At 39.2% G+C, this 57,671-nt stretch carries 50 protein-coding genes and 2 pseudogenes (2 of these 52 running past the window's edge); 35 read left to right on the plus strand and 17 right to left on the minus strand.

The features are described from left to right. The 10 genes from ndk to H4J46_RS03490 all read left to right on the plus strand — a co-directional run. Positions 1–31 carry the 3' end of a nucleoside-diphosphate kinase gene (gene ndk, locus H4J46_RS03445; RefSeq protein WP_182134874.1) on the plus strand. The gene continues 401 nt to the left of window position 1, outside the view, so only the last 31 of its 432 coding nucleotides appear in the window; the start codon falls outside the window, past its left edge; its stop codon occupies positions 29–31. 278 nt (positions 32–309) lie between these two features. Beyond that, positions 310–1,455, plus strand: a complete 1,146-nt coding sequence (locus tag H4J46_RS03450; protein WP_182232156.1) for a bifunctional tRNA (adenosine(37)-C2)-methyltransferase TrmG/ribosomal RNA large subunit methyltransferase RlmN — start codon at positions 310–312, stop codon at positions 1,453–1,455. A gap of 39 nt (positions 1,456–1,494) precedes the next feature. Further along, a complete protein-coding gene (gene pilW, locus H4J46_RS03455; protein ID WP_182232157.1) occupies positions 1,495–2,823 on the plus strand; it encodes a type IV pilus biogenesis/stability protein PilW in 1,329 nt (442 codons plus the stop codon). Between the two features lie 12 nt (positions 2,824–2,835). Then, positions 2,836–3,822 carry a RodZ domain-containing protein gene (locus H4J46_RS03460; RefSeq protein WP_182232158.1) on the plus strand — a complete coding sequence of 329 codons (987 nt, stop codon included), beginning with the start codon at positions 2,836–2,838 and terminating at the stop codon, positions 3,820–3,822. 45 nt (positions 3,823–3,867) lie between these two features. Continuing rightward, entirely contained in the window at positions 3,868–4,986 is a 1,119-nt protein-coding gene (gene ispG / locus H4J46_RS03465) for a flavodoxin-dependent (E)-4-hydroxy-3-methylbut-2-enyl-diphosphate synthase (RefSeq protein ID WP_182232159.1), read from the plus strand. 136 nt (positions 4,987–5,122) lie between these two features. Further along, entirely contained in the window at positions 5,123–6,397 is a 1,275-nt protein-coding gene (gene hisS, locus H4J46_RS03470) for a histidine--tRNA ligase (protein WP_182232160.1), read from the plus strand. A 9-nt stretch (positions 6,398–6,406) separates the two neighbouring features. Then, positions 6,407–7,045, plus strand: coding sequence for a tetratricopeptide repeat protein (locus tag H4J46_RS03475; protein ID WP_182232161.1), 639 nt, complete (start codon positions 6,407–6,409; stop codon positions 7,043–7,045). Between the two features lie 14 nt (positions 7,046–7,059). Next, positions 7,060–8,268, plus strand: coding sequence for an outer membrane protein assembly factor BamB (gene bamB / locus H4J46_RS03480; protein WP_182232162.1), 1,209 nt, complete (start codon positions 7,060–7,062; stop codon positions 8,266–8,268). Between the two features lie 152 nt (positions 8,269–8,420). Further along, the gene (gene der, locus H4J46_RS03485) at positions 8,421–9,896 is read left to right on the plus strand and encodes a ribosome biogenesis GTPase Der (protein ID WP_182232163.1); all 1,476 of its coding nucleotides are present in this window, start codon (positions 8,421–8,423) and stop codon (positions 9,894–9,896) included. 171 nt (positions 9,897–10,067) lie between these two features. Beyond that, positions 10,068–10,751 carry a PilZ domain-containing protein gene (locus H4J46_RS03490; RefSeq protein ID WP_182232164.1) on the plus strand — a complete coding sequence of 228 codons (684 nt, stop codon included), beginning with the start codon at positions 10,068–10,070 and terminating at the stop codon, positions 10,749–10,751. Here the strand turns inward: H4J46_RS03490 and xseA are convergent. Then, the gene (gene xseA / locus H4J46_RS03495) at positions 10,748–12,085 is read right to left on the minus strand and encodes an exodeoxyribonuclease VII large subunit (protein WP_182232165.1); all 1,338 of its coding nucleotides are present in this window, start codon (positions 12,083–12,085) and stop codon (positions 10,748–10,750) included. The two genes, H4J46_RS03490 and xseA, sit on opposite strands and share 4 nt — an antisense overlap. A gap of 190 nt (positions 12,086–12,275) precedes the next feature. Between xseA and guaB the strand changes: the two genes are divergently transcribed. The 4 genes from guaB (at position 12,276) to H4J46_RS03515 (ending at position 18,154) form a co-directional block, all read left to right on the plus strand. Then, a complete protein-coding gene (gene guaB / locus H4J46_RS03500; protein ID WP_182232166.1) occupies positions 12,276–13,748 on the plus strand; it encodes an IMP dehydrogenase in 1,473 nt (490 codons plus the stop codon). Between the two features lie 241 nt (positions 13,749–13,989). Further along, positions 13,990–15,567, plus strand: coding sequence for a glutamine-hydrolyzing GMP synthase (gene guaA, locus H4J46_RS03505; protein ID WP_182232167.1), 1,578 nt, complete (start codon positions 13,990–13,992; stop codon positions 15,565–15,567). 246 nt (positions 15,568–15,813) lie between these two features. After that, entirely contained in the window at positions 15,814–16,167 is a 354-nt protein-coding gene (locus tag H4J46_RS03510) for a RidA family protein (protein ID WP_182232168.1), read from the plus strand. A gap of 34 nt (positions 16,168–16,201) precedes the next feature. Next, complete coding sequence (locus H4J46_RS03515) at positions 16,202–18,154, plus strand: ATP-dependent DNA helicase RecQ (RefSeq protein WP_182232169.1); 1,953 nt, start codon at positions 16,202–16,204, stop codon at positions 18,152–18,154. A 262-nt stretch (positions 18,155–18,416) separates the two neighbouring features. Here the strand turns inward: H4J46_RS03515 and H4J46_RS03520 are convergent, their stop codons facing one another. Together H4J46_RS03520 and ygfZ are read right to left on the minus strand one after the other, a co-directional pair. Then, positions 18,417–18,911 (minus strand): peptidylprolyl isomerase, encoded by a 495-nt coding sequence (locus tag H4J46_RS03520; protein WP_182232170.1) that lies wholly within the window; start codon positions 18,909–18,911, stop codon positions 18,417–18,419. A gap of 8 nt (positions 18,912–18,919) precedes the next feature. Beyond that, a complete protein-coding gene (gene ygfZ, locus H4J46_RS03525; RefSeq protein ID WP_259365669.1) occupies positions 18,920–19,885 on the minus strand; it encodes a tRNA-modifying protein YgfZ in 966 nt (321 codons plus the stop codon). 197 nt (positions 19,886–20,082) lie between these two features. Here ygfZ and H4J46_RS03530 point away from each other — a divergent pair, with 197 nt between their 5' ends. Then, entirely contained in the window at positions 20,083–20,334 is a 252-nt protein-coding gene (locus H4J46_RS03530) for a succinate dehydrogenase assembly factor 2 (RefSeq protein ID WP_182189911.1), read from the plus strand. After that, positions 20,276–20,773, plus strand: coding sequence for a protein YgfX (locus tag H4J46_RS03535; protein WP_310650202.1), 498 nt, complete (start codon positions 20,276–20,278; stop codon positions 20,771–20,773). The genes H4J46_RS03530 and H4J46_RS03535 overlap by 59 nt, the downstream gene beginning before the upstream one ends. Positions 20,774–20,811: 38 nt before the next feature. On the opposite strand, the gene nadB is transcribed toward H4J46_RS03535, so the two are convergent. Continuing rightward, the gene (gene nadB, locus H4J46_RS03540; protein WP_182232173.1) at positions 20,812–22,413 is read right to left on the minus strand and encodes an L-aspartate oxidase; all 1,602 of its coding nucleotides are present in this window, start codon (positions 22,411–22,413) and stop codon (positions 20,812–20,814) included. A gap of 237 nt (positions 22,414–22,650) precedes the next feature. Between nadB and rpoE the strand changes: the two genes are divergently transcribed. The 12 genes from rpoE (at position 22,651) to H4J46_RS03600 (ending at position 32,481) form a co-directional block, all read left to right on the plus strand. After that, positions 22,651–23,229 (plus strand): RNA polymerase sigma factor RpoE, encoded by a 579-nt coding sequence (gene rpoE, locus H4J46_RS03545; RefSeq protein ID WP_182232174.1) that lies wholly within the window; start codon positions 22,651–22,653, stop codon positions 23,227–23,229. Between the two features lie 163 nt (positions 23,230–23,392). Further along, positions 23,393–23,986 carry a sigma-E factor negative regulatory protein gene (locus H4J46_RS03550; protein WP_182232175.1) on the plus strand — a complete coding sequence of 198 codons (594 nt, stop codon included), beginning with the start codon at positions 23,393–23,395 and terminating at the stop codon, positions 23,984–23,986. Next, on the plus strand, positions 23,983–25,005 hold the full coding sequence (locus tag H4J46_RS03555) for a MucB/RseB C-terminal domain-containing protein (RefSeq protein WP_182232176.1): 1,023 nt from the start codon (positions 23,983–23,985) through the stop codon (positions 25,003–25,005). Before H4J46_RS03550 ends, H4J46_RS03555 begins: the two co-directional genes overlap by 4 nt. Then, on the plus strand, positions 25,002–25,478 hold the full coding sequence (locus H4J46_RS03560) for a SoxR reducing system RseC family protein (protein ID WP_182232177.1): 477 nt from the start codon (positions 25,002–25,004) through the stop codon (positions 25,476–25,478). Before H4J46_RS03555 ends, H4J46_RS03560 begins: the two co-directional genes overlap by 4 nt. A gap of 88 nt (positions 25,479–25,566) precedes the next feature. Further along, positions 25,567–27,357 carry a translation elongation factor 4 gene (gene lepA / locus H4J46_RS03565; RefSeq protein WP_182232178.1) on the plus strand — a complete coding sequence of 597 codons (1,791 nt, stop codon included), beginning with the start codon at positions 25,567–25,569 and terminating at the stop codon, positions 27,355–27,357. 95 nt (positions 27,358–27,452) lie between these two features. Then, entirely contained in the window at positions 27,453–28,373 is a 921-nt protein-coding gene (gene lepB, locus H4J46_RS03570; protein ID WP_182232179.1) for a signal peptidase I, read from the plus strand. A 2-nt stretch (positions 28,374–28,375) separates the two neighbouring features. Continuing rightward, entirely contained in the window at positions 28,376–29,062 is a 687-nt protein-coding gene (gene rnc, locus H4J46_RS03575) for a ribonuclease III (protein WP_310650203.1), read from the plus strand. 34 nt (positions 29,063–29,096) lie between these two features. Beyond that, a complete protein-coding gene (era, locus tag H4J46_RS03580; protein WP_182134927.1) occupies positions 29,097–30,008 on the plus strand; it encodes a GTPase Era in 912 nt (303 codons plus the stop codon). A gap of 169 nt (positions 30,009–30,177) precedes the next feature. Further along, positions 30,178–30,864, plus strand: coding sequence for a DNA repair protein RecO (gene recO, locus H4J46_RS03585; RefSeq protein WP_182232180.1), 687 nt, complete (start codon positions 30,178–30,180; stop codon positions 30,862–30,864). Between the two features lie 91 nt (positions 30,865–30,955). Continuing rightward, complete coding sequence (gene pdxJ / locus H4J46_RS03590) at positions 30,956–31,693, plus strand: pyridoxine 5'-phosphate synthase (protein ID WP_182232181.1); 738 nt, start codon at positions 30,956–30,958, stop codon at positions 31,691–31,693. A gap of 24 nt (positions 31,694–31,717) precedes the next feature. After that, positions 31,718–32,098: a holo-ACP synthase gene (gene acpS / locus H4J46_RS03595; RefSeq protein ID WP_182134933.1), complete on the plus strand. Its 381-nt coding sequence runs from the start codon at positions 31,718–31,720 to the stop codon at positions 32,096–32,098. A 137-nt stretch (positions 32,099–32,235) separates the two neighbouring features. After that, positions 32,236–32,481 carry a hypothetical protein gene (locus H4J46_RS03600; protein ID WP_182232182.1) on the plus strand — a complete coding sequence of 82 codons (246 nt, stop codon included), beginning with the start codon at positions 32,236–32,238 and terminating at the stop codon, positions 32,479–32,481. Positions 32,482–32,499: 18 nt separating this feature from the next. Here H4J46_RS03600 and barA read toward each other — a convergent pair whose 3' ends face one another. Then, entirely contained in the window at positions 32,500–35,307 is a 2,808-nt protein-coding gene (gene barA / locus H4J46_RS03605; RefSeq protein WP_182232183.1) for a two-component sensor histidine kinase BarA, read from the minus strand. A 140-nt stretch (positions 35,308–35,447) separates the two neighbouring features. Between barA and rlmD the strand changes: the two genes are divergently transcribed. The 4 genes from rlmD to H4J46_RS03625 all read left to right on the plus strand — a co-directional run bounded on the left by rlmD (position 35,448) and on the right by H4J46_RS03625 (position 41,180). Further along, on the plus strand, positions 35,448–36,764 hold the full coding sequence (gene rlmD, locus H4J46_RS03610) for a 23S rRNA (uracil(1939)-C(5))-methyltransferase RlmD (protein WP_182232184.1): 1,317 nt from the start codon (positions 35,448–35,450) through the stop codon (positions 36,762–36,764). 36 nt (positions 36,765–36,800) lie between these two features. After that, the gene (gene relA / locus H4J46_RS03615; protein ID WP_182232185.1) at positions 36,801–39,002 is read left to right on the plus strand and encodes a GTP diphosphokinase; all 2,202 of its coding nucleotides are present in this window, start codon (positions 36,801–36,803) and stop codon (positions 39,000–39,002) included. Between the two features lie 547 nt (positions 39,003–39,549). Then, positions 39,550–40,350, plus strand: coding sequence for a nucleoside triphosphate pyrophosphohydrolase (mazG, locus tag H4J46_RS03620; protein WP_182232186.1), 801 nt, complete (start codon positions 39,550–39,552; stop codon positions 40,348–40,350). 29 nt (positions 40,351–40,379) lie between these two features. Next, entirely contained in the window at positions 40,380–41,180 is an 801-nt protein-coding gene (locus tag H4J46_RS03625; RefSeq protein WP_182232187.1) for an enoyl-CoA hydratase-related protein, read from the plus strand. Between the two features lie 116 nt (positions 41,181–41,296). Here the strand turns inward: H4J46_RS03625 and ltaE are convergent, their stop codons facing one another. Together ltaE and H4J46_RS03635 are read right to left on the minus strand one after the other, a co-directional pair. Continuing rightward, the gene (ltaE, locus tag H4J46_RS03630; RefSeq protein WP_182232188.1) at positions 41,297–42,334 is read right to left on the minus strand and encodes a low-specificity L-threonine aldolase; all 1,038 of its coding nucleotides are present in this window, start codon (positions 42,332–42,334) and stop codon (positions 41,297–41,299) included. A 113-nt stretch (positions 42,335–42,447) separates the two neighbouring features. Next, positions 42,448–43,176 (minus strand): YebC/PmpR family DNA-binding transcriptional regulator, encoded by a 729-nt coding sequence (locus H4J46_RS03635; RefSeq protein WP_182232189.1) that lies wholly within the window; start codon positions 43,174–43,176, stop codon positions 42,448–42,450. Positions 43,177–43,453: 277 nt separating this feature from the next. On the opposite strand from H4J46_RS03635, the gene H4J46_RS03640 reads away from it, so the two are divergent. After that, positions 43,454–43,762 (plus strand): hypothetical protein, encoded by a 309-nt coding sequence (locus H4J46_RS03640; protein WP_182232190.1) that lies wholly within the window; start codon positions 43,454–43,456, stop codon positions 43,760–43,762. Positions 43,763–44,034: 272 nt separating this feature from the next. Here the strand turns inward: H4J46_RS03640 and glsB are convergent, their stop codons facing one another. The 6 genes and pseudogenes from glsB to H4J46_RS03670 form a co-directional block, all read right to left on the minus strand. Continuing rightward, complete coding sequence (gene glsB / locus H4J46_RS03645; protein ID WP_259365670.1) at positions 44,035–45,030, minus strand: glutaminase B; 996 nt, start codon at positions 45,028–45,030, stop codon at positions 44,035–44,037. A gap of 373 nt (positions 45,031–45,403) precedes the next feature. Continuing rightward, a complete protein-coding gene (locus H4J46_RS03650) occupies positions 45,404–45,913 on the minus strand; it encodes a hypothetical protein (protein ID WP_182232191.1) in 510 nt (169 codons plus the stop codon). 197 nt (positions 45,914–46,110) lie between these two features. Beyond that, entirely contained in the window at positions 46,111–46,983 is an 873-nt protein-coding gene (locus H4J46_RS03655) for a LysR family transcriptional regulator (RefSeq protein ID WP_182232499.1), read from the minus strand. 366 nt (positions 46,984–47,349) lie between these two features. Continuing rightward, a complete protein-coding gene (locus H4J46_RS03660; protein ID WP_182232192.1) occupies positions 47,350–48,984 on the minus strand; it encodes an AMP-binding protein in 1,635 nt (544 codons plus the stop codon). A 299-nt stretch (positions 48,985–49,283) separates the two neighbouring features. Continuing rightward, positions 49,284–50,699: a coniferyl aldehyde dehydrogenase gene (locus H4J46_RS03665; RefSeq protein WP_182232193.1), complete on the minus strand. Its 1,416-nt coding sequence runs from the start codon at positions 50,697–50,699 to the stop codon at positions 49,284–49,286. A 35-nt stretch (positions 50,700–50,734) separates the two neighbouring features. After that, positions 50,735–51,231, minus strand: a pseudogene (locus tag H4J46_RS03670) (MMPL family transporter); the annotation flags it as partial. 22 nt (positions 51,232–51,253) lie between these two features. Between H4J46_RS03670 and H4J46_RS17635 the strand changes: the two are divergent. Both H4J46_RS17635 and H4J46_RS03685 read left to right on the plus strand, forming a co-directional pair. After that, positions 51,254–51,415, plus strand: coding sequence for a GMC oxidoreductase (locus tag H4J46_RS17635; RefSeq protein WP_182232500.1), 162 nt, complete (start codon positions 51,254–51,256; stop codon positions 51,413–51,415). Positions 51,416–51,532: 117 nt separating this feature from the next. Then, positions 51,533–51,799 carry a DUF1145 domain-containing protein gene (locus tag H4J46_RS03685; RefSeq protein WP_182232195.1) on the plus strand — a complete coding sequence of 89 codons (267 nt, stop codon included), beginning with the start codon at positions 51,533–51,535 and terminating at the stop codon, positions 51,797–51,799. 409 nt (positions 51,800–52,208) lie between these two features. Here H4J46_RS03685 and H4J46_RS03690 read toward each other — a convergent pair whose 3' ends face one another. The 4 genes and pseudogenes from H4J46_RS03690 to H4J46_RS03705 form a co-directional block, all read right to left on the minus strand. Beyond that, complete coding sequence (locus H4J46_RS03690) at positions 52,209–52,910, minus strand: VC0807 family protein (protein ID WP_182232196.1); 702 nt, start codon at positions 52,908–52,910, stop codon at positions 52,209–52,211. Between the two features lie 173 nt (positions 52,911–53,083). Then, positions 53,084–55,783 carry a nitrate reductase gene (locus H4J46_RS03695; RefSeq protein WP_182232197.1) on the minus strand — a complete coding sequence of 900 codons (2,700 nt, stop codon included), beginning with the start codon at positions 55,781–55,783 and terminating at the stop codon, positions 53,084–53,086. Between the two features lie 95 nt (positions 55,784–55,878). Continuing rightward, positions 55,879–57,339: pseudogene (nirB, locus tag H4J46_RS03700) on the minus strand (nitrite reductase large subunit NirB); the annotation flags it as partial. A 116-nt stretch (positions 57,340–57,455) separates the two neighbouring features. After that, positions 57,456–57,671, minus strand: partial view of an alginate export family protein gene (locus H4J46_RS03705; RefSeq protein ID WP_182232198.1) — the 3' portion only. It continues 966 nt past the right edge of the window; the window shows 216 of its 1,182 coding nt (coding positions 967–1,182); its start codon lies beyond the right edge, outside the window; it ends in the stop codon at positions 57,456–57,458.

The raw sequence follows: 57,671 nt of genomic DNA on the forward strand, positions 1-57,671 counted from the left end.
CGATGAAGAAATTTGCCCACGTACGCGTTAATTTAAAATATTACATAATAAGCTCGTGCTTTAGTCATTAGCTTAATGTAGTTTAAAAATTAGTTTGAAGGATTTTACTGATTAATCGGTAAAATCCTTTTGTCTATTTTAAGACAGTATAAAACTGAGTGTTTTTGCCAGTAAGCATGCTACTGAGAACATTGACTTTTATTGATATAGTGCGAATAAATATCTAATATCGATCCACTAAATTGTTTGTTTTGTCGAAAAAGCGTACAATTTATTCTGTAATTTTTGTAGTATTGAGAAGTTTTTATCATGAGTGATGTAACCGAAGTAGTAACCCCAGTGAAGAAAAAAATCAACTTACTAAACCTTGACCATCAAGGGATGCGAGAATATTTTTCTTCAATCGGCGAGAAGCCATTTCGTGCTGACCAAATTATGAAATGGATCTATCATTTTGGTTATGATGATTTTGAGTTGATGACCAATATAAATAAGAAATTACGTGAAAAATTACAACGTGATACTGAAATTAAAGCGCCCGAGATATCTGAAAAATTGGTATCAAACGACGGTACAATTAAGTACGCGTTAAGCCTTGAAGGCGGTCAAGAAATTGAAACCGTTTGGATCCCTGAAAATGGCCGTGCAACACTCTGTGTTTCATCACAAGTGGGTTGTGCATTGGAATGTACCTTTTGCGCAACCGCGCAGCAAGGTTTCAACCGTAATCTCACTATGGCTGAAATTATCGGTCAAGTTTGGCGAGTAGCAAATGATATTGGCGCGACACGGATTGCTGGCACACGCCCGATTACCAACATTGTTATGATGGGTATGGGTGAACCATTGCTTAACATGAAAAACTTGATCCCGGCATTAGACACCATGTTAAATGATTTAGGCTATGGCTTATCGAAACGTCGTGTGACTGTGAGTACCTCAGGCGTGGTACCTGCCTTAGATATGTTAAAAGAGAAAATAGATTGCGCATTGGCGATATCAATTCATGCGGGTAATAATGCCTTACGTGACGTACTAGTACCGATTAACAAAAAGTATCCACTCGAAGAGTTTTTAGCGGCAGCGGGTCGTTATATCGACGGTTCAAAAGCTAATAAGCAGGCGACCATAGAATATGTGATGCTTGATCATGTTAACGATAGCACCGAACAAGCACATGAATTAGCGCTTGCTTTGAAAGATTTACCCAGTAAAATCAATCTTATCCCATTTAATCCTTACCCGGGTTCACCCTATAAACGCTCGAGTAATTCTCGTATTGATCGCTTCGATAAAGTACTGCAAAGCTATGGCTTAACCGTGATCACACGTCGAACTCGTGGGGACGATATTGACGCAGCATGTGGTCAATTAGCGGGTGAAGTATTGGATAGAACTAAACGGACAGGAAAAAATGAGGTGAAAGCTGAGTCAATTTCAGTAAAGATGGTCTAATTGCTCTTAAACTGATATTTACTAAGTGACTGTGCCTTTATGATGAAAAAATTATTACCATTGTTTATTGCCTTACTAACGACAAGTACATTAACGGCTTGTGTGACGCAAAATTATGGCAATGATAAAAATACGCCGATAATTGAAAATGAAGCCAGTAATAATGAAATAGCCATGACCCGTATATCACTCGGGTTAGGTTATTTAAAAATGGGCAATACCCAACAAGCTAAGCTTAACTTAGAAAAAGCCAAACGTTTTTCACCTAATTTAGTGCAAGTATACACAGCTTTTGCTCATTATTATGACACCGTAGATGAGGCTGAATTAGCCACCAAAGCTTATGAGCATGCGCTAAGCATTGATAATCAAGATGCTGATACGCTTAATAATTATGGTGTTTTTTTGTGTCGACACGAAAAGTACGCCGCCGCTGAAAAAATGATGCTAAAAGCGATAGCTATTCCTAGCTATATATTAGTAGCGCAAAGCTACGAAAACTTAGCCTTATGCCAACTCAAAGCAAAGCAGTTCGATAAAGCTGAAACATACCTTGAAAAAGCGATTGCCCACAGCCCCAATAGAGCCAGTTCTCTACTGCAAATGATGCGCTTGCAATATGCAAAAAGTGATTATAAGTCAGCGCAAACTTACCTTTACCGCTATGAAAAATCAACGCGTGTTTTTAATACCGGGGCATTAGCTTTAGCCTTTAAAATATTTGCTAAGCAAGGCAATAAAGCTATTGCTAAAAATTATGGCAACATGCTGGTTAAAATGTTTCCCCGTTCTTTTGAAGCCAAACAATATATTTTAAATGAACTTTATCAGATTGATACAGACAAACTAGCTGAAGAATACCGAATGTTTTTGTCAGGGGGCGATAGGAAAAAAACTAAAAAGCGTGTGGTGATATTGTCGCCAAAAACGACAGCAAGTGTTGCAAACTCTAGCTTAAGTCGTGATGGTTTAAAGCCTATTATGGCTAATTCAGTTATGCTAACGATAGAGCAAGCCGCTGAGTTAAAAGCAAAATCAGTGGACAAAAACCTTGAAAGTAATACGTGGGTGAAAAATATTCAGCCAATTAGGATGAAAGAAGCGCTGTCAAAAAAACAGACGAGTCAAAAAAAAAATAATGAAATAATGGCTGGCGAAGTACAAATTAAACAAGAAAAAAACAGTACACTGATGGTGTCTTTACCGATTCATGTTGTCATACAAAGCGATAGTCTGTTTACTATTTCTAAGCACTACAATATTGTGATGGATAGTTTAGCGCGTTGGAATAAGTTACGCCGCCCCTATCTTTTAAAAATTGGTGATGTTCTCTATCTCTCGGATCCAAAATCAGCGATTAAACGCTAAGAGAAATACTTGATGAATCAAGAATTTGAAGTATTGAAAAATGAAAGTGATGACTTGGCAGAAACCACTGATGATATCGATGTAGTGGGTCCTGGCGCTATGCTCAAAGCAGCACGAGAAATGCGAGGATTAAGCCAACAGCAAGTGGCTAATAAACTCAACTTTAGAATTCACTTAGTAGAAAATATCGAAGTAGATAAATTTGACTGTAGCTTACCCGAGGCTTTTAATCGTGGTTATCTTAAAAATTATGCCAAGTTGGTTAATATTGCTCAGGAAGACGTGTTAAAAAGCTATGAAAAATTAGCGATAACACAAAACCAATGTGCAGACATGCAAAGCTTTTCTAAAGGCACAAAGAAACAAGCAGAACACAATATGTTGATGTGGATTACTTACCTCATTTTAGCCATATTAGTAACAGCAACTGTAGTTTGGTGGCTTCAAACGCCTTCTGAACAACCTGAGCCAATAGCGGTAAATACTGTTGAGAGCTTAGCTGTAGATGACACAGCGACTAAGCAAGCCATTGAATATAAAGAAAAAAAATCAAGCCGCATGCCAAGTGGCGAGTCAGCCGTTAGTGTAACTAAAGTAGTTAAAACTGAGTCGAATGTTAATAGTGATGCAGAAAACCTCAATATAGCCGTGGCGCTTGATGTTGAACCGGTGTTATCAACGCCTGATTTAATCGACGCTCAAGTCGATTTAAATAATAAGAAAGCCTTTGGTGAAAATGCATTATCTGCCACAATCAACCATGTTGTTTTCACTTTCGCTGGTGACTGTTGGGTTAATATATTTGATGCTACTGGAGAGCGAATTGCTTGGGGCGTGAAAAAATCAGGTTATATCATGCGAATTTCTGGACAAGCACCTTTTTCTATCACTTTAGGTAAACCTGAATTGGTACAAATAGATTACAATGACGTTCCGGTTGATATGGCTGTATTTAATGCCGGTAATATTGCCAAATTTTCATTACCGCTAGCGCCTTAATACGGTAAATTTTTTTAATTAACGCAACACTATTGAAGTTTTATTATGTTTAAAGAATCTCCTATTATTCGTCGAAAGTCCCGCCAGATAATGGTTGGCAATGTTCCTGTTGGTGGTGATGCCCCGATTACAGTGCAGTCAATGACCAATACTCTGACCACTGATGTCGCGGCAACGGTTGCACAAATTAATGCACTTGAGGCCGTTGGAGCCGACATTGTTCGCGTGAGTGTGCCAACTATGGACGCGGCTGAAGCATTTCGTGAAATAAAGCTGCAAACTAATATTCCATTAGTGGCTGATATTCATTTTGATTATCGTATTGCCTTAAAGGTAGCAGAATACGGCGTTGATTGCCTGCGCATTAATCCAGGCAATATCGGTCGAGAAGACCGTGTGCGCTCTGTAGTTGAGTGTGCTCGAGATAATAATATTCCCATTAGAATTGGCGTCAACGGTGGTTCGCTAGAGAAAGATATTCAAGAAAAGTATAGAGAACCAACGGCCGAAGCTTTGTTAGAATCAGCGATGCGCCATGTTGATATTCTTGATCGCTTGAATTTCAATCAATTTAAAGTCAGCGTCAAAGCCTCTGATGTCTTTCTTGCCGTTGGGGCTTATCGCTTGTTAGCTAAACAAATTGATAACCCTTTGCATTTAGGCATTACCGAAGCCGGCGGTTTACGCTCAGGCTCTGTTAAATCATCAGTAGGACTTGGGCTATTGCTTGCTGAAGGTATTGGCGATACGTTAAGGGTTTCATTAGCGGCTGATCCTATCGAAGAAATTAAAGTTGGCTTTGATATTTTAAAATCACTGAAGCTTCGTAGCCGCGGCATCAACTTCATTGCTTGCCCAAGTTGTTCGCGCCAAGAGTTCGATGTTATCTCAACGGTAAACGCTTTAGAGCAACGTGTTGAAGATATAACCACGCCAATGGATGTTTCAATCATTGGCTGTATTGTTAACGGACCCGGTGAAGCCTTAATTTCTGACTTAGGCTTAACGGGCAGCAGTAAAAAAAGTGGTTACTATCTTGATGGTATTCGTCAAAAAGAGCGTTTTGATAATAACAATCTTGTTGACCAACTAGAGCAACGAATCCGCGCGAAAGCTAAAAAGCTTGATGCGAATTATAAAATAGCTATACAACAAATCGATTAATAATGGCAAATTACTGCCACAATTGCGCTGTTATTTACGTTTGATAGTAAACTGCCTATAATGCCCGCGATAAAAAATATTCTTTGTATAAGCAAACCAATAATTAAACAGATAAACACTAGCGAGAAAATAATACGTGAGTAAAGCACTTCAAGCAATTAGAGGTATGAACGACTGTTTGCCTGCACAAACAGGTATTTGGCAAATGGTAGAAACAGTACTGCGCCGCGTTGCCAGTAATTATGGTTTTGCTGAAATACGTATGCCGATTGTTGAGTCAACGGCGCTATTTAAACGCTCTATTGGTGAAGTAACCGATATTGTTGAAAAGGAAATGTATACCTTTGAGGATCGTAATGGCGACAGCTTAACATTACGCCCAGAAGGTACAGCAAGTTGTGTTCGTGCTGGTAATCAACACGGATTACTGTATAACCAAGAGCAGCGCTTGTGGTATATGGGACCCATGTTTCGTCATGAACGTCCACAAAAGGGTCGTTATCGTCAATTCCACCAATTTGGCCTAGAAGCCTTTGGTATAGCCACACCTGATATTGACGCTGAAATTATTATGTTAACGGCTCGACTTTGGCGGGAACTTGGCATCAACGAATTTGTCACATTAGAGCTAAACTCGCTGGGTTCGAACGAAGAGCGCGGCAATTATCGTGACGCGTTAGTGGTGTTTTTAACTGAAAAAGAACATCTTTTAGATGAAGATAGTAAGCGCCGTATGCACACTAATCCATTGCGCGTACTGGACAGTAAAAACCCAGAGGTACAAGCCGCATTGGTCGGCGCACCTAAACTAGCTGATTATTTTGCTGAAGAGTCAAGAATACACTTTGCATCGGTTTGTCAGCGCTTAGATGCTGCGGGTATCAAGTATGTGATTAACGAGCGTTTAGTACGTGGTTTAGATTATTATAACCGTACCGTTTTTGAATGGGTTACCTCGAGCTTAGGTGCTCAAGGCACTATTTGTGCTGGTGGGCGCTATGATGGTTTAGTAGAGCAACTAGGTGGTAAATCGACACCAGGGTTTGGTTTTGCCTTAGGCATCGAACGTTTAGTGTTGATGATGACCAGCTTAGAAAAAGCCAATAACATAAGAGCGCAAGTCGATGCTTACGTTATTATGTTGGGCGATGATGTTGAAATAACCGCTAACGGCTTAGCCGAGCAATGGCGTGATCAAGTGCCAGATATTCGGCTACAATGTCACTGTGGTGGTGGCAATATGAAAAAACAAATGAAGCGTGCAGATAAATCAGGTGCTCAAATAGCATTGATTCTTGGTGAAGATGAAATAGCTCAACAGACGGTCACCGTAAAATATTTGCGCGGACAACAAGAACAACAAAGTTTGCCACTTGAGCAAGTGCCAAGTCTTTTAACAAATTTACTTTAAGGGTCAGTTTTGGATATAAATCAAACAGAAGAACAACAAGTCGAATCAATCAAAAGGTTTTGGAGTGATAATGGTAATGCGATTATTGCTGGTTTAGCTATTGGTTTTTCAGGATTTATTGGTCTTAACTATTATAATGATCATAAATTGCAACAAGAGCTAAATACCTCAGAAGCTTATCAAACCATGATCGAGGAGGGTGTTGAAGATAGCACTGCTTTTGAAGCCGCGGGCAACGCCTTTATTGCTGAAAATAGTACCTCTGGTTATACCATGTTAACGGCTATTGCTTTAGCTAAAGAAGCCGCTGAAAAGCAAGACTGGTTAAAAGCTGAAACATATTTAAATACGGCAATTGAAAAATCAGTGGATGACGGTATTAAAGCAATTGCTACCGAGCGTTTAGCGCGAGTGCAATTACAATTAGAGAAATATGAAGAAGCTCTAGTGACATTAACACCAAAATTACCCGCTTCATTTGACGCTAGCGTTGAAGAAATTAAAGGTGATATTTACTTTAAACAAGGTAAAAGTTCGCTAGCTCGTAATGCCTACCAAGCAGCAATTGATTTTGCTACTGAAGGCACTAACCCAGCATTGCAAATGAAATTAGATGATTTAGCGCAAGTCATTAACTTAAGCAAATAGAGAGTGATATAAGCATGTTTATAAGTAAACGCTTTAACAAAAGCTTCCTTGCTATCTGTTTGTTAGCGGTAGGGATTTCTGCATGTTCATCAACAGATGATGAAGATGATGAACTAAAAGTCGCACCATTACCCGAAATAAAAGCCTTATTTGAACCTGTTGTAAAATGGGATGCCACTGTTGGTGACGGCGTCGGAGATTATTTTTCTCGCATACAGCCAGTGGTTGCCTATGGCAAAGTATTTAGTGCTAGTCGTGACGGAGATGCTTACGCATTTGATGAGAATAGCGGTGAGCAGGTTTGGCATGCTGATCTAAGTGACATCGATAATAAACGCGGTTTTTTTGATGAGAAAGAACTCGCCTTAATCAGTGGTGGCGCTGTTGTTGGCATCAATAAAGTATTTTTCGGTAGCGAGAATGGTGATGTTATTGCCCTCGATGCAGAAAGTGGCACGTTGTCATGGCAAGGAAAAGTTAAAGGTGAAGTCATTGCTGCACCGGCACTCGATTCCGGAAAACTGGTGGTCAATACGGCATCTGGCGTTATGAAGGCATTTAATGCTTCAAATGGCGAAGACGAATGGCAAATTGAACAAGACGTTCCGCCGCTTACTTTGCGTGGTATTAGTGCGCCGGTCATTGCGGGTGGTGGTGTTATTATTGGCTCAGCTGACGGTTCTTTATCCGTTTATTTACTAGAACAAGGTCGTCAAGGCTGGACTGTAGATATTGGTGAAGCGGCAGGTTCAACAGAACTAGAACGCGTTATTGATGTTGACTCAACGCCATTGATCTTCGGCGATAATATTTATACTGTATCTTCGCGTGGTAATTTAAGTGCGGTTGAACTACGTTCGGGCCGTGTGTTGTGGCAGCGCCAATACTCGTCTTACCGTGAATTAGCGATTAGCGGTAACAGCTTGTTTTTAACTGATGCTAAAGGCCACGTATATGCAATTGATCGTAATAATGGCTTAGAGCTTTGGAGCCAATTATCACTTACTAACCGTGGCTTAACCGGACCAACTCCTATTGGTGGCTATGTTGTGGTTGGCGACTTTGAAGGCTATCTACATTGGTTAGATCAAGCAACGGGTGAAATTGTTGCTCGTCATCATGTTGATAGCAGTGGTATTCATGCCACACCAACAGTTGAAAATGGCGTTTTGTATAGTCAAGCCCGCAACGGCGACTTAGAAGCTATCACCATTGCTAAATAAGTTATTCAACTAATTAATAGTTATTAACCAGTTGAATAAAAAACTAAAATTATAAACGGCTCCAATGCAAACAGCATTGGAGCCGTTGTTTATTAATAAAACTGATATAATGATTGAATTATATTGAGTTTAAAGAGAGATTTGAGGTAAACATGCTTCCTGTAGTAGCACTTGTTGGCCGACCTAATGTCGGTAAATCAACATTATTTAATAGATTAACGCGCAGTCGAGACGCCTTAGTTGCCGACTATCCAGGGTTAACCCGTGATCGTCAATACGGAAAAGCGGAAGTTGAAGAGCATCCTTTTATTGTTATTGACACCGGTGGTATTGAAGGTAACGAAAAAGGTATTGATGCCTTAATGGCCGAACAGTCGCTGATTGCCATTGACGAAGCAGATGCCGTGCTATTTATGGTTGATGCAAGAGTGGGTTTAACGTCTGCCGATCAAGGCATTGCTAGCCATTTACGTAAGCAAGATAAAAAAGTATTTTTAGTTGCCAACAAAGTTGATGGTATAGATGCGGACTCTGCTGTGGCCGACTTTTATTCTCTTGGCTTGGGTGGTGTAGTACATCAAATTGCCGCAGCACATGGCCGTGGTGTTACGCAACTACTAACCTTAGCGCTAACGCCTCATATTGCCGAACTTGGTAAACCAAAAGTACAAGAAAATGATGAGTTTGACGGTGACTTTGATGAAAATATAGATCATGAAGCGCTAGATAAAAAAAATATTGACGAAGCACCAGAAGAAAATGATACCATCAAGTTAGCGATTATTGGTAAGCCTAACGTCGGTAAGTCGACGTTAACGAACCGAATTTTAGGTGAAGACAGGGTCGTGGTATTTGATATGCCAGGTACCACACGTGATAGCGTTTATATTCCAATGGAACATAATGGCCGTCCTTATACCTTAATCGATACCGCAGGTATTCGCCGCCGTAAAAATGTTACTGATATCGTAGAGAAGTTTTCTGTGATTAAAACCTTACGTGCAATAGAAGATGCGAATGTATGTTTATTGATCATTGATGCACAAGAGGGCATTAGCGATCAAGACTTAAGCTTACTTGGCTTTATTTTAGAAGCGGGCCGCTCTTTAGTCTTAGCGGTAAATAAATGGGATGGTTTAGATGATCATGTTAAAGATCGTATTAAATCTGAATTAGATCGTCGTTTAGGTTTTATTGATTTCGCCCGTATTCATTTTATATCGGCTTTGCACGGCACAGGTGTGGGTCATTTATACGAGTCGGTAGAAGAAGCTTTTGTTTCAGCGACTAAGCGTATTTCTACTTCTATGGTAACTAAGATTTTAGATATGGCGGTGTTTGATCATCAACCACCTATGCATCAAGGTCGTCGTATTAAACTAAAATATGCTCATGCCGGTGGTTATAATCCACCTATTATCGTTATTCATGGCAATTTAGCGAAAAATCTCCCCCTTTCTTATAAGCGTTATTTAATGAATTACTATCGTAAATCATTAAAAATTATGGGTACGCCAATAAGAATTGAGTTCAGAGAAACCGCCAACCCGTTCGCTGGTAAGAAAAAGCTTAACTACACCGAGCAAAAGAAAATGGCACGTCTAACACAAGGTTATAAGAAAGACTAAGTCGCTATTTTAATAAAAAAGCTGATAATCACATCAGCTTTTTTATGATAAACTGCGGCTAAACTAGCGAAAAACCATATTGATTTCATGATGATATTCCGCTAATGTGAAGTTGTCGACTAACTTTTTTTATTATTTTTTTTCATTTAAATTAAATTTTGTTGGAATTCTATGCCGGACAATCCTATAAAATTGCCAGTGGTAGGGCGATTAAGTCGCAATTTAGCGCTGTTAAATCCAGGCGCGCTTGTGACATTAGATATGACAACGCCTTCAGGTCAACGTGGTAAGTTTCGTTCAGTTTTTATTGGCTACATGCCAAAAAAATACGTTTTAGTACAATACCCTGACAGCTCAAAGTTGGGCAGTTTTGCACAATACGTAAGCCAAGGTATAGGCGTAACAGTTCGTGGGCTAATTGAAGGCCATGAAGGTGCTGTAGTTGCCTTTATTTCTAATATTAGGCAAACGATCCAAATTCCATCACGTATTATCGTGCTTGATTTCCCACATGAAGTCCGTTTACAAAACCTGCGTTCTTCTATGCGCATTGAAACCTATATCAAAACAAAAGTTAAGGTGAAAGATGAGTATTGGGCCTCAGTAATATCTGATATTTCAGTTTCTGGCTGTCAGATTATGATTACTAATGGCGAGAAACTTATCTTAACCGAGGATAAACCCGTGGAAATCATTATTGAAAATTTTCAAGGCTTAAAAAACCTGAAACTAATTGCCGAGATTTGTAACACCAAAACCCAAGTTGATGGTGTTATGCTTGGGGTTAAATTTGATGATTCAAGTAAAGCCGAAGTGACCAAGCTGCTACAACAGGCGGTTATTTTACCGCATTAATTTACTTGCACCGCTATAACTTTAGCGTCTATTACACCATCTGAAATTTCTACTTTAATGGTATCAGTGATATTTATATCCTTGGTACTCTTAATCATTTGTCCTTTTTCATCACGAGTTATACTGTAACCGCGAGCAATTGTTGCTAATGGACTTACCATATGAAGTTGTTCGCATTGATGGGCAAAACTTGCTCGCTTAGCTATTAACAAGCGCTGCTGTGCACCAATAAGTTTAGTGTTGAGGTGAGTCGCCTGTTGCCGGTTTTTTATTATGTGGTTTAATGGCGAGGCATTGAGTAGTCGTTGGTCAAGGTATTGAGGTTTATGCTTAAGTTGGTTTATCGCTCGGGTAATTAGCCCTTGCAAGCGTATACTCAGTTCATCTGACTTTTGCTGTTTATTTTGTAATTGTTGCTCGGGATGCACTTGGGCCAACCTATGGTTTAAACTGGTTAGCGAATGATGTGAGCGCGTAAGTTGTTGCTTAAGCGCTCGGTGTGCACGACTGAGTAATTCAGCCACTTTATTAATACGCTCGTCAACATCAGCAGAAACTATTTCGGCTGCTGCAGACGGTGTTGGTGCTCTTAGGTCGGCAACGTAGTCAGCTAAGCTTGTATCAACCTCATGTCCAACAGCACTAATGGTTGGCAAGTTTGACTGGAAAATGGCGCGAGCGACTATTTCTTCATTAAAGGCCCATAAATCTTCCAGCGAACCACCGCCACGACCAATTAATAAAACGTCAACTTCATTACGTTCGTTGGCCAAGTTAATCGCTTGGGCAATCTCATATTTAGCCTGCTCACCTTGTACTAAAACTGGGTAAATAATCACTTTTATTAATGGATTTCTTCGCTTTAATATTGTGATGATATCTTTGACTGCAGCACCTGTAGGAGAGGTGACAATGCCAACCGTTTGAATTAACTTAGGGATGGCTTGTTTGTGGTGTAGTTCGAATAGACCTTCACCGTTCAGCTTGTCTTTTAATAATTGATATTGCTGTCTTAACAGTCCATCACCGGCTGACTCCATTTGTTCAATAATCAACTGGAAATCGCCTCGCGGTTCGTACAAGGAAACTTTAGCGCGTACTAATACTTGTTGACCATTTTGTGGCTGTATTCTCACCCGACGATTATTGCCTTTGAACATGGCACAGCGAACTTGTGATTTTTGATCTTTTAACGATAAATACCAATGGCCAGAGCTTGCAGCAATAAAATTGGATATTTCGCCACATAACCAGACGGTATTTAACTCACTTTCCAAGATAAAACGTACTTTTTTGGTGAGTTCACTTACTTGTAAGATGTGCTGTTGAGCCATAAATACTTTACTTTTTGTGTTGTTAAGAGGTAATAACTGTGTAATTGCTAAGTATTATATATTTGTTTAGACCAGCATCGGCAGTTTATTTTCGATTAATTGCAATTTTAAGTTTACCTTAGTAGGGAAAACGGTTAAAATTCTGCCGCAATATTTCCTCCCTAACCACTCACTTTAGAGAGATGTTGCGATGCTAAGAATTGCTCAAGAAGCGTTAACCTTTGACGATGTTTTACTGGTACCTGCCCATTCTACGGTACTGCCCCATACTGCCGATTTAAAAACTAAATTAACTCGAAAGATAAATTTAAATGTACCTATGATCTCTGCGTCGATGGACACAGTGACCGAAGCGCGTTTAGCCATTACCTTAGCACAAGAAGGTGGCATCGGGTTTATCCATAAAAATATGACCATAGCTGAACAGGCCAAAAATGTTTCTCAAGTTAAGAAATATGAAAGTGGTATTGTTTCAGATCCCGTAACAGTCAACCCAAGTGCAAGTATCGAAGACACTATGCGCCTAGCTGATGAACTCGGTTTTTCTGGTTTTCCTGTCGTTGATGAAAACAATAAGTTGATTGGTATTATTACCGGCCGCGACTTACGTTTTGAAACAGACTTAACGAAACCGGTTTCAGCATTGATGACTAAAAAAGACAAATTAGTGACCGTTAAAGAAGGTGCGTCACGTGAAGTAATTTTAAGTTTAATGCACGAACATCGCATTGAAAAAATTCTTATGGTTGATGACGCTTTTACACTAAAAGGTTTGATCACAGTTAAAGATTACCAAAAAGCGGAAAATAAACCTAACGCTTGTAAAGATGAATTAGGCCGCTTACGCGTTGGTGCTGCTGTTGGTGTTGGTGCAGGTACAGATGAGCGTATAGATGCGCTTGTTGCTGCTGGCGTCGATGTATTACTGATTGATACCTCTCATGGCCACTCACAAGGTGTGCTCGACCGTGTTGCTGAAACACGTGGTAGATATCCTGAGTTACAAATTATTGCAGGAAATGTTGCTACTGGCGCTGGTGCTAAAGCATTAGCTGATGTTGGAGTGGATGCGGTAAAAGTTGGCATAGGCCCAGGTTCTATTTGTACTACCCGTATCGTTACCGGCGTTGGTGTACCACAATTAACCGCTATTTCTAATGCGGTTGAAGCCTTAAAAGGTACGGGTATTCCCGTTATCGCTGATGGAGGTATTCGTTTTTCTGGTGATATTGCTAAGGCACTAGTGGCTGGCGCGCATTGTGTGATGGTCGGCAGTATGTTGGCCGGTACTGAAGAAGCGCCAGGTGAAGTAGAGCTTTATCAAGGTCGCTACTATAAATCATATCGCGGCATGGGCTCTTTGGGCGCCATGAGCCAAAAAGAAGGCTCAAGTGACCGTTATTTCCAAAAATCAGATGGTGAAGCCGACAAACTAGTACCGGAAGGAATTGAAGGTCGTGTTGCTTATAAAGGTCCTGTTGCCGCGATTATTCACCAACAAATGGGCGGTTTACGTTCATCAATGGGCTTAACTGGTTCAGCCACAATTGAAATAATGCGCACTAAGCCTGAATTTATGAAGATCACTTCTGCTGGTATGGGCGAGTCGCATGTGCATGATGTAGCCATCACTAAAGAAGCACCAAACTACCGTACGGGTTAGCGCTATTGAATTATTGTCGGCTAATCTCAGTGTTGTAAGTGCTCACTTAGTAAACTAAGCTCCGCGCTAGCACCTTGAACTAGGACGGCAATATAATCGATTGAATAGGGATAAAAGTACAAAGTTGATGAAGGCGAATACCTCATCGACAAAAATTCAAATAGGCTGAGCAGTAACTCATATAGAGCGAACGCTCAGCCTGTTCATTTTATATATTTAAAAATAAAAGTAGGAAAACAACATGAGTAAAGACATTCATGATCACCGCATACTCATATTAGACTTCGGTTCACAGTACACTCAACTCATCGCTCGTCGTGTGCGTGAAATTGGAGTTTATTGTGAATTATGGGCTTGGGATGTTACAGAAGAACAACTTAAAGCTTTTAACCCAACCGGTATTATTTTAGCTGGCGGACCTGAGTCAGTGACTGAGCATAATTCACCACGTGCGCCAGAATATGTGTTTAATGCCGGTGTACCTGTTTTAGGTATTTGCTATGGTATGCAAACCATGGCTGAGCAATTAGGTGGCAGCGTTGAAAGTTCTGAGCAGAAAGAATTCGGTTATGCTGCGGTTGAAGTTATTACTAAATCTGCACTCTTTAATGCCATTGAAGACCGTGTGAGTGAAAACGGTAATGCCTTGTTAGATGTCTGGATGAGCCATGGTGATAAAGTATCAGCTATTCCTGCCGGCTTCGTTACAGTTGCACAAACCCCTAGCTGTAAATATGCCGCAATGGTCAATGAAGAGAAACAATTTTACGGGGTGCAATTTCACCCTGAAGTGACTCATACCAAGCAAGGTTTACGTATTCTTGAGCATTTTGTTGTTGATATTTGTCAATGTGAAAAGCTTTGGACATCAGCGTCAATTATTGAAGACGCGATTGCCAAAATGAAAGCGCAAGTCGGTGATGATGAAGTCGTACTTGGCTTATCGGGTGGTGTTGACTCATCAGTTGTTGCCATGCTGTTACATCAGGCTATCGGTGATAAATTAACTTGTGTTTTTGTTGATAACGGTTTGTTGCGTTTAAACGAAGGCCAACAAGTCATGGATATGTTCGGCGACCATTTTGGTTTGAATATCATTCATGTTAATGCCGAAAACCGCTTCTTAGACCGTTTAGCTGACGAGAGTGATCCTGAGAAAAAACGTAAAATCATTGGTAATGTTTTTGTTGAAATTTTTGATGAAGAAGCCAACAAACTCAGTAATGCTAAATGGTTAGCACAAGGTACTATCTACCCTGATGTTATTGAGTCAGCCGCGTCAGCAACCGGTAAAGCACATGTGATTAAGTCGCACCATAATGTGGGTGGCTTACCTGAGCATATGAAACTTGGCTTAGTAGAGCCATTACGTGAATTATTCAAAGATGAAGTGCGTAAAATAGGCCTTGAGCTAGGACTACCTTACGACATGCTTTATCGTCATCCGTTTCCTGGACCTGGTTTAGGTGTGCGAATTTTAGGTGAAGTGAAAAAAGAATATGCTGACTTATTACGTCGTGCTGATCACATTTTCATTGAAGAATTACACAAACATGACTTGTATAAAAAAGTAAGCCAAGCCTTTACGGTATTTTTGCCGGTACGATCAGTTGGCGTGATGGGCGATGCACGTAAATATGATTGGGTAGTTAGCCTACGTTGTGTAGAAACTATCGATTTTATGACCGCACGTTGGTCACATTTACCCTACGAGTTCTTAGGCCTAGTGTCTAACCGCATTATCAACGAAGTGGATGGTATTTCTCGCGTAGTTTACGATATATCGGGTAAACCGCCTGCGACTATCGAATGGGAGTAACTGAGCCTTAAGCTGGTAAGAACATTCAACTCTGTGTTGGCAGTACTAAACTAGTAAACTAGGCTTGGTGCTACCAGCTTGAATTCGAATCTTTTTTCTGTGCTGATAACCTCAGTTATTTTTTCATTAATATTAAAAAACCCTAAGGTGTAAACCTTAGGGTTTTTTATGTACAGGATATTAGGCTCTGCTACGATCGCATGAATGTGAAAGCCTAACAATTTTAACTATATCAAGGTGAGAATAATGACGATTGAAAGATTAGAGACTAAAGCGCGCATGAGCCGCATAGTGAAACACAACGACACAGTATATTTATGTGGTCAGGTTTGCGCTGACGCCACTCAAAGTATTACTGAGCAAACACAAACTATGCTAGATAAGGTTGAGGCTTTATTAGTAGCTGCAGGTAGTTCAAAACAGCATATGTTATCAGCAACAATATACCTAAAAACTATGACTGATTTTACTGCTATGAACACGGTATGGGATGCTTGGGTGCCATTAGGCTTTGCACCCGCTCGTGCTTGTGTGCAAGCGGCTATGGCAAGAGATGTGCTTTTGGTCGAAATAAGTGTTGTTGCTGCTTTAATATCATAGACTAGACAGTAAATATTTAAGCAGTAGGCCAATTATGTTGATGTTACAACAATCATTAAAAACCACCTTTGGATTTGATGAGTTTAGAACCGGGCAAGAGCAAACGATAACGCAGTTACTTAATGGTGACTCTTCCTTAGCCATTTTTCCAACTGGTGCCGGTAAGAGTTTATGCTATCAATTAGCGGCAATAAATTTACCGCATTTAACCTTGGTGGTATCACCCTTATTGGCCTTGATGAAAGACCAGCTGGCATTTTTGCATACAAAAGGTATCGCAGCGGCCAGTATCGATTCAACATTATCATTTGAAGAGAGTCAGCAAATTAACCGAGACGTTCGCTCGGGTAAAATAAAAATCTTGATGGTATCAGTTGAGCGTTTTAAAAATGAGCGCTTTCGCCAGTTTATTGAAGCTATTGCTATTTCTATGTTGGTGGTAGACGAAGCCCATTGTATTTCAGAATGGGGTCATAATTTTCGACCTGATTATTTAAAATTGCCACGTTATCGACAAGAGCTCAATATTCCCTTAGTGCTTTTACTTACGGCCACAGCGACTAAACAAGTTAAGCAGGATATGGCTAATAAATTTGCTATTACTGATGAGCATATAGTGCAAACAGGTTTTTATCGCAGTAACTTAGATCTATCTGTTTTACCGGTCGCAGAAAAAGAGAAAAATCAAACACTGGTTGATTTAATTCGCCAGCACCAGGGTTGCGGTATTATTTATGTTACTTTGCAACATAGTGCTGAAAAAGTGGCGGATTTTCTGCAACAACAAGGTATAGCGGCAAAGGCTTACCATGCCGGTTTTAAAGATGATGTACGCAAGCAAATACAGCAAGACTTTATGCAAGGAAAAACCCCCATTATCGTCGCAACTATCGCCTTTGGTATGGGGATAGATAAAGCCAATATCCGTTTTGTTATTCATTATGATTTACCTAAATCCATTGAAAACTATAGTCAAGAAATTGGCCGGGCAGGTCGAGACAAAGCTAATGCCGCCTGTTTTACTCTGGCCAATCTGGATGGTATTCATACCGTAGAAAACTTTGTCTATGCTGACACGCCTGAGCGTGCAAGCATCGACTATGTGTTGCAAAACATACGTAACGAAATGCAAAATGGTGAATGGGAACTGCAAGTGCTGAACTTGTCAAATGCCAGTAATATTAAGCAGCTACCATTAAAAACCTTATTGGTTCAGTTAGAATTACTTGGGGTTATTGACGCTAAATTTAGCTATTTTGCTGATTTTAAATTTAAATTTGTTACCCCAAAAGCGCAAATCATCAGGGCATTTAATGCCGAGCGTAACGAATTTTTAGCGCAAGTCTTTAATTGCGCAAAAATGAAGAAAATTTGGGGTGAGCCTGACTTTGATCTGATGTATGCCCGTCATCAAGCGTCGAGAAAACGTATTATTGCAGCGCTTGAGTATTTAGCAGAGCAGCAGCATATTGTTTTGGAAACAAAAAAGGCAACAGAAGTCTTTAGTGTCAATATGGTGGCGTTAGAAAATGCTAACTTGGTCGACATGCTTTTTCATTACTTTTTTGACAAAGAGCAGGCCGAAATTGAGCGCATCACTAAGCTGGTCGCGTTTTTTCAAAGTGAACATTGTTTAACTCAGCAGCTCTCGCAATACTTTGATGATCAACGTGCACCAAAAAACTGTGGGCATTGTTCTGTTTGTCGTGGGCAGGTAGCAATATTACCTTATTCAAGCAATCATCAAACGGTGAGTGCCGAGACTATTGCTCTCGCTATTAAGCAGTTGCAACAGCACTTTTCAACCTTAAAGTCTCCTGTTGGTCGACCAACAGATATCTTGTCTACTGACACTATTTGTCGATTTTTGTCGGGTATGAGTGTGCCGTTGTTTACTCGTGCTAAAGTGCGGCAATTAAGTTACTTTGGCGTTTGTCAGTACATGCGCTATAGCGAAATTAAAGCACAAGTAATACCTTTGGTATAATACCAATCTCACTAATTTTCGGATGACTTTTACTGGTTAAAACAACCAACTACTGCGTTATTTAATAATTATAACCACTAGTTATTAAAATAAATGCCTTATATTTAGCCATTTTTCCTGCGTATAAAGTAGACCACCTAATTAATGAAATTGGTAGAACTTGTGCTGGCGAGATATTATGCCGATCAAAAAAGGCACTTCATCAGTGCCTTTTTTTAATCTCAGCTTAGGCTAATCTAGCCTTGGCTTGAGTTAATAAATGTTAGTGATCGTGGCCACAGGCCTCTTCACCTTCAACATGAACATGGCCATGCGCTAACTCTTCTTCAGTGGCATCACGTACTTCTAAAATTTCAACATCAAACTTTAAGTCCATACCGGCCAACGGGTGATTACCATCAACGGTAATTTCGTTTTCTTGAGCGTCAATTACAATAACGGTTTGTTCGCCTTCATCAGTCGTAGCGCGCAGTTGACTACCTACGTCTAAATCTTCAATGCCAGCAAACATTTCTTTGGGTACAGTTTGTACAAAACCGTCTTCACGTTGTCCATAAGCATCGTCTGCACTAACTTCTACTTCAAATTTATCACCTGCTTTGTGATCCACTAAGGCTGCTTCCAAGCCAGGAATCAGATAATTAGAACCTTGAATTACCGCTAATGGGTTGTGATCATAAGAACTATCAATCAAGGTGTCTTCGTTATCAGATACTGCGTAATGCAGTACAACAACTTTGTTGTCGGTAATTTTCATATTATGTCCTATTCAGTGGTTGTGCTTAATTTGTAAGGTAAGGGTATTATTGTTAGAGCTGAGTCTTGGGTTTTAATTCTTAGCTCTGTGCTATTATCAACATCGTTAGCCAAAACGCCTTGTATATAGGTCTGCATATTACTGGCTTGATAAACCGCTAATACGTCACCGGCTTTACGCCAATTCTCACCAAGCTTTTTCTCGATAATATCGCCGACGTTAGCCATTGTATCTTTGCCTGTTAAGGCAAAAAGCGCGCGTTTGTTTTTACCTAAATATTGCATACGAGCAACAGTTTCTTGGCCTAAATAACAACCTTTAGTAAAGCTAATGCCATCCATTGCTTGAAGGTTTAGCATTTGCGGTACATATTCTGCGACATACTGTTGAGAAAGCATGGGAAATCCAGCTGAAATCTCGAGTAAGTTCCAAAGTGCACCGTCATAGACTGGACAATCAAAGGTTGCAGAAATATTAGCTAATGTATCAACTTTATCAATAATGAGATAGCGGCTAATGTTGCCAGGAAGGTAAACCAAGGTGGTGTTATTTTCATGTACGACGGGTGTAAGTGTGTCAGGCACTTGTTGAAATAATGTCGCCATTTTAGCAGATGCTTGCTGGCCTGCAATGGCTAAATAAGCCAATTCAGTGTCTTGGCTTATTTCAACTTTAGCAAAAACGGCAAATTTCTTTAGTTCTGCTAAAGATTGCTCAATCGAACTTGTTGGTTGAAGTAGTAAAAACTTTTCTTCACGCTCCAGTAAACGAAAAGCAGAAAATACTTTACCTTTGGCGTTACAGTGCGCGCCAATAAGTAGCTTTGTCTGCGCCAAGGTGTCAACGTCACAGGTAACTTGCCCTTGTAGGTATTTGATTTGTTCTTGGCCCGTTAAGGTAATGGCGCCAATACTATCAAGGTTGATTGCAAATACTTCTGGTAATTCGTTATAACTAGGTAAGTTATTATTCATTATGTTCATCATCCGGCAATATTGCTGAAAAAAGGCTATTAACATCATAGGTGAGGACATTTATTCAGATTACAAGCATATAGCCGATTTTTCTGCTACTTTACTATTAAAAGTTTACTAATTTAAAGATCAATTCGTGGCTATTTTAACTTTGGATTTGTTAGAATATAGCGAGATTTTACTAATTAGAGTGATGTATGACATTAAAAGATAATAAACCTCGACTTCGCTGGGCTTGTCGACGCGGTATGCTAGAGTTAGATATACTTTTTATGCCATTTGTTGAAGAGGCTTACGATGAATTATCTAGTGAACATAAAGCTACTTTTGAGCGTTTATTAGAGTGTCAAGATCCTGAGCTATTTGCATGGTTTATGGGGCACGAAACTTGTGAAGACAAAGAGCTTAACGCCATGGTGCAGATTATATTACAGCGAGTTAAACTATAATATTAAGGTATCGCCTTCTAAGTCTAGGGCGATATTTAACTTATTATTTTATTTGGGTTTTACTTATCTTACCTTAACTGTTCTTTTCGGAATTAGCTTCTGGCTTGGATTATTTATGGCTGCTTTATTGGGCTTTATAATTTTTCTGTATCGCCAAACCCCTGCGCCGCTAGCAAGTCAGTGGCTGATGTTATTTACCTCAAGCAAAGATAAAAATAAAGCGAACTTTGTTTTATCAGATACCGGTGAATGCCAATTTAACCATCAAAAATCTTTGCAAATATCGTCTCATTCACAAATTAATTTGTGGGGTTATTGGCTAGTTTTTAGCAGCAGAGATACCGTAACTGCTCAACACTTTATTTTCAAAGATAGCTTATCTAGCGAAGATCAGGCGCGTTTGGCTCGCACTATCTTGCGGGTAAAAAGTTACGGATGAAAAGCTGTGACTGAAAAGTTACGGGTAAAAATGACTTATTACTCTATTGGCTTAAGTATAGTGATTTTTGCTTCTGTTAACAAATCAGGGAAGTCCAAGGTATAATGTAAACCTCGGCTTTCTTTACGATCTAATGCTGATCTAATAATTAATTCGGCCACTTGGACTAAGTTTCGTAACTCCAATAGGTTATTACTGACTCTGAAATGTCGGTAGTATTCTTCGATTTCATTTTGTAAAAGTTCGACTCGGTGCAATGCTCGTTCTAAGCGTTTTGTTGTGCGCACAATACCGACATAGTCCCACATAAATAACCGCAGTTCGTGCCAGTTATGTTGAATAACAACTTCTTCATCGGAGTCGGTAACTCGGCTTTCATCCCAGGCAGGAAGTGTTATGCAAGGTTTTGATATATCAATTTTTTGTTCAATATCAATGGCGGCGGCTCGCGCAAATACTAGGCACTCTAGTAGTGAATTACTTGCCATGCGATTAGCACCATGTAGTCCGGTATAAGCGACTTCGCCTATTGCATATAAATTTTCAATATCGGTTTGGCCCTGTTGATCAATCATAACGCCGCCACAGGTGTAATGAGCAGCAGGTACCACAGGCATAGGTTGTTTTGTGATGTCGATGCCAAGGGCTAGTGTGCGTTCGTAAATTGTTGGGAAATGCTGCTTAATAAAATCACTGGATTTGTGGCTAATATCTAAATACATACAATCAGCGCCAAGTCGTTTCATTTCAAAATCGATCGCGCGGGCCACAATGTCACGTGGTGCTAATTCAGCTCGTTCATCAAAGCTAGGCATAAATCGGCTACCATCAGGGCGAAGTAGCAGTGCGCCTTCGCCTCTTAGTGCTTCAGTCAATAAAAAGGTACCCGCCTCAGGATGGAATAAACAAGTAGGATGAAACTGATTAAACTCCATATTTGCAACGCGACAACCAGCGCGCCATGCCATAGCAATACCATCGCCACTGGCAACATCAGGATTTGAGGTATATTGATAAACTTTACTCGCACCACCTGTGGCTAAAATAGTTTTATGGGCAAAAATGCGCTCAACGTGTTCATCATTTCGATTCCATACATAAGCACCAACACATTCACGTTCGGCATTGACTTTATTTTTTTGATAAACCAGATCAATAGCGTTATATCGTTCAAAAATACGAATGCGAGGGTGGTTTTTTACCTGTGATGCCAAGGTTGTTTGAATGGCTTGACCGGTGGCATCAGCTGAGTGCAGAATTCTGCGGTGACTATGTCCGCCTTCTCGCGTTAAATGATAGCGAATATCTCCATTAGCAGCAGGTACATCTTGATCAAAATCAACGCCTTTATTAATTAACCATTCTAAGCAGTTTTTGGCATTTTCAGCAGTATGTTGCACTATAGCTTCGTCGCATAATCCTGCTCCAGCGATGACTGTATCAGCGACATGTGAGGCAACACTGTCATTTTCATCGAAGACTGCTGCAATACCTCCTTGCGCATAAAATGTTGAGCCTTCGTTAATTTCGTCTTTGCTTAAAATAAGCACGTCGGCATTTTTGGCCAGATGCAGAGCAAGCGATAATCCTGCCGCGCCACTGCCGATAATTAAAACGTCACAGTTGTGTTGTTGATTCATATATTCTTAAAATTAAGGTACAATAATCTGTAACCCAATATAGCTTTTATTGCCGTTACAGAACAGCATAAAACTATTTTATAAACAAAATTTAATTTTTTTCAATATTTATCGAACTTTTTAACATAAGGCTAGTCCTACTTGTTGCGTTTGCCATGAGTTGTTGCGTTTGCTATGAGCCAGATGTAAACCAGATGTAGATAAGTGAAATAATGGCGAGTAGGAGATGGAGCTCAAATGAGCGAACAAAACGTTGACCAAAAGTTGGTTGAGCGGGTGCAACGTGGTGATAAAAACGCATTTAACCTGCTAGTAGTTAAATATCAACATAAAGTAGCAAACTTGGTTTCACGCTATGTTAAAAACCATAGTGATGTGCCTGATATAGTACAAGAATCATTTATTAAAGCTTATCGAGCTTTACCTAACTTTCGAGGCGATAGTGCCTTTTACACTTGGTTATATCGCATCGCTGTTAATTGTGCGAAAAACCACTTAGTTGCCGGAGGGCGTAAACCCCCTGGCTCAGATATTGAAGTTGAAGATGCGGAAATGTATGACTCGGCTGAAGCGTTACGAGAGAATGCCTCACCAGAAAAATTATTACTGACCAATGAAATTAAAAATGTCATATTTAAGACTATAGAACAATTGCCGGAAGACTTGCGAACTGCGATCAACCTCAGAGAGTTAGAAGGCTTAAGTTACGAAGAAATTGCAACGGTTATGGATTGCCCTGTCGGCACAGTACGTTCAAGAATATTTAGAGCGCGTGATGCAGTTGATAAAAAAATCAGGCCATTGTTACAGCAATAGTGAATGCAGTAACATTAAACGCAACGACATTAAGTACAAAAGATTAAATGCAAAATAGCAAGCTCAACAGCAGTACACGCAAGCATACTAAATATAGTATTAGCTGATAATTTAGTCTTTTGTTAGCTAATTGAATGAAGAGTTATTTTTTTAAGGTGTTTTTATGAGTGAAAATAAGTTTGAGGCAGTATCGTCAATTGTAGATAATGATCAACAAAACGATGAATTATTTGATGAGATCCTCAATGACTCACACTTGTCAGCAACTTGGCAACGTTACCATTTAATGGGTGATGTAATGCGCGGTGAAGCTTCTGATGTTATTAATTTTGATCTATCAGTACAAATAGCGTCAGCGATTGCTGATGAGCCAACGATTTTAGCGCCTCACACTAGCAATAACCTTGTTGGTAAATTAAAAGCGAAAGTGGTGCAGTTTGCTAAACCATTTGGTCAAATGGCCATCGCAGCATCTGCAGCCGGTCTTATGGTTATGGGCGTACAACAAAATAGCGCTGATACCGATGCTTTATTGCCGGCTAGTCAAGTGGTTAAAACTATGCCATTTGGTGGTATTGCAGAACCCGTAAGCTTAAATTTTCAACAAACTAGCCGCAGCAGTGAAAAACAAGCTTTTATTGAACAACAAAGACGTTTCCAAGCGCTATTATCAGATCATCAACAACAAATTAAATTAAGCTCAGTGGATGTAAATCATACACCACCACAAGATAAGGCTGAAGAATCAGCTAAATGAAATTAATATCAAGTCTGCTGCTATTGGTTACCGTTAGCACATCATTAGCAGCCAATGAAAAGATTAGCACACCAGCAGCGGCCAATGAAGACATTAGCACACCAATAGCGGCCAATGAAAAAAAACAAGCCGAACCCTGGCTTGAGCGCCTCGCAACCTCTTTACAAACCCTCAACTTTAGTACGTCTTTTGTTGTTGTTAAAAACAATCAAGCAGAACCTTATCACTGGTTTCATGGTGTAGATGAAAATGGTAATGAGTTAGAAATTCTCTCTTTGTTAAACGGCCCACGCAGGGATGTTTTACGAAAGGACAATATTGTTAGTTATATCGAGCCAGAATTACCTCCATACTCAGTAACATCTCAACAAATAACCGGTCCTATTCCTGCTGTGTTGCGCGAAGGTGTCACTGCGCTTGGTCAAACCTATGATTTTATCTCTGTTGGTCGGAGTCGGGTACTAGGGCGACCTGCCCAATTAATTCGTATTGTTTCTAAAGATGTATATCGTTACGGACACTGGCTATGGTTAGACCAAGAATCCGGTATGTTATTAAAACTCGCCTTGGCAAATCGTACTGGGCAATTATTAGAACAAATACAGTTTACCCATTTGGACATTACTGATGCTTTAAGTGAGAGTTTATTGCAATTACAGCAAACAACTTTGCCAAAAGTTATTGAAATTCCAGCCGGCTATCAAGAACAAATACTGCAATGGCAAGTTAAATGGTTACCTGAGGGCTTTAAACGTTTAAATGCCAACCGCCATCGAATTTCTACCACTAAAAAACCTGTCGAATTTATGCTTTTTAATGATGGTTTAGTCGATGTTTCCGTTTACGTAAATCCCAGTGAAGATACCCAACGTGCGACCGATTATGTTATGGATGGCGCAACCGTGGTATTGAATCAAGTAGTTAATGGCTTTGAAGTCAGTGTTGTGGGTAAAATTCCAGCAAAAACGGCAAAAGCTATTGCTGATTCTGTTGTTTTAAATACTCAATCCACACCATGATAGAAGAACAAGCCACCGTTGTCGCTATTGATCATGACAATGTCACCGTTACTAGTTTGATAAAATCAGCTTGTGGTGGTTGTCAACAAGTCGACAATTGTGGCAGTGGTCAGGTAGCGAAAGCTTTTCCACAGAAAAAACTTTCGTTGACCTTAAAATCATCATTAGCCTTAGAACTTGGCGATAACGTTGTGTTAGGCTTGAATGAAAGTGCTCTATTGCAATCGGCCTGGCAAGTTTATTTATGGCCGGTATTAGGCTTGTTACTTGCTTCTTGGTTTGGCCAATGGTTAGTGATTAACACCATATTTCCTCATGAGATTCTTGCAATTTTATTGGGTATTACTGGTGGTTTTTGTGGCTTTATACTAGCTAAAAGGCAACAAATAAAGAGCGCAACCTGTGCAAAACTGGCGCCAAAAATTATCCGTCGAGAAAATAAAAACATCATGATTACAGAAATCACTGATTGAATCGCAACAAAAGATAGCCCCTGAGCGCTAAATTCGCTAAAATCTCGCCATTATTGAATTAACTATAAACTTATTTGACTTCCCATTTATGAAACATATTCGAAATTTTTCTATTATCGCCCATATTGATCACGGTAAATCAACGCTTTCAGATCGCCTAATTCAACATTGTGGTGGTCTACAAGAACGTGAAATGGAAGCCCAAGTACTTGATTCTATGGATATTGAGCGCGAACGTGGTATTACCATAAAAGCGCAAAGTGTTACTTTAGACTACAAAGCGAATAACGGTGAAGTGTACCAACTCAACTTTATCGACACGCCAGGTCACGTCGACTTTTCTTATGAAGTTTCCCGTTCATTAGCGTCATGTGAAGGTGCCTTACTGGTTGTTGACGCCGGTCAAGGTGTTGAAGCCCAAACAGTAGCTAACTGCTACACCGCACTTGAGATGGAACTGGAAGTCATCCCTATTCTAAATAAAATTGATTTGCCACAAGCCGATCCTGAGCGTGTTAGTGAAGAAATTGAAAATATTATCGGTATTGACGCTACGGGTGCTGTGACCTGTTCAGCTAAAACCGGTTTAGGAATTGAAGACGTACTAGAAACTATTGTTGAGAATATTCCACCGCCTGAGGGCGATGTTGATGCACCGCTGCAAGCACTTATTATTGATTCGTGGTTTGATAACTACCAAGGGGTAGTATCCTTGGTTCGAATTATGAATGGCCAACTCAAAAAAGGCGATAAAATGGTGGTGATGTCGACAGGACAACACCATATAGTTGACAAGGTGGGTATTTTTACGCCAAAACAAAAACCGACCGGTATATTAAAAGCGGGTGAAGTAGGTTTTATAGTTGCGGGTATTAAAGAGATTCACGGTGCACCAGTAGGTGACACGATAACTATCTTTAAAAAAGAAGCGCCGAAAGCTTTACCAGGCTTTAAGAAAGTTCAGCCACAAGTTTATGCCGGTATATTTCCGATCAGCTCAGAAGATTATGAAAACTTCCGTGATGCTTTAAATAAACTCAGTTTGAATGACGCGTCTTTGTTTTTTGAGCCAGAAAACTCATCAGCACTAGGTTTTGGTTTCCGTATTGGTTTCTTAGGCATGTTGCACATGGAAATTGTGCAAGAGCGTCTTGCTCGCGAATACGATCTTGATCTGATCACAACAGCGCCAACGGTAAATTATGAAATAGCTTGTACCAATGGTGATGTTATCTCTATTGATAATCCAAGCGATTTACCGGCGACAAATAATATTGAAGAAATTCGTGAGCCAATAGTGCAGGCGAATATTTTGGTACCTCAAGAGCATCTAGGTAATGTTATTACTTTATGTATTGAAAAACGTGGTGTGCAAAAAGATATTATTTATCACGGCAATCAAGTTGCGGTAACTTATGAATTACCGATGGCAGAAGTAGTGATGGACTTTTTTGATAAGTTAAAATCAACCAGTCGTGGTTATGCGTCATTAGATTATCATTTCATTCGTTTTGAACCGGCTGACATGGTCCGTGTTGATGTGATGATTAACAGCGACCGAGTTGATGCATTAGCTATGATTACTCATCGCGCGAATTCTGTTGCCCGTGGTCGCATGTTAGTTGAAAAATTAAAAGAGTTAATTCATCGACAAATGTTTGATATCGCTATTCAAGCGGCCATTGGTAACAATGTTATCGCTCGAACTACGGTTAAACAGCTGCGTAAAAACGTCACCGCAAAATGTTATGGTGGTGACATCTCTCGTAAGAAAAAATTATTGCAGAAGCAAAAAGATGGTAAGAAGCGCATGAAGCAAGTGGGAAATGTAGAAGTACCACAAGAAGCGTTTTTAGCTGTGCTTAAATTGGATAAATAAGAATACCAAGTTGATTAATTATCTGTTCAATGAAAGATTAGAACACTTAATTAATCAACTTGATATTAGTTTAATTACTAAAAGATAGGAATAATATGGCAGTTTACTTTTCAATATTTTTAGTCATAGTTACCGTAATTACCGGCATTGTTTGGTTAGCTGATAAGTTTTATTTAGCACCACAACGTCAGCTTAAGTTAGCAGATGCGCAAGCTCAATGTGCATCACCTTTAAGCGAAAACATTGTGACTAAATTAATTAAGCCATCAGCATTAGTTGATACCTCGGTAGAAATTTTTCCAGTTATTGCTTTTGTGTTGATACTGCGTTCGTTTATCTATGAGCCGTTTCAAATACCTTCTGGTTCTATGATGCCAACGTTACTTGATGGTGATTTTATCTTAGTGAATAAGTTTAACTATGGTTTACGTGATCCCGTAGTACGTAATAAATTTTTTCAAGTTGGGTTGCCAGAACGTGGTGATGTTGTGGTCTTTAAATACCCACGAGATCCACAAATAGATTACATCAAACGTGTGGTAGGTTTACCGGGCGATAGAGTGATATATAAAAATAAAATTTTATATATCAAATCAGCCTGTTTGGCTTCTGATGCAAAATGTCCTGATTTTGAGCAAGTAAAACAAAATTTTAAAAATAAAACCGATTATAACGACGATGGTATGCCATTAACGCGTTACACCTCAACCATGGCGGATAAAACACATGACTTCTTAGTCAATGAGCAAGTTTTACCGCGCACACAGCATTACTTTCAGCAAAGTGGTACACAAGAAAATGAGTTTTTTGTGCCTAAAGGCCATTACTTTGTTATGGGCGATAATCGGGATAATAGCTTAGATGGACGTTTTTGGGGCTTTGTGCCAGAAGAAAATTTAGTCGGTGAAGCGGTTGCTATCTGGATGAGTTTTGATTTTGATCGTACACCAGACAGCTTTTTACCCCATTGGATACCAACTAATGTGCGTTTTTCTCGAATCGGTGGAATTGAATAACTGTGTTACATACTCCTGCCGCGATTGCGCGGCTTTATAAAAAAATTGGCTATAGTTTTAAAGAGCCAAAGCTATTATTGCAAGCGTTAACGCATAGAAGCGCTAAAGGTGCTCATAATGAGCGACTAGAGTTTTTAGGTGATTCAATTCTAGGTTTTGTTATTGCAGAGTCTTTATATCAAAAATTTCCCAAGCAGGCCGAAGGCGATTTAACGCGTATGCGTTCAAGTTTGGTTAAAGGTGTTACTTTAGCTGAGGTGGGTCGAGACTTTGACCTAGGGCAATATTTGATTTTAGGACCTGGCGAATTAAAAAGTGGCGGTCATCGCAGAGATTCGATTCTTGAAGATGCCATTGAAGCCATCATAGGTGCTGTCTATTTAGATGCTGACTTACCGACATGTCAGGCATTAATTCTCAGCTGGTTTGAACAGCGTTTAAGCGACATCAAGCCAGGTAATGAACAAAAAGATCCAAAAACACGTTTACAAGAGTATTTGCAGGGACGAAAAATTCCTTTGCCACAATATGATGTAATTAATACCACGGGGCAATCACACAATCAGCAGTTCACAGTGCGCTGCACAACAAGCGTAATTGTGAAGGAAGTGATTACTAAGGGCAGTAGCCGACGTAAAGCTGAGCAATCAGCCGCTTTGCAGGTTTTAGAATTAATAGAACAAGCTTAATAACTTGTTTGACATTTAAGTTGATAACTAGATTATGACAACAGAACAAACCTATTGCGGTCTTATTGCCATTGTTGGCCGTCCAAATGTTGGTAAATCAACATTATTAAACACCTTGCTGGGCCAAAAGGTCAGTATTACCTCACGTAAACCACAAACCACACGTCACCGAATATTAGGTATTTTAACCGAAGGTAATCATCAAGCTGTTTTAGTTGATACCCCTGGGCTACATTCAGAAGAGAAGCGGGCTATTAATCGTTTAATGAACCGTGCTGCCAGTAGTACGTTGGCAGAAGTTGGCACTGTAGTGTTTTTAGTTGAGGGTACTCATTGGACAAGTGACGATGAAATGGTGCTGACCAAAATTAAAAACAGCGGTGCTCCTTGTGTATTAGTGGTCAATAAAATTGACAATATACCGGACAGAGACACCTTGTTACCGCATTTACAGAAGTTAGGTGCTATGCATGATTTTGCTGATATTGTACCTATTTCAGCGAGTAAAGGTGATAACGTTGAGGCGATTAAAAAAATCTGCCTTAACACCTTACCCGAAGCAGAGTTTTGGTTTCCAGAAGATTATATTACCGATCGCTCAAGTCGATTTATGGCTTCTGAAATTGTGCGTGAAAAGCTAATTCGTTTTACTGGCGATGAGTTACCTTACTCAACGACGGTTGAAATTGAACAATTTAAGATTGATGAAAAAGGTATTTTGCATATTAACGCGCTAATCTTAGTCGAAAGAACGACCCAAAAGCGCATGGTTATTGGTAATAAGGGTGAAAAACTGAAAGTTATTGGCCAAGAAGCAAGACGTGATATGGAAAACCTATTTGAACGTAAAGTATTTTTAGAGACTTGGGTGAAAGTTAAATCAGGCTGGGCAGACGACGAACGCGCATTAAGAAGCTTAGGCTATGGCGATGATTACTCAGGTTAGTTTGATATATGCGGGCTAAACTTACTATTCACAAAGTAGTTGATTAAGCCTCGCCTACATAGAGTTAGGTGCTTAGGTCCAGTTTGTAACTGCTACCTGAGCCAATAAAAATTTTATTTTTCGCTTTCTGAATAGTGCTTAAATGCCATTGGGCTAACTTGGAATCTAGATGCTAGAAACTACGCAGTCAGCTTTTGTGCTCCATAGTCGACCTTATCGAGAGAATCAGCTGCTAATTGATTTGTTAACTGAGCATGACGGTAAACTAGCAGCGTTAAGTTATGTCGGTCACTCAACAAAGTCGAGCCGTAAGGCACTATTACAACCTTTTCTACCGATTAAAGTGACCTTGAAAGGCCAATATAACTTAAAGAGCTTAATTAGAGTTGAGCCGATTGGAAAATCTTTTCTTTTAAAGAAAAATGCCTTGTTCAGTGCATTTTATATTAATGAATTATTGGTTAAGCTGCTTGGCGACAACATTGCATGCGAGGCACTTTTTCAGCAATATAAAATGAGCTTAGAAGCTTTAGTCCAAGCAAGCAATATTGAGATTTGTTTGCGAGAATTTGAATTGATGCTAATGGATGAACTGGGTCTTTCTTTTGATTTCTCATTAGTATTTGAGCATAGTGCAGAAGGCTTCTATTACTTGCCAGACGAAGGTTTTATTCCAGCTTATACAAAATTAAAGCAGCCTTGTTATAATCGTTGGCATTTACAAGCGATTGCCGAGCGCGATTTATCGACACCAGAAGTACTCAACACTTTTAAAGCTTTGATGAGACAAGTGATTAATCATTTACTTGATGGTGCACCGCTCAATAGTCGAAAACTCTTTAGTAAGAAAGCATAGCAAAGCCATGGTTAAGTTTCTAAGTTAAAGCGTTAAACTTAGCGATGTAAAGTGTTAAAATTAATCCAGTAAACATAATAAGAGATTGCATATGAAAGATATTTTATTAGGTGTAAACGTAGACCATATTGCCACATTAAGACAAGCACGTGGCACTAATTATCCTGATCCGGTATATGCGGCTTCTGTAGCTGAGCATGCGGGTGCTGATGGTATCACAGTGCATTTACGTGAAGACCGTCGCCATATCCAAGATAGAGATATTTATGTACTAAAACAAACCTTACATACGCGGATGAATTTTGAAATGGCGGTTACCGACGAAATGTTGGATATTGCCTGTGACGTTAAACCCGTATTTTGTTGTTTAGTGCCGGAAAAACGTGAAGAGTTAACCACGGAAGGTGGGTTAGACGTTGCTGGGCAACAAGATAAAATTAACGCCGCTGTAGCTCGATTGGCTGATATGGGCATACAAACCAGTTTATTTATTGATGCAGATAAAAAACAAATTGATGCAGCTGTACTCAGTAAAGCGACTTATATCGAAATTCATACTGGCCAATATGCTGATGCAGCAACCGAAGAAGAGCAACAACAAGAGCTTGCGCGCTTAGTTGAAGGCATCGAGTACGCTGATAGCTTAGGTTTAAAAGTTAACGCAGGTCACGGGCTGAATTACTTTAATGTTAAGCCAATCGCGGCGATACCCGAAATAATTGAGCTCAATATTGGTCACGCTATTATTGCCCGTGCGGTGATTGACGGTTTAGACAAAGCGGTTCGAGACATGAAGCGTTTAATGCTAGAAGCACGTACTTTAGGATAACTTAGTATTTTGGAGGGTTAAAGTTTGTCAGTTGTTGGTATTGGTACCGATATAGTTGATATTCGACGCATTGCTAAAATGTCTGAAAATGCGCAGCAACGCTTAGCGAAGCGAATTTTAACGTCTGGTGAATATCAGCACTATCTTACGTTAAAACAACCTGAGCGCTTTTTGGCTAAGCGCTGGGCTGGCAAAGAAGCGGCAGCTAAAGCGCTTGGCACCGGCATTGCTAATGGTGTCTCATTTCAACATTTTGATATTGTGTCATTAGCCTCTGGGCAACCCACACTTGAGCTTAGTTTGCAGGCGTTAATGCTAGCTGAAAATCTAGGTGCTACTACATGGCATATATCACTCTCCGATGAAGTGAAATATGCCACAGCTTTTGTTGTATTATCAACATAGTTATTAACGGCAAGCTCAGTATGTAACGGCATGTGACAAAGTTACGAATAAACTATGACTTGGCAATAAGATATACCCTATACTTTAATCAGACTGAATGAATTTTTTTATCGGTAGATGTGGATGGGGGAGTCGATATGCCGTCGCAAAAAAATCCTATTCTTAATAGGCGAAAAGAAGTACCCGAGCAATCAATATGGTGGTCTAAACTCTCACTGGCACAAAAGTTTTCTGCCAGTAGTTTAGGGAAGTTTGGTTATGAACTCAGCTTTATTCGCAATGATGAAGGACATAGTTTAGCCGTATTAAGCTCTGACTCAGGTATTGCTGTGATTACTGAAGATGGCGACATTAACACCTCGCCAAATATAAAAATGCGTTAACTATTTATCTTGTTTTCCTTAGTTCAATCTAGTGATATTTTCACTGTCTACTTCAATATTGTTGATGAAATTTTCAGCTTCTTCTAGTACTAAATCTATTTGTTCAAAAAATTCAAAGAATTCTGGCTGTAAATCATCTAGACCAATATCTCGTTTTAATTCTGTTTCAAGTTCATGAGTCACTTTCCCTAAACTGGGGACACCAGAGTAACAACAAGCGCCGTTAAGCTTGTGTATTAACACTTTTAACTGCTCAATATCTTGAGAGATAAGCGCTTCAGAAATGTTTGCTTTGCTTTCTGGCAAACTGTTGACCAAGCCAATAAGCATATCTTTAGCTAACAATTGTTTTTGTCCTGCTCTTTGTAATGCCAGTTTCCAATCAATAATTTTTGGCCTGAAATCGCTAATAGGCCTAGGTGTTGGAGCAACAAGTTTAGGGTGATAAGCGAGTAATGTTGAATCACAATACTCATAAATACTATGATGCAGCATGGCTTCATCAATAGGCTTTGTAATAAAGGAGTTAAAACCATTGTCGAGTAATTTATCTTTTTCTTCCCCAAAGACATGTGCGGTCACCGCGATTATCGGGGTATGCTCATTAAGTGTTTGTTGACGAATAATAGCCAAAGCAGAAATGCCATCGAGTACAGGCATCTGTATATCCATAAAAATTAAGGCAAATCTCTCGTGTCGGCATAACTCTACTGCTTGAGCGCCGTCGGTAGCTGTGACGACATCTGTTACTTGTTCAAGTAAAAGCTCATTGATCAATTTTAAATTGGCTTCATTATCATCAACTGCCAGTACTTTAATCGGTACTTTTTTTTCTGACACTGCAATTAAGCTTTTGATTTCTCGAATTGTTGTTGGAGCAAGCGTTTTACTCAAGCGCTGCACCGTTATAGGCTTACTGAGACAAGTTCTAGCACCACTTGAAATTAACGCCTCATGTAAACTAGGTGAGTTACTATTAATGGCTAAATGTATGGATGGAATAATATCTTTCAGGATAAATATAAATTTTTTCACTTCATTAAGCGCCGATGGTGTAACATCATGGCCGATTAAAGCAAAGTCGAATGACGCGAGCAATTCTTTATTTGCCAGTAGTTCATTCATATCACTGCGTTGGCTAATACAAGTCGTTTTCATTTGCCAACTTGCTAATATCTCACTGGTTGCTAAACGACTAGCGGCATGACGCTCATAATATAATATTGCCTTACCAATCAGACTCTCCGGGGCAGATAACTGCAAAGTAGGTATGGTGTTTATTTCACACTGGAAGGTAAACCAAAAAGTTGAGCCTTCATTTTCTATACTTTCAAAACCAATACCACCATGCATTTCAGAGACTAAACGTTGTGAGATAACCAGTCCTAAACCAGTGCCGCCATAAATCCGTGTCACACTTTTATCACCCTGGCCAAAGGCTTGAAAAATTGAATTTTTTTGCTGATCTGATATGCCGATCCCCGTGTCTTGAACTGTTACCCTGATTTTATAGCGATTCTTGCCAATAACATGACCTTCAATCTTGATATCCACCGAGCCTTTGTCAGTAAATTTAATCGCATTATTGGCTAAGTTAACCATCACTTGTTTGATACGCATTGCGTCACCAATCAGTGAGTCAGGTAATTTAGGACTAACACGTAATGATAATTCAATATTCTTTTTATGGGCACTGGGTGCCAGTAACGTCAGGGTTTCTTCAATTGATTCACGAATTGAAAATGGAATTTTTTCAATTATCATTTTACCAGCGTCAAGTTTAGAGAAGTCTAAAATATCGTTAATAATCGAGAGCAAGCTGCCCGCTGATCGTTCGATAGTTTGTAAGTGATCACGCTGAGTATCGCTTAAAGGCGTTTTTAACACTTGCCGAGTAAAACCGATAACACCATTGAGAGGAGTACGTAACTCATGGCTCATATTGGCCAAAAACTCAGACTTTACCTTGTTAGCATCTTGCGCTTTACGTTTTGCAATATCTAACTCGACGTTTTGAATTTCAAATTGCTCTAAACTTTCACGTAAATCTATTGTGGCTTGATCAATACTACGTTGCATTTCATCTTGATAAGTACCTAAAGATTGCGCCATGGTATTGATGCCATTTTTTAAAAAGTTTAGTTCACCAACAAGTTGTCCACTGATACGACTATCAATTTTTCCTTCTCTAATGCGGTCTATCGCTAATACCATTGATGATATGGGGCGTGTAACACTATTAATGAGTTTATAGGCAAACAATGCACTAATGATAAAGCCAGTGAGTAAGATGAAAAATACTGTGATCAACAACTGTTGTTGAGCATATCTAATCGTACTCTTGTCAATGTTTATGGCGATATAGCCAATAATACTACTGCCTAAAGTGTCTTCACTGGTTTGTGTTGTAAATTCGTCAATAATGGGCGCGCGATAAATGAGGTAATCACCGTAGTCTTCATATTGAATGCGTTTAGGCAAACTTTGTCCTGTTTTAATACGCATGGCAAGGGTATCAGCGTGATAAGCACTTGTTACAAATACTTGGTTATTGACAGTGAATATGGCGATGCTTGTTATAATGTCGGATTGACTGCGGTGGCTAAAGCCGATCAACGTTCTTAAGCTATCTCTTTTTTTAGCTAATAATGGCTCAACACTGCTAATGGCAAGAGGAGAAATGATGCTACTGGCACGTTGATAAATAAACTGATCGAGTTCGCTATAGCGACTATAGGATAAGTAGCTAGCAACAACTAAACTTATTAGAGTCGTAGGAACGACCGTAAGTAAAATTACCCAATATTTCAGGCTTATTTTATGCATTTTTTGTTAAGCTTTAGTGTAAAATAATTGGGTTAATAACACTATAATGGCACAGTTAAGACTAATACCAAATAGTAATCGTTCACTATGGCAGCTAATAGATAATTTATGCTGCTCCTTGATGGCAAACTAAGATAGCTATGGCAAATTTTTTTAAAGCAAGCCCGAAAAGAACACCGATACAACATCACGTAACGGTTAATGTTAGCCACCTTGATCAGCAAGGCTGCGGCGTTGCCTTTCAGGGTAAAAACCCAATTTTCATTGAAGGTGCACTGCCCAATGAAACGGTTGAAGTTAATGTGTATGAGCAAAAAAGTAAATTTGCAAAAGCAAAGTTATTGCGTGTTATTAGCGCCAGTGAAGCGCGCGTAGAAGTTAAGTGTCGTCATTATTTTCAGTGTGGAGGCTGTAATTTACAGCACATGGACTACCCGCAGCAGTTAGTTTATAAGCAAGATAAAATAACACAATTATTTGCTCGCCAAGCACTAAATGAAAGTCTGCCATGGCAGAGTCACCTTATTAATGAGCCATGGCATTATCGCCGTAAAGCAAGAATTGGTGTGCAATATAATAAACGTGGTGCGCCGATTATTGGCTTTCGTCAACGCGAGAGTAGCCATTTAACTGAAATTAAGTCTTGCCCAGTACTGGTTGAAGCCTTTGGTAATATTTTTGCTGAGCTAAAAGAACTTCTGCCAAGGTTGTCAGGTAAAAATGCCATCGGTCATGTTGAAGTTATTGCGGCTAATGAGCAGGTGGTTGTGGTGCGACAATTAGTTAAAGCAACGGCGCAAGACAAAAAACTTTGGCAACATTTTGCTGATAAAAATCAGTGGGTAGTCTACTTTGATGACGGTAATGAGGTCACACCACTGACAGAAGATAAAACTTTATTTTATGCTTTAACGGATTCAATAAAAATTGAATTTTCAGTGAATAACTTTATCCAGGTCAATCATCTGGTTAATAAGCAAATGGTTGAGCAGGCGCTGACTTGGTTAGCGCTTAATGATAACGACATTGTGCTCGACCTGTTTTGTGGCTTAGGTAATTTTAGTTTACCTATTGCCGAAAAGGCCAGTCGTGTTGTCGGTATTGAGGGCATCACAGTAATGGTAGAGAAGGCCCAAGAAAATGCGCTGAAAAATGGCATTCACAATTGCCAATTTTATCAAACCGATTTGAACAGTGATTGGCAAGACCAGCCTTGGGCAACACAAAAGTATACTAAGGTTTTACTTGACCCTGCTCGCGCCGGAGCTTATCAAGCGTTAACGCAATTACTGACCTTTAATGTTGATAAGATACTTTATGTTAGTTGTGATCCGGCATCATTAGCCCGTGATGCAAAATTACTTATCGATCACGGTTATAAAATTGAAAAAATAGCCTTAATGGACATGTTTGCGCAAACAAAGCATGTTGAAACTATGCTAATGTTTAGCTTATAGCGTTGTTGAAAAATTGAATCACAGGTAGGAAATTCCATGGTTTCTGTGCGTAAGTCACATCAAATGTCACAAGCAAGCTTTGAGCAATGGCTAGCGGCGCTTGAATTAGACAATGATAAAAAAGCAGCGTTAGAAAAGTTGTATCAAAAAGTAAAATATTTATTTGATGATAGCACCCCTTGCCAAACTAAATCTTTAGAAATGGTGGAAATTCTATCAGGTTTAAATCTTGATACCGACTCATTATGCGCGGCTTTTATCTGTCCTTTGTATGAGTATAAATGCATTAGCCTTGAATATATTCAAGAGAATTTCTCTAAACAAATATATTTACTGTGCAAAGGTGTTGGCCAAATGGAAGCGATTAAGGCTTTACAGCAATCACAATCTAGCCTAGTCAATACCAATCAAATTGACAATATTCGCCGCATGCTCTTGGCGATGGTTGAAGATGTTCGCGCTGTTGTTATTAAGCTTGCAGAACGCTTATGCCACTTACGCTTGGTAAAAGACAGCGATGAAGAAACCCGAGTGTTAGCGGCTAAAGAAACCAGCAACATATACGCACCATTAGCCAATCGTTTAGGTATTGGGCAGTTAAAGTGGGAACTTGAAGATCTTTCTTTTCGTTACTTGCATCCTGAGGTTTACAAAGAAATAGCCAAGCAACTGGATGAAAAGCGTCTCGACAGAGAACGCTATATGGCTGAATTTGTTGATAACATATCTAAGCAATTAAAATCGTCTGACATTAAAGGTATTATTTGTGGACGCCCTAAACACATTTATAGCATTTGGAAAAAAATGCAACAAAAGTCGTTAGACTTTGAACAGCTATTTGATGTGCGTGCAGTTCGCGTTATTGTTGATGAATTACAAGGTTGCTATGGTGTATTAGGCCTAGTGCACACTAGTTGGCAGCATTTGTCTAAAGAATTTGATGACTATGTTGCAACGCCAAAAAGCAACGGCTATCAATCAATTCATACCGTGGTTATCGGCCCCGAAAGTAAAACAATAGAGATTCAAATTAGAACACAACAAATGCATGACGATGCAGAACTGGGTGTCGCAGCCCATTGGCGCTATAAAGAAGGTAATGCCAGTGGTAAAACCTCAGGTTTTGATGAAAAAGTCAGTTGGTTAAGAAAAATCCTACAATGGCAAGAAGACGTGTCAGAAAGTGGCGAATTACTTGATGAACTTCGTAGTCAAGTATTTGAAGACCGTATTTATGTTTTTACCCCTGGTGGTGATGTGGTTGATTTACCCAGTGGTGCGACCCCTTTAGATTTTGCTTACTATATTCACTCCAATGTCGGTCACAGTTGTATTGGCGCAAAAGTATTTGGTCGAATAGTCCCTTTTACCTACCTTTTGCAAACCGGCGATCAGGTTGAAGTCTTACGTAGCAAAACACTCAATCCGAGTAGAGATTGGTTAAACCCCAGTTTAAATTATCTTCATACACCGCGTGCTCGTGCCAAGGTGCAACATTTTTTTCGTTTACTTGACCGAGATAAAAACCTTGCTGCTGGTAAAGAAATGTTAGACACCGCATTGGGTAAGTTACAGTTATCTTTGGCTAAAGTTGATTTTTCTGCGGCGATAGAGCGTTTTAATTTTACGACAAAAGATGACTTGTTTGCTGCGGTAGGCTCAGGCAGTACGCGCTTGTTACAAGTTGTTCATTGTTTACAACAGCAAGACGAAAAGTCAAAACCTGAAGTAGATATTGACCCGCAAAGCTTAATTCGTCAGCCCCAACAAGCTGACACAGAAGCTGCTAATAATAATGGTATTACCGTTTCAGGTGTTGGTAACTTGTTGACTCACATGGCGAAATGTTGTCATCCTGTGCCGGGCGATGAAATCGCTGGCTTTATTACTCAAGGACGTGGAATTTCAGTGCATCGGGTTGATTGTGAGCAGCTCGCCAACGCACTGAACCAGCAGCCAGAGCGTGAAGTAGAAGTACAGTGGGGCATAAATAACAAAAAAAGTTATCAAGTGAGTATCAACATTATTGGTGGTGATCGCCAAGGTTTACTCCGAGATATCTCGACGATTATTTCCAATGAAAGAGTCAGTATTATTGGTATTGAAAGTCATACCGATAACACTAAACAAAGCATGAGCATGACTATAAAAGTGGAAATAGCCAATAACGAAGCGTTAACGCGCTTATTAGCTAAATTAAAGCAGTTAGATGACGTTGCAGAAGTTAAACGATTGTAACCAATAATTAAGTCATTTTAACGACAAACTTTTAAGAAAAAAGCTGACCGTGTGAGATGTCAATTAGGCAGCCCTAGACAGGGTTGCCTTTGTTATAGCAAGCCACTTTGTAGCCTCATAATATAAGGTACTTGAGTTCCTGCTGTTTTAGATGCTGGGAAATAATGGTCTGTGATTATTTCTATAGCTCTATCCGCTTTTCCGAGTTTAAAGTCGGTATAGGTAATTGACATCTACTTAACATTTACGAACTTTTTAGGCCTTTTTTCTTCTGCATCAATAATAAACGGCGTTACAGTTAATAAAAAATCTAAACTAGCCATGATAGTCTTTCTGATAATTATTTTCCTTTTGAACGTTTATTTTTACGGCATGTTTTATTCACTTTGAAATTTTAGTACAAAAAATACACAATAATAAATCACCAATATCTTAATATTAAGCAATGTAATATATTGGCTTAATATGATGAATTAGGATGCTAGGTTAGCTATACAAAGTAGTAGGTGCTGCATAGCGCCAAGATAAATAGGCAGGATATTTAAAAATGTTGAACGACAAACCCTCAATAGAAAAACTTCGCTGGATCATGTCCGAGTTACGTAACCCTGAAACGGGTTGTCCTTGGGATCTGAAACAAACCTTTGCCTCTATTATCCCCCATACCCTTGAAGAAGCTTATGAGGTAGCTGATGCTATTGAGCAAGAAGACTTTACTGAGCTGGAAAAAGAGCTAGGCGATTTATTGTTTCAAGTGGTGTTTTATAGCCAACTTGGTGAGGAAGAAAAACGTTTTGACTTTGACAGTGTACTGAGTGCTATTTGTGAAAAATTGATCCGCCGTCATCCCCATGTTTTTGCGAGTAGTGACTTTGAATCTGAGGCGCAAGTCAAAGCTAACTGGGAAAATGAAAAGGTTAAAGAGCGTCAGCAAAAAAATGACGATAAAAACTTAAGTATTTTAGCTGATATTCCACGTAATCTGCCGGCGTTATCACAGGCAGCAAAAATTCAAAAACGCTGTGCCCATGTCGGCTTTGATTGGCATAATATTGATGACGTCTTTGCTAAAATTGAAGAAGAAGTATTAGAGGTAAAAGCGGAATTACATCGAGACGATACCGCTTTAGCTGAAGAACTGGGTGATTTAATGTTTGCGGTAGTCAATTTATGTCGACATGCTAAACAAGACCCTGAAGCTTTACTGCGCCAAGCAAATAATAAGTTTACTCGGCGCTTTTATGGTGTGGAAGCGCAAGTTAATCGTGCAGATAAAGGTTTTACAGAACATTCGTTAGACGAGCTTGAAGCCTTTTGGCAACAAGTGAAAATTTCTGAAAAATCCTAAGCTTAGTTAATAAAATTATCGAGATAAAAATGACTTCATTACCCACATTAGTCGACAGTAAAATAACGCTTAATAATAAAGTGCTTACCTTAATATTCAATCGCCACGACGTGCGTAATGCCTTAACGGGTACTGCCATTGCCGACGATATTGTAAATACTGTTGAATGGATTAATCGTACCCCTGAAATCGCCGTGCTGATTATTACCGGTGATGGCTCTGCGTTTTCTTCTGGTGGAAATATAAAAGATATGGCTGAGCGCACAGGAGATTTTGCCGGTGATGTACAAGCACTAGAAAGACGTTATCGAGAAGGTATTCAACGTATTCCATTAGCTTTACACAAATTAGAGGTACCTGTGATTGCGGCGGTTAATGGCCCAGCAATAGGGGCGGGTTTTGATATTGCTAATATGTGCGATATGAGAATAGCGTCAACAAAAGCTAAATTTGGTGAAACCTTTGTTAACTTAGGTATTATTCCAGGTGATGGTGGCGCGTGGTTTATGCAACGTTTAATTGGTTATCAAAAAGCTGCTGAGTTAACTTTTACTGGCCGTGTTATCGATGCGCTAGAAGCAAAAGAAATGGGTGTGGTATTAGATGTGGTTGAGCCAGAATATCTACTTGAAAGAGTACAAAAACTAGCAAACGAAATAGCGGCTAAACCTGTGGCGTCGTTACGGTTAACAAAGCGTTTAATGAAGCTAGCACAACGTACTGAACTGCCTGACTTTCTTGATATTTGTGCGGTTTTTCAGGGCATGTGTCATAACAATCCTGAGCATTTGAGCGCGGTAAATACCATGATCGAAAAACTAGCGAAATAACAGTGACTTGCCAAAGTTCACTCACGCATTAACTCTTGCAAGTATTAGTTCTTACTCATCTTTTACGCTTCGTTTGACACTTAACTTCACACTCAGTGCTAATGTATAAAGAGTTATTAGCTTACTTTAGCGGTAGTAGATGTTTGGCTTAAAGCGTGGCTTAATTTGTTAATAAAGTTATCTATAGCTGTTTTATCAATATCTAAATGAGTGACTAGTCGCATAGGGTTGCCCGCAGATAACAGTATTTTATCTGCTTTTAACTTGTCAACCAAATTAGCCACATCCATATCCTCAGAGAATTTTGCGAAAACCATATTGGTCTCAACTTGCTCCAGATTGACTGAAATATCAGCAAACTGGTTTAAGGCATGTGCTAAATATTTTGCATTAATATGATCTTGTGCTAATTTCACTGGATTTTTCTCTAGAGCCATTTTGGCTGCTGCAGCAATAATACCGGCTTGGCGCATACCGCCGCCAACCACTTTTCGCCAGCGCTTGGCACTTTTTATCAAAGCTTGTGAACCAAGTAATAACGAGCCTATTGGCGCGCCAAGACCTTTAGATAAACAAATAGAGACTGAGTCTACGTGTTGGCAAATTTCAGTAATATCGACATTTAATGCGCTGGCCGCATTGTAAACTCGCGCACCGTCTAAATGCAGGGCTAGATTGTTTTGCTGAGTAAATTCACGCGCTTTTACCATATAAGTTAATGGCAGGACTTTACCATTAATAGTATTTTCAATACTGAGTAAGGTAGTTCGAGCAAAGTGAGAGTCGTCAGGTTTTATTGCCGCCGCAAGCTTTTTAAAGCATAAAGAGCCGTCTTGTTCATTGGCTATCGGTTGTGGCTGAATTGAGCCTAAAATAGCCGCGCCACCGCCTTCAAACTTATAGTTATGTGCTTGTTGTCCACAAAGGTACTCGTCACCTCGTTGGCAATGTGCCATTAGCGCTAATAAGTTAGCTTGTGTGCCTGAGCTACAAAACATGGCACTGGCAAAACCGTGTCGCTCTGCTGCCCAAGACTCAAGTTCATTAACCGTAGGGTCGTCGCCATAAACATCGTCACCCACTTCAGCGTTTGCCATCGCCGTACGCATTGCTTTACTGGGGCGAGTTACTGTGTCAGAGCGAAAATCAATCATGTAGCACCTTAGGTTTTTAGGGGGAAGATAGTGGCGATTAAAAAAAGCATCTTAACACCATTTATTAGTCAAATAGATTAAGACGCCTGTAATCAAGCAGTTTTGCTCGAAGGTTATTCTTCAGCGAGTTCAGCATTGTGATAAATATTTTGTACATCATCACAGTCTTCTAGCATGTTGATGAATTTTTCAAAATTAGCTAAGTCGTCTTCACCTGAAATTTCAGTATAGGTTTGTGGTACCCAAGTAATTTCTTCTACTTCGAGTTCAATTTCAGGCATGCTGTTGGCAAATTCTGTTTTGATTTTGAAAAATTCAGTATGCGGGGCGTATACGGTAATAATACCGTCTTCAAGCTCAACATCAGTCACATCGATGTCAGCCATCATTAAGTTTTCTAACACACTTTCATCGTCTTCACCTTTAAAGGCAAATAGTGCTTGATGATCAAACATGTGTGAAACAGTGCCTGATGAACCAATTTTTGAGTAAGTTTTAGTAAAACATTGACGCACATCTTTAATGGTGCGATTGCCGTTATCGGTTAAACAATCAATAATGACCATACAGTTGCCTGGGCCAAAGCCTTCGTAGCGTGATTCTACATAATCTTCGCCGCCAGCACCTATCGCTTTTTCTAATGCTTTTTCAATAACATGTGTAGGAACTTGATCTTTTTTTGCTTTTTCAATCGTTCGACGTAAAGCAAGATTACCATCGGGGTCTACACCGCCATTTTTAGCTAGTACATAAATTTCTTTGCCGTACTTTGAATAAACTTTAGTTTTTTGACCCGCAGTTTTGGCCATTGATAATTTACGGTTTTGGTATGCTCTGCCCATCTGAATATGTCTCGTTGCTGATAATTAGAATTGCTATAGCTTAGATTCTAACGGGTAGTGTCGGCTATTTCTAGTACTTAGCCCATTTGAGCTTTCAAATTTTAAAATAGCAGGTGAAATTCAGCCTAACTAAGGTCAATTATTTACTTGTGTTTTCTGTCAAGGTTAGTGGTACTTGACTACCGAGTTACTTGTTGGAAGGGTTGGTTGAATATAATTTTTTATCGCTGATATTTTTGGTTTAACTGATGAGTTTAAGCACTTATGCCAGCAAGTTATGGCTAGTCTTGAACAAGGTCTTGGCCTTGAAAAACATAATAACCTTAAATATCATATATTTGTTTATTGTCAACAACAACCAAAATGTCTCACCTGTGAGCGTGACGCTTATCAGTATTTTACTGAAAACGTGAGTTTAGAGAGCTACGTTAACAAATTTGAGCAAAAACTGTTGGCAATATCAGGCAGTAAATTGTTGGTGGGTTTTAGTGTTGGTGGCAGTGCTATTTGGCAGTTATACGCACAAGGCGCGGTTAAGCAAAACTTAGGGCTATTTGTTTTTATAGTAGCCAAGTTAGACATTTAACTCGGTTAACACCCAATATTGCGACTAGGTTAATTTTACCTAGTACAGAGCCACATTTTTCAGTGACTGCATTGCGCGTTGTTTTACAAGAAAAATCCACCGTCACTATTGAGCAGAGTGAATACTTACATGGTGTTATGAATCAATTATCAGCGAACTATAATATAGATGCCTATTTGTATTATCTTAAAAGACAGGCTGATTTATTATCAAAACAATACTCGCAGTATATTTTGCAAGAAAAAAATTTGAGCGAGTATTAGATGATGGTATTAATGGTAAATAGACAAGCCTAACTCTTGGGCTAAACTCGCCACTAAATTTGTGCCAATCACTGAATTACCAAAGCTATTTAACGGCGGACTCCAGGTGCAAATAACGCCATAATTTGGCACTATCGCAATAACACCACCGCCTACACCACTTTTTGCTGGTAAGCCAATAGAGAAAGCAAATTCGCCCGACTGATCATACATACCACTGGTGGATAATATCGCGTTAACTCGATGGGCATCTCTTGGCGTACAAATAGCTTCTTTAGATAAGGGATCAATCCCTTTATTTGCTAAAAATAGCAGGCTAGTGGCTAGTTGTTCACAACTCATGGCGACTGAACATTGGGTAAAATAATGGCTTAATACCTCAGGTATTTCTGATTCTATATTGCCAAAACTTTTCATTAAATAGCTTAATGCAGCGTTTCGGCTACCATGGGCTAATTCTGATTGGTAAACATAGTTGTCGACATGAATACTGTCATCATGAGCTATCGAGCGCATAAAACTTAAAAAGGCTAACTTACTAGAAGAAAAGTGGCTAGTGAGCACATCAGCCACCAATAAGGCGCCAGCATTTATCACTGGATTTCGGGGAATACCTTTTTCCCACTCTAATTGAATAATTGAGTTAAAGGGTTGCCCAGATGGCTCCATATTAACCCGTTGCCACAAGTCATCGCCGATGCGGTTCATTGCCATAACTAAACCAAACACTTTTGAAATACTTTGAATTGAAAAGGCCTCTTGATAGTCGCCAGCTCCAATAGTTTTACCGTCAATAGTGGAAACACAAACGGCTATTTTTTTTGGGCTAACTTCAGCTAAGGCCGGAATGTAATCGGCTACTTTACCTTGAGTATAAAACTCTTGCTGTGCTGCGATTAAGGTTTGTAATTTGACCTGTAAGTTGGAAATGTCTTTTATCATATAACGGACTTGTTTATCTTTTGAATGGCTTGCAATAATGCATGAGTGACCTTTATTATGCATAAAAAATGATACATGCCTAGCGCTTTGTCAGCCTTGTTATATTTAAGCTAATAGATCACTAACAAAGTGATTTTATTTGTTGCTCTCATAGTATAAAAAACTTATTTATTGTAGATAGTGGTAATCTAGGTTTAATCATTTACATGCGCTATTTTATTTTACTATTATTGAGTGGTGTTATGGTGGTTTTGACATTATTCATTACCTTAGCTAAAAGCTTATAAATTCTGGTAATGAATAATGCCGTCTTTTTACTCAACATCCCACTGACTAATCGAGATATGCCTAATTTCAGTGATCAAGCTAATGGTTGAGCTTATTTTATGAAGTATATTACTGATCATTTATCTGCTCCTAGTTAAAAATATCAGTTTTAATCAGATAATGCTGTTATTTTTTCTACTTTGATTACCGGCAACAGTTGTTTAATCTTTTGTAAATTACCGGCTGTAATCGGGTTGTCGTCAATGGTAACGGCAAGTTCAAAGTCTTTTAATGCTGCGATTAATTGATTTTGTTTATACCTAGCAACACCACGGTTACTGTAATTAAGTGAGGTTAAATAGCGAACTTTGCTACTTTGACGCTCAATAGACTCTATGCTGCCGATGGCCTCTGTACAAGCGGACTCAGATTTATTGCTCTGGGTAGATTGCAAATAAGCAACGCACAAATTCATTTTACGGTCATAAAAATCTTTACCATTTTCATTAGCGGTTAATTTTTTTATTCCCAATGCTACTTCACCTTTAGTTATGTCTGCAGTACCCATAGCACCTTTTACAACAGCCACTTGGAATATCGCTTCATTGGCTAAAGTTGCATGCGTAGTACTTAATAATAAAGTGGCTACTAGTGTGTTTTTTAATATTGCTTTGTTCATGTTGTTTTCTCCATATGTGTGGTGTATCAAATTGATACACCAACAATATAAAGATAAGCCCAATAACTGACAAACGATTAGAATACACCTATCAAGTGAATAAAATTCAACTGTATGTCAGTAGGTTAACTGTGTTGTTAGCGGAGAGTTTACTCAATGTTGAACCTCAGCATTTAACCCTTATAAGCGTAATGGGGTTAAACTGTGAAGGTTTCTTTTACCCATTGAGCAAATAGCTTGAGCTTTGTATTATTATCCATATTTTCATGCTGAATAAGATAATATTTATCATTGGTATTTAACTCTTCATCAAATAGCTTTACCAACAGTTGCTCACTGAACCAGGCTTTACTCATCGGCAATGGTACTAGTGCTATACCCATGCCTTGTTGTGCTGCTCGAACTACAGCATACATACTGTCAAATTGGATAATTTGTTTAGGGTCAAAATCGTCAATATTATTTTTATCAGCCCATTGATGCCAAGACCATGGGCGTGATCTATGCAAAAGTAACGGTGTGGTTTTTAAGACAGAAAAACCGGTGTTTTTTAGCTTTTTATAAAGTTTTTTGTTACAAGCTGGGGCATAACGAATAGGAAATAATTCTTGAACTATTTTCGCATTAGGCTTGCCATTGGCAAGCACAATAGATAGATCGGCAGACCGTGATGGTTCGCTGCCAGACTTAGCTGTTTCTAGCTGTAGGTTAATGGTTGGGTTATTTTGCGACCACTCTGATAAACGAGGGATAAATAATTCGCTGGCAAAAAATTCTGGCAAACTGATGACAATAGTTTTATTTTGTTGCTTTTGCGTAAATTCGTCTATGGTTGATTCTAATTGATTAATTAATGGTTGAATCGATTGGTAAAACTGTTTTCCGGCACTGGTAAGTTCAATAGTTCTTGTGCCACGATTGAATAAAACGATACCTAATTGTGTTTCAAGTTGTTTTATTTGATGACTAACGGCTGAAGGAGTTAAAAATAATTGTGCTGCAGCATGCTTAAAGCTTAAACATTTTGACGCTACGCAAAACGAGCGTAGGCCACGTATAGGTGTTTGAATTGGCATAGTTAACATATTTTAATAAAGACAAATGCTTTAAAGCAAAACTTAAGCCGTAATTTAACCTATTGATTCTATATGCTTTCTTTTATTTATTGCGCTTTTAAACACTGGGTAGTGCACCATTATAGTGTGGTTGCACCAAAATAATGTTTTGGAAAAAAATAATGAAAAAAAAGGACATCTGTTGATGTCCTTAAAATGAAACAAATTAACTATATAAAAAATGTTTTTTGAACCGGGGGGGATTCTAAAACAAGATCATCTTAAGGCTATTATCTGTTGGCAGCAAACGAGAAGAATTCATTCAACAGTTGAATTATTTTCACTTATTCACCCGACAACAGCTGTAGCCGACCGTAAATACTATCTTAACTCTCTGCGTAATAATTTACCGACGCTTGATTTAGGAATTTCATCGATAAAGATCACATGTTTAGGGACCTTATAGGCCGTTAACCCTTGGCGACAAAATTTGATAACATCTTGCTCGGTAATATTATCATCTGTTTTAACAATGAAAAGTTTAACGGCTTCTCCGGTTTTATCATCAGCTACGCCGATGCAAGCTGATTCTAATATGCCGGTCATTCTAGCAACTTCAGCTTCAATTTCGTTAGGATACACATTAAAACCAGAAACATTAATCATATCTTTCTTACGATCAACAATGTGGAAGAAGCCTTGTTCGTCGAGCATGCCGACATCGCCAGTTTTAAAGTAGCCATCAGGAGTCATACATTCATGGGTGGCTGCAATATTGTTCCAGTAACCTTGCATAACTTGTGGACCTTTAGCACAGAGCTCACCCGATTCGCCTTGTGCAACTACATTGCCATAATCGTCTCGAATAGAAAGGTCAGTACTGGGCACGGGTACACCTATACCGGGTATATAAACTGCTTTGCCATTAACGCTAGTGCCAAAATTTAATGATACAACCGGTGCCGTTTCAGATAAACCATAGCCTTCGTTTAGCCTAACTCCGGTTACTTGTTGCCATTTGTCTGCGACCGCTTGCTGTACTGCTGCGCCGCCGCCCAGAGAAACTTTTAATGATGAAAAGTCAACTTGATCAAAGCCTGGCGTGTGTAATAAACCATTAAATAAAGTGTTTACTCCAGTAAAAACAGTGGCGTGCGTATTTTTCCATATTTCGACAAAGTTCGCCATATCACGAGGATTAGTCACTAAAACATTTTTAGCGCCAAAATAGAAATAGCTCAGCGTATTCGCCATCAAAGCAAAGATGTGGTACATAGGGATAGCGGTAATAACAACGTCATTACCGTAAGCTATCTTATTTTTAGCAAACTCCTGATATTGCATAATATTGGCAATTAGATTGCCATGACTCAGCATAGCGCCCTTAGATAGCCCGGTAGTGCCGCCGGTATATTGCAAAAACAATAAATCAGTTTGGCAGAGGGTAGGCTCAATCAGGGTTAAGCTTTCTCCTTGCATTAAGGCATCAGTAAAATTGATGGTTTGGCTCAAACGCGGGTCAACAGGATCGCAAGGTAAACCTTTATTGACTAAATCGTCTAAGTTAACCGTAATAACATTTTTAATATCAGTTTTCTCAATGATATCAGCAAGCATTTTTGTTGAGGGTGAAAATATGATGATGGTTTCAACTTGAGCATCATTAAGTTGATGCTCAAGCTCCCGTGGTGTATACATTGGATTAACATTTACTTGTACGCCGCCAACACGAATAATACCCCACATAGCCACTGGAAAACATAAGGTATTAGGACACATCAACGCGACACGCTCACCTGAAACAATATTGAGTTCATTTTGTAGATAAGCCGCAAAGGATCGTGAGAGTGCATCTACTTGCTTGAACGTCAACTCAGCGCCAAAATTACTATAGGCAGTTTGCTGATCATATTTAGTGGTTGTTTGATGAAATAAAGCTAATAAAGAGTCATAACGGGTTAAATCCACTTCATGAGCCACGTTTTCTGGATAGTTTTTAATCCAAGGTTTAGTCATGTTATTTCCTTTAGCAACTAGATGCGTTGGTGCTTAAAACAAACAGAGTAGAACAAGCAAAGTAATATAAAATTATAGATTAATAATAATTTCATTAAGTTATTGGTCAATTGTAGCGGTTAAATATGTCACGCCAGCGCTGCCATCAATCACAATAATTAAGTATTGCTCTTAAATGGCCGCAGGTACTTATGTGAGTCTGCCACAATAAATACCTGCAGCCATTTATTTTCTTTGCGCACAAAAATATCAAAAACTTAATAAAAGTGTCATAAGTAAATTATTGACTTATGAGTTAACTAACGAATAAATAATTTAAACAAAATTTTATGAATTTTATTACCGAACGGGGGGAATAATAATGTCCCTAGGCTTATTTTGCCTCGTGTAAGTACCGACTTTCCGTGCGAAAAAGTTTTAAAACCTTCACTACCATGATATTGCCCCATGCCAGAGGCACCAATACCACCAAAAGGTAAATCATCAATAGCGACATGAAAAGCGGCATCATTAATACAGACACCACCGGCATGAGTATTTAATAACACCTGTTGTTGAAATGCCTTGTTAAAACTGCAAATGTACAAGGCCAGTGGACGCGGTTTACTATTAATATAAGTAATGACTTCGTCAATATTTTTATAGCCAATAATAGGTAGCAAGGGGCCAAAAATTTCTTGCTGCATCACGCTCATGTCATCATTAACATCGGTGAGCAGTGTTAAAGGCATTTTTCTCGATGAGCTATCACTGCTGTTTGGGTTTAAGGGTATTATGGTCGCCCCCTGCGCTTTAGCATCAGTTAATAAACCATCGATTCGGGCTTTTTGTCCATCATTTATGATACAAGTGCAGTCGTCATTCTCTAGTGTATTAGGGTACATACTTTGATAAGCGTTTTGAAAAGCTTGAGTTAACTCTGATACTTTGCTTTGTGGGCAAAAAATATAATCTGGCGCCACACAGGTTTGGCCAGAATTAAGCGTTTTACCTAAAATTAATCGACTGACTGCAGTTTTTATATCGATATCTTCATCAATAATGGTCGGTGATTTACCGCCTAATTCTAAGGTTACAGGGACTAGATTTTCAGCGGCAGCTTTCATGACTAATTTACCAACACCGGTAGAGCCAGTGAAAAATAAATGATCGAAACTTAAAGCTGAAAATGCCGCCGCCATGTCAGCTTCACCACAAACTATCGCCACTTGATTACTAGGGAACACATTCGCCACTAACTTGGCTAATAAACTGTTGGTTTTAGCTGTGTATTCGCTCATCTTTATCATCGCAGTATTACCTGCGGCTAATGCTGTTGTTAACGGCCCTAAGGTTAGAAATACTGGGTAATTCCACGGCGCGATAATACCGATAACACCTTTAGGTTGATAAATAACTTGACCTTTTGCCGGTTGAAATAAAATCCCGATATGTCTTTTTTCAGGTTTCATCCAGTTTTTTAATTTTTTTATTGCATAGTTAATACCCATGACAGTGGTGAGAATATCACCTATTCTTGAGTCATCAGCACTGCGATGACCAAAATCTTCGCTCATAGTGGCAATAAAAGCGTCTTGGTTATCAACAATAAGCGCTTTTAACTTAATTAAGTCACTAATGCGCTCTTGATAGCTAGGATAAGTATGCTGAGAAAAAAATTCTTTTTGTTGTAACAAAGTCTCATTTAATGCTGTTTTTGTGATTATTTCTGTCATTAGTTCTTATCCTTGTTAGAGCCTATCTTAAGTAACTATGCAATAGCTGGAATTAGTGTTAGTGCTCTTAACATATTAAAAATAAACATGAAAGTTAGTAATACATCCATGTCGGCTTGGAATTTTATTAGTGAAAACACCCAAGTAGCTACACCAATCGCTAAGGTTATACCGGTAAAAGCAACGGAGTTACCTGTTGGGTTTAAAGCGTAGTGATAAGTCATGTATAACGATTTACCTTGACCGAGTGCTTCTTGAACTTTACTGAAAATATAAATACCGTAATCAACACCAATACTCACACCTAAAGCAATGACAAGTAAGGTGGCAATTTTTACGCTAATACCTAAACGGCCATTAAACCTTGGTTCATAATACTGGTTAAAGTTAATAGTGTGATAATAAAAATCATGATACGACCACTTCTAAAGGTGATTAAAAAAATAATAATAACAATAGTATATACCCAAACTAGTATTTCAGTTTGTGCATCTTCAATAACCATATTAGTGACAGACTCTATACTGGCATTAGCCTAACATTATGATAATTATATACATCCAGGCAAGGCTTTTAAAACGGCTAAACAAATTTTTGCTAAAGTAAAAGAGCGTTTAGGCATAGTGTATCACCCTGTTGGTACCTGCAAAATAGGCCATGATAATATGGTGGTGGTTGCTCATCAGTTAAAAGTTCATGGCATTAAAAACCTGTGAGTAGTGGACGCTTCAATTATACCAACGCTGGCCAGTGGTAACACAAGCGCGTCAACGATGGCGATTGCTGAAAAAGTGTCAGCGATGACTTCGGCAAATTAATTGAGGAATATGCAGATGTTAAATTTCGTTATATATAGTCTTAAAGCTTTACTGACCGGTTTATGGGCCTTAGCAATAATAGCTGTATTATCGCTATCACCACTACCCACAGATTATCAATTTTATGCTTTAACATCAGCAGGTGTGGCGCTTTTAGTACACTTTATTAAGTTTTTTACAACGAAAGCTAAGTTCAAAAAGCAACGTGGTTTAGCCATGAACTTTGTGCAGACCATGCTTTGGGGCTTTGGTTATTGGCTGCCAACTTTTAAAGCAGTCTAAGAAGCAAGTTAATTAAGAAAATATACTGACTTAAAAATATGTTAGGTAAGGTAAAACCACATTCAGGTAACTGGCAGTAGTTTTTTATGGGATTTTAACGCTAGTTAATATATATGCTCAAGTGTACTAAGAGCATATAACCCAATAAAAAAAGAGCTTAGACAACTAATGTAAGCTCTTCTGGCAATGATTTTGTTAATTATATTGACAGAGACAGTACCAATATAACTTTTCGTTTTTTCAAGTAATGGTTAATGACAAAAGCAAAGTAATGGACTAATTGTTGAGCCATAACAGCATTAACTGAACTCGTTCAAAAATTATCTGCGTAGAGAAAAATATAGCTACATACAGTCATATCTATTTATTATCACTGATTTTATTGAGTTACAGGCATTAATTTTTAGCGTTATTTTTCACTATTCAATATGTTATCCAATTTTAAATCAGTTAACTTCATAGTACTTCTGACGACATAAAACATAATCGCAATCAGCATTATCATCGAAGGTATCGCAATGACGGGATAACTTAAGAGGGTCATCTCACCCAACTGTTCGTTAAACTCGGTAGTACCTGCAGGACTAACGACAATCCATTTTGCTAATAAGTAATTCATGGCAGCAGAAAAAACAAAGGTAGTTGATAAAAAGTGATTTGCCCGCTGAATTTTGGCTTTAAACTCATGCGTTTTATTTTTATTTTCGAGGGTTTGATAGATTAACTCTAAATTAAACACCAACGGATTTAATAATATTTTGGCAATTAAGGGTTTGCCCCAAAAACCAGAAATGAGTACCACTAAACCAATGGCAGAGGGAATAGCGGCTTCTTTAATGGCTAGCCATTGCACATCTAACTCAAATAAACCGATACCCCCGGTTAATAAGGTACTTATAAAGCCAAGTAAGGCAATGAAGTTCATTGACTTGTTTTTAATAAAATCATACAAGCCATAACCAAGTGGAAATAATAACGCCAATATTAAGGCATATACAGTACCTAAATATTCATCCCCCGATAATTTCATTAAAATAACCGACGGAATAGCAATATTAAAAATAATCTCTAAAAAGGTATTAGGACGTTTAGCGGGTGTTTGAGTTGACATTATATTTCATTTTAAGGTGCAACTGACCATAGCCAGTTTATTTAAGTCTACTGGTATGTTATCTAAAAACAGCTAAAATGTCATGTTATACCCGTGCAGTGATTTTGAAGGTGATATTTACTCACCAGAGCCGTCATCAATTTAGTGCTGACATTAAAATGATGATGGGCAAGTTATGCGAGATCTGCTATAAAAGTGGCGTTAATTATTTCTGTAGAATTTATGCCGTATTCAGCAAGTAAAACACTGAGCTCTGGTTTGCAGGAACCACAATTAGTGCCACATTTTAAGTGTTCACCTAGTTGTTCAACTGAACTAGAGCCCGCTTTAATGGCACTAATGATGTCTTTTTCACCAACATTAAAACAACTACAAATTTGTTTGCCTTGAGCGAATTCATCACTGTAAGTGCCCGATAATAAAGACTGAATATCCTGCTCCAGCAAGTTTTTTTGACTGAATACATGCTTAAGCCAGGCGTTTTCGATGCTCAGGTTAGTTGCCGAGCTATAACATAAAAAGGCTAATTTACCTGCTTGTAAACAAATAATGTACCGGGTATTTCCTTGACTAAATTGTCGCCATTCGCCCGATATTTGACTGCTTGTTTGACACCAATGCAAAATATCTGTTTCAGGCTGAGTATTAGCAAATTGAAAACTCATGCCATAACTTGTTCGAGCCTTGGTCCAAAATTCGTTAGTTATTTGAGTTTGAACAATAAAGTCTTCGCTAATATGCAGTTGTCCAAATTGTTTAAAGCTTGTTTTACTTAAAGCGACGGCGCCGTGTTTAAGTTCAGCTTGACCAGAAAGTGGGTCGGTAATGCTCGCATACAATTTGCTGACATTGGCGTTAGAGGCAAACTGCTTATTCCAATGAATAGGCATGAAGCATTCATCGTGACGTTGACTCTTATCTAACTTAGCATGCACCGTGGCTTGCCCGGTATTTGATGAAATCTTGATTATTTCATCATCAACTATCTTTAACGCTTTAGCATCCTTAGGATTTATATAGAGATAACATTTATCGGTATGTGCGGTAAGTTGCGACGCTTTACCTGTTCGGCTCATCGTGTGCCATTGATCTCTTAACCGACCGCTGTTTAATCGAAAGGGAAATTTTGCTGAGGTTTTTTGGCTTGGTTGGCGTGGCGAAATCGGAAAAAATAGCGCTTTACCTGAAGGGGTAGAAAATTTTCCATCTTCATAAACGCGTTTTTTACCTTCTGGGTAGGTGTCATTAATTGGCCATTGTACCGGTTTTAAACGGTCATATTGTCGTCTGGTAATAGTTGAAAATGCAGAAATGTCAAAGACACGTGCACCATTATTTTCAAAACCTGACAATTGAGCAAACTCTCGAAAAACCTCACTAGCATGTGAATAATCAAAACCTGAAAAACCCATGGCGGTGGCAACTTCTGCGATAATTTGCCAGTCGTGCTTTGCTTGTCCGCTAGGTGGTATCGCATTAGTTTGACGGGAAATTCGGCGCTCTGAGTTGGTTACTGTGCCGTTTTTTTCTAACCAGGGTGTTGCGGGTAATTTTACATCGGCAAAGTCCAAGGTATCATTATTTTCAGCACAGTCTGAGACCACAATAAATTCACATTTATTTAATGCTCGGGCAATTTTTTTACCATCGGGTAAGCTTACCATTGGGTTCGTCGCGATTATCCAGACCGCTTTAATTTTACCTTCGTCCATAGCGTCAAACAGATCAATGGCTTTATAGCCTGCTTTATCAGCCATAGTGGGCGATTGCCAAAAACGCTGCACTGTTGAGCGGTGTTCAGGGTTTTCAATATCCATATGAGCGGCTAGTTGATTAGACAAACCACCGACTTCTCTACCGCCCATAGCGTTGGGTTGGCCTGTGATAGAAAAAGGCCCACAACCATCTTTGGCTATTTTACCCGTAGCTAAGTGACAATTAATAATGCTTTGGCACTTATCAACCCCTGAACTTGATTGATTGATACCCATTGAATAAAAGCTGAGTACTTTTTCAGTGTTGGCAAATAATTGATAGACACTGGCAAGGGTTTGTTGGTCAAGATCGCAATAGGCTGATACTTCAGCGAGTGACCACTTCTTTGCTGCTAATAAGGCTTGTTCAAAACCTTGGGTATGTTGCTCAATATAGTCATTATTTAAGCCATTGTTAGTGCTTAAATAATTTAATAGACCATTAAAAAAGGCCGCGTCAGTGCCTGGTTTTATCGGTAAAAAATAATCAGCTATTTGACAAGTTGCGGTTTTACGTGGGTCAATAACCACGACTTTCATGGCTGGATTACGTTTTTTAGCGCGTTCAATACGCTGATATAATACGGGATGGGTCCAAGCGGCATTAGAGCCAGTAATTAATAACAGCTCTGTACTGTCTAAATCATCATAGCCGCAAGGCACAACATCTTCACCAAAACTACGTTTATAAGCTGCAACAGCTGAAGACATGCAAAGGCGTGAGTTGGTATCAATGTTGGCTGAGCCGATGTAGCCTTTCATTAATTTATTTGCCATATAATAATCTTCAGTCAGTATTTGTCCTGAGACATAAAAAGCGACAGCATCAGGGCCATGTTCTTTGATAATTTGTGCAAATTTATCCGCGACATGGCTTGTCGCCGTTAACCAATCAACCGTTTGATTGTTTATTTGTGGTTCAAGCAGGCGGTTGGTTAAGTCTGTGGTGGCTAATAAATTACTGCCTTTTACGCACAGTTGTCCAAAATTGGCAGGGTGCTCTATTGTGCCGACTAATGCGCTGGCCTTGCCATTTTCAACTGTGATATCAATACCGCAACCTACACCACAGTATGCACAAGTTGATTGAACAATATGTGACGATTGAGAACAACTCATAAAATTTACCTTTAAAACAGAGAATGATGTAAAGCCCGCTTGATAGCGGATATTTTGTTAATTTGTTTATTTATTTTTAGATTTTATTAGGTAACATACTGACCAATATTTTTTTTAACTGCCACCGCACGACTTTCAAATTCAGCCTCAGCCAGACTTTTCAATAAAGTGCTACAACCCCCGCACCCGCTACTGGCTTTTGTACAGATTTTAATATCCTCTAGGGTACGAGCCCCTTGAGCGATTGAGCTGATAATATTGCCTTTTGTAACCTGATGACATGAACAAATAATGGCGGTATCAGGTAATGCAGTAACATCTAATGTTGGTTTTTCTCCTGATGAAGGCAGTATCAGTGCTTCGGGTGATGCAGGTAAATCTATGGCATTAAGCAGGTATTGTAATAACGAGTCGTATTCACTGGTATCACCAATTAATACCGCGCCAAGCATTTTTCTTTTGTCACTCGACAGCACCATTTTCTTGTATACGCCTGCAGGTTGATTTTGATAGGTATAGGTTATTGACCCCGGTGTTTTTGCGTGTGCATCACCTATTGAGCCTACTTCAACACCCATAAGCTTTAATTTAGTACTCATATCGGCACCGGTAAACAAGGCTTGTTCACCCATAATATGTTTTGCGGCCACTTTAGCCATCTGGTAACCCGGGGCCACTAAACCAAAAATAAAGTTGTTCCAGAGGGCACATTCGCCAATGGCATAGATATTTTCATCTGAGGTTTGGCATTGGTTATTAATCACTATACCGCCTCGTTCACCCATCTTAAGAGCGAATGATTTGGCTAGGTTGTCATAAGGGCGAATACCTGCGGAGAATAATATCAGGTCGGTTTCTAGTACGGTGTCATCACTAAAACACAGTTTATAACGACAGTGTTCGCCGTCTTCAATCACGCTGGTGGCTTTTGATGTATGTACTTCGACACCCAAAGCTTCAATTTTTTCTTTTAATAATCGACCACCACTGGCATCAATTTGAACGCCCATTAATTGTGGCCCAAACTCAACCACATGGGTTTTTAAACCTAAGTGGCTTAGGGCATTTGCAGCTTCAAGACCAAGTAAACCACCACCGATAACCACCCCTACTTTACTGACATTGGCGCTAGCTTGTATATCGTCTAAGTCATCTATGGTGCGATAAACCAAACAATGTTCGCGGTCTTTTCCTGGAATAGGAGGTACAAAAGGATAAGAGCCAGTGGCTAAAATTAGTTTGTCATAAGCGATAACTTGGCCGTTTTGCGTGACAACATTTTTATTGCTGCGATCGATATCAACAACTTTGGCATTAGTTTGAAAATTTACCGCCCAATCTTGGTAGGTTTTTTCGTTAGCCATGGCCAGATCTGCAGCTGTTTTACCGCTAAAGTATTCTGAAAGGTGAACACGGTCATAAGCAAGGCGAGGCTCTGCTGACAAAACGGTTATCTCAATGGCTTGATCAGCTGTGTTCAATTGAGCCAGTTGCTCAACAAAATGGTGACCCACCATGCCGTTACCGACCACGACCACTTTTCGTTTCTCTATGATTTGTTGGTTATTTGAGCTGATTTTATTTACCTGCTGCAATAGTGATATGGGTTTACAATTTTTAATAACGCTTAACAAACCTGTTGAGCGTTATCATTATAAGTGTGTTTGGTGAGCTAAAATTTTGCACTTACCCAAAGCCAGATTTTATCCGTATCAACTTTACCTGCAGTAGCATCGCCTGCTGAGTAAGCCGCATACTTTAAGCCTGCTTTATAATTCTTAGCGAATTTTTTCACGTAAACGGCATTAATTTCGCTACCTAAATCATCAACCGCATCGGTAGCTTCATCAGCAGAATAATCATGAATTGTGACTGTCCAACCGCCGCC

The sequence above is a fragment of the Colwellia sp. MB02u-6 genome, assembly GCF_014077095.1.
Classification (GTDB): Bacteria; Pseudomonadota; Gammaproteobacteria; order Enterobacterales; family Alteromonadaceae; genus Cognaticolwellia.

Coding starts and splice junctions, on each gene's coding strand:
- pdxJ (WP_182232181.1), top strand. CDS start 30,956: ATGAAAGATATTTTATTAGGTGTAAACGTAGACCATATTGCCACATTA.
- era (WP_182134927.1), top strand. CDS start 29,097: ATGACAACAGAACAAACCTATTGCGGTCTTATTGCCATTGTTGGCCGT.
- H4J46_RS03520 (WP_182232170.1), bottom strand. CDS start 18,911: ATGAAAATTACCGACAACAAAGTTGTTGTACTGCATTACGCAGTATCT.
- guaB (WP_182232166.1), top strand. CDS start 12,276: ATGCTAAGAATTGCTCAAGAAGCGTTAACCTTTGACGATGTTTTACTG.
- H4J46_RS03625 (WP_182232187.1), top strand. CDS start 40,380: ATGACTTCATTACCCACATTAGTCGACAGTAAAATAACGCTTAATAAT.
- rlmD (WP_182232184.1), top strand. CDS start 35,448: ATGGCAAATTTTTTTAAAGCAAGCCCGAAAAGAACACCGATACAACAT.
- H4J46_RS03660 (WP_182232192.1), bottom strand. CDS start 48,984: ATGACTAAACCTTGGATTAAAAACTATCCAGAAAACGTGGCTCATGAA.
- ispG (WP_182232159.1), top strand. CDS start 3,868: ATGTTTAAAGAATCTCCTATTATTCGTCGAAAGTCCCGCCAGATAATG.
- recO (WP_182232180.1), top strand. CDS start 30,178: ATGCTAGAAACTACGCAGTCAGCTTTTGTGCTCCATAGTCGACCTTAT.
- guaA (WP_182232167.1), top strand. CDS start 13,990: ATGAGTAAAGACATTCATGATCACCGCATACTCATATTAGACTTCGGT.
- bamB (WP_182232162.1), top strand. CDS start 7,060: ATGTTTATAAGTAAACGCTTTAACAAAAGCTTCCTTGCTATCTGTTTG.
- H4J46_RS03695 (WP_182232197.1), bottom strand. CDS start 55,783: ATGAGTTGTTCTCAATCGTCACATATTGTTCAATCAACTTGTGCATAC.
- rpoE (WP_182232174.1), top strand. CDS start 22,651: ATGAGCGAACAAAACGTTGACCAAAAGTTGGTTGAGCGGGTGCAACGT.
- H4J46_RS03665 (WP_182232193.1), bottom strand. CDS start 50,699: ATGACAGAAATAATCACAAAAACAGCATTAAATGAGACTTTGTTACAA.
- xseA (WP_182232165.1), bottom strand. CDS start 12,085: ATGGCTCAACAGCACATCTTACAAGTAAGTGAACTCACCAAAAAAGTA.
- nadB (WP_182232173.1), bottom strand. CDS start 22,413: ATGAATCAACAACACAACTGTGACGTTTTAATTATCGGCAGTGGCGCG.
- H4J46_RS03550 (WP_182232175.1), top strand. CDS start 23,393: ATGAGTGAAAATAAGTTTGAGGCAGTATCGTCAATTGTAGATAATGAT.
- H4J46_RS03490 (WP_182232164.1), top strand. CDS start 10,068: ATGCCGGACAATCCTATAAAATTGCCAGTGGTAGGGCGATTAAGTCGC.
- ltaE (WP_182232188.1), bottom strand. CDS start 42,334: ATGATTGATTTTCGCTCTGACACAGTAACTCGCCCCAGTAAAGCAATG.
- der (WP_182232163.1), top strand. CDS start 8,421: ATGCTTCCTGTAGTAGCACTTGTTGGCCGACCTAATGTCGGTAAATCA.
- H4J46_RS03450 (WP_182232156.1), top strand. CDS start 310: ATGAGTGATGTAACCGAAGTAGTAACCCCAGTGAAGAAAAAAATCAAC.
- H4J46_RS03515 (WP_182232169.1), top strand. CDS start 16,202: ATGTTGATGTTACAACAATCATTAAAAACCACCTTTGGATTTGATGAG.
- barA (WP_182232183.1), bottom strand. CDS start 35,307: ATGCATAAAATAAGCCTGAAATATTGGGTAATTTTACTTACGGTCGTT.
- H4J46_RS03635 (WP_182232189.1), bottom strand. CDS start 43,176: ATGGGCAGAGCATACCAAAACCGTAAATTATCAATGGCCAAAACTGCG.
- H4J46_RS03685 (WP_182232195.1), top strand. CDS start 51,533: ATGTTAAATTTCGTTATATATAGTCTTAAAGCTTTACTGACCGGTTTA.
- relA (WP_182232185.1), top strand. CDS start 36,801: ATGGTTTCTGTGCGTAAGTCACATCAAATGTCACAAGCAAGCTTTGAG.
- mazG (WP_182232186.1), top strand. CDS start 39,550: ATGTTGAACGACAAACCCTCAATAGAAAAACTTCGCTGGATCATGTCC.
- ygfZ (WP_259365669.1), bottom strand. CDS start 19,885: ATGAATAATAACTTACCTAGTTATAACGAATTACCAGAAGTATTTGCA.
- H4J46_RS03560 (WP_182232177.1), top strand. CDS start 25,002: ATGATAGAAGAACAAGCCACCGTTGTCGCTATTGATCATGACAATGTC.
- H4J46_RS03650 (WP_182232191.1), bottom strand. CDS start 45,913: ATGAACAAAGCAATATTAAAAAACACACTAGTAGCCACTTTATTATTA.
- H4J46_RS03690 (WP_182232196.1), bottom strand. CDS start 52,910: ATGTCAACTCAAACACCCGCTAAACGTCCTAATACCTTTTTAGAGATT.
- H4J46_RS03510 (WP_182232168.1), top strand. CDS start 15,814: ATGACGATTGAAAGATTAGAGACTAAAGCGCGCATGAGCCGCATAGTG.
- H4J46_RS03555 (WP_182232176.1), top strand. CDS start 23,983: ATGAAATTAATATCAAGTCTGCTGCTATTGGTTACCGTTAGCACATCA.
- H4J46_RS03640 (WP_182232190.1), top strand. CDS start 43,454: ATGGCTAGTCTTGAACAAGGTCTTGGCCTTGAAAAACATAATAACCTT.
- lepA (WP_182232178.1), top strand. CDS start 25,567: ATGAAACATATTCGAAATTTTTCTATTATCGCCCATATTGATCACGGT.
- H4J46_RS03600 (WP_182232182.1), top strand. CDS start 32,236: ATGCCGTCGCAAAAAAATCCTATTCTTAATAGGCGAAAAGAAGTACCC.
- H4J46_RS03460 (WP_182232158.1), top strand. CDS start 2,836: ATGAATCAAGAATTTGAAGTATTGAAAAATGAAAGTGATGACTTGGCA.
- lepB (WP_182232179.1), top strand. CDS start 27,453: ATGGCAGTTTACTTTTCAATATTTTTAGTCATAGTTACCGTAATTACC.
- H4J46_RS03530 (WP_182189911.1), top strand. CDS start 20,083: ATGACATTAAAAGATAATAAACCTCGACTTCGCTGGGCTTGTCGACGC.
- pilW (WP_182232157.1), top strand. CDS start 1,495: ATGATGAAAAAATTATTACCATTGTTTATTGCCTTACTAACGACAAGT.
- glsB (WP_259365670.1), bottom strand. CDS start 45,030: ATGCATAATAAAGGTCACTCATGCATTATTGCAAGCCATTCAAAAGAT.